Raw genomic sequence first — 57,088 nt, 5'->3', positions numbered from 1 at the left:
TGGATGTGCTCCACCGTGTAGACCCAGAGCGCGCCAGGAGCGAGGGTGGTGAGCACGATCGGCGACAGGTTGGCCGTCAGCAGCCAGATCACGAGCGCCAGGAACGCGAGCAGGATGCCGGCCAGCTGGTAGACCAGTCCCCGCCAGGATCGCCACACCGTGCGCGCACGGCTGACCGGTACGCCGGTCGCAGTCGGGTCGCCCGGCGTTTCAACGGCGGAATCGCCGCCGGCAAGGCCCGCCTCTGTATGCGGGGTGCGGGTACTCACTGAACGGACCGCGCGTCAGCGCCGCTGGGGTCGGTCTCGATCAGGTCTGCCTCGGCGGCAGACACCTGCGCCTGGAACAGGCCGGTGTTCAGCCCGACGGGGGCCTGGTCTGACTCAAGCACGGCAGCGGACTGTGACCGGGTGATGGCGTCCATCACGGTTTGAACGTCGATGACGCCCTTGAACATGTCGCGGCGGCCCGTGACGAGCGCGGCCCCGGCGCTCGAGACGAGCATCGTGTCGAGCGCGTCATTGAGCGTGGCCCGCTTGCCGACGAGCGGAAGTTTCGGGTCGGGAACGTCGCTGATGACCTCGAGGCGGCCGAGCTGGCGCGCGGAGAGCCACTGGATGGGTCGGCGACGCTCATCAACGATGACCGCGTGGCCGTGGCCGGTCTCGACGACGCGGGCCAGCACATCCGCTGCCCGTTCACCGGGTTTGCCCACGACGGCGTCGCTGAGGCTGACCTCCGCCACCCGGGTCAGGGTGAGCTGTTTGAGGCCGGCGCCGGACCCGATGAAGTTTTCGACGAACTCGTTGGCCGGGTCGCCGAGGATGCGTTCCGGAGTGTCGTACTGCACGAGCTGGGCACCCTCGTTGAAGATGGCGATCCAGTCGCCGAGCTTGACGGCCTCGTCGAAGTCGTGGGTCACGCAGACGATGGTCTTCTGCAATTCTTCCTGGATGTTGAGCAGTTCGTCTTGCAGGCGCAGTCGGGTGATCGGGTCGACGGCGCCGAAGGGCTCGTCCATCAGAAGCACGGGCGGGTCGGCCGCGAGGGCGCGCGCCACGCCGACGCGTTGCTGCTGGCCGCCGGAGAGCTCCTTGGGGTATCGGTCGCGGTAGAGCGCCGGGTCGAGGGAAACAAGCTCGAGAAGCTCGTCGACGCGGGCCGCGATGCGGGCCTTGTCCCAGCCGAGCATCTTCGGCACGATGCCGATATTGGTGGCGACTGTCATGTGCGGGAAAAGTCCTCCGGCCTGAATGACATAGCCGATGCCTCGGCGCAGAGTGTCGCCGTTCATGTCGGTGACGTCGTCGCCATCGACGACGATGCGCCCCTCAGTCGGTTCGATAAGCCGGTTGATCATCTTGAGTGTCGTGGTCTTGCCGCAGCCCGAGGGACCGACGAGCATCACGATCTTGCCGGCCGGGATCTCCATGGTGAGACCGTCGACGGCGGGGCGCGCCTGGCCGGGGAACCGCTTGGTGACGTGGTCCAACAGGATGCTTGCACCGGTGATGCCGGTGGGGGTGACGGATTCTTCGGTGCTGCTGGATTCAGCAGGGTTGGATGCAATGTACTCAGACACGGATACCTCGAGGTGTGGTCAGGCGGCCGAGGCCGACGAGAAGGAGATCAAGAATAAGGGCGAGCACGACAACGCCGATGACGCCCGTCAGCACTGACTCGAGGGAGTTGGCGCCGCCGAGTCGGGATAGGCCGGAGAAGATGAATCCACCCAGGCCCGGGCCGAGGGAGTATGCGGCGATCGCGGCGACACCCATGACCATCTGAGCGGATACCCGAACGCCCGTGAGGATGATCGGCCAGGCGATCGGCAGTTCCACCTGCAGGAGCGTGCGAAACCGGCTCATGCCGATGCCGCGGGCGGATTCCACGATCGATGGAGCGATACCCGACAGGCCCACGACCGCGTTCCGCAAAATGGGCAGCGTGGCGAAGAACGCCACCACGACGACGGCCGGAAGGACACCGAAGCCGAGCGGCGCGATGAGCAGTCCGATGAAGGCAAACGACGGGATGGTCAGGCCGATGGCCGACACCGAGTTGGCGATCCCGGTGAGCGCGGAGCTGCGGTAGACGAGTGAAGCCAGCACGACGGCAATGACGGTCGCCAGGATCAGGCACTGAACGACAAGGCTGAAATGCTGCCAACTGCTGAATAGGATCTGCTCATACTGATCCCCTAGAAAGTCCAACACATCAAAACCTCTTCGAGTTGAGAACACACTGATTCACCGCCACCGGCACGGGCGCAATGGGAGGCGCGGATGCCGAACTGGATGGGGACGCAGGCTGTGAGCCTTCGGTGAGGGTTGCTGAGCATTCTCGCACGGCCACCCCCCTATTGCCGCAGCGAGATATAACGAACCGGTGTGCGCCTGACTGGCCGACTGGATGCTCCTCTAGGGTGTGAACACCGTTTACGTCAGGAAGCAGCTGAATGAATTTCGATCTCGCAGGCAAGACCGCCCTCATCACCGGCGCCAGCTCGGGCATCGGCAGTCACTTCGCCCGAGCCTTCGCCGCGACGGGGACGAGCCTCATTCTGGTGGCCCGCCGAACCGAGAAATTGGAGGCTCTCGCATCCGAATTGCGCAAGCAGAACGGGATCGACGTCCACGTCATTTCGCAGGACCTGAGCGAGCCCGGTGCGGCCGCCGCGGTCGAGCACCAACTCCTCGACCAGCAGATCACCGTTGATGTTCTCGTGAACAACGCCGGCTTTGGAACCAATGCGCGCCTGGTCGACGAAGACCGAGCCCGCCTTCACGCGGAAATCGCTCTGAACGTCAGCACGCTGGTCGACCTGACGGCTGCCTTCCTGCCGGGCATGGTGGCCCGAGACTCGGGCATCATCGTGAACATCGCCAGCACCTCGGCGTACCAGCCCGTGCCCGGGATGGCGGTCTACGCAGCCACGAAGGCGTTCGTCCTGTCGTTCACCGAGGCCGTCTGGGGCGAGACCCACAACACCGGAGTGCGGGTTTTCGCGGTGAGTCCGGGGTCCACCGACACTGAGTTTTTCGACATCGCCGGTTCGCAGTCACCCGGCAAGCGAGTGCCGGCCTCGAATGTCGTCGACGTGACCCTGGCTGCCATCAGCGCCAGAAAATCGGTGCCGTCCGTGATTGTCGGTGCGCGCAACAGAATCACCGCATCGCTCGTCACGTTCATCCCGCGCAGAACGGTGATCACACTTGCCGGTTCGATCTTCCTTCCCCGGGGCTAGCCGATCGGTCTGTGGCTTTCCGAAGGTCAGGTCCAGTGCCAGGTCGAGAGCAAATTCGGCCAGGGCACCATCGGCCGGCTTTCGCCTCGCGGGGCACTTCTGACGCCGCCGCGGTGAAGTGAGCGACCGGGCGCGCGTCGTGACCTCGAGGCCGACGGCAACCCCGCATCCCGCTTTTCGTTCTGACCAGACATAGGCATTTCAGTAACCGAAATGGCGTTCCACGCAGTCGGGACTAGAGCAGCGGTCCGCGCCGCGCCGATAGCCCGGCGAAGAGGGCGTGCAACAGCGGGAGCGCGGACACGGCTACGAGCACCGTTCCGAGCACGACATCTTCGGCACGAAGCAGAATGCCGCCGATCAGCAGAGCGGCGAAGAGGATTGCCGAGACGATCTGACGTGCGGTTCGCTCGATGATGACCAAGCGACGCTCGATCCGGGGAGTCTGCACCGAGACGGTACCGTCGTCGAATCGCGTCGTGAGGCTGTCGAGCCGCTGGGGAAGCCGCGCGATGATGGCCGCAACCGACGCCACTTGCTTCGCGGTCGCCTGCACCACGTTCCCGCCCTCGGCGCGGATCAATTGGGCGGAATATGGCTCGACGGAATTCCAGATATTGAAGGCGGGGTCGAGCGAACTGCACATTCCCGAGGTCAGCGACATCGCGCGCACGATGAGCAGAAAGTTCTCCGGAAGCTGAAACGGCAGCGAGCGCACCACATCACCGAACTCGATGGCGAAGGCGCGGAACTCGCGCGGGTCGACATCCTGCAACTCGGCGAAACCCATCCCGCCGAAACGGGCGAACAGCTTCGTCATCGCGCGCTCGAGTTCGGCGGTATCAGCGGACGGCAGGAGCACACCCACTTCGCGGATGCCGTCCACCATCCCCTTTCCGTCCCGTGACGCGGCGGCGATGAGCAGATTCACCAGGCCCCGACGCAGGACATCGGGCACGTCGCCCATCATCCCGAAGTCGATGAAGGTGAACTTCCAGGCCCGGCCGTGGTCCGCTCCGGGTACACCGGCGGCGAGCGGCGTGACGAAGATGTTTCCGGGGTGCGGGTCGGCGTGGAAGTAGCCATTGACGAAGAGCTGGTCGAACATGACCGCCGCGAAGTCCTCGGCAACTTCTGACGGGTCGATTCCGGCTGCCCTCAGCCCGTCGACGTCGTTGATCTTGATCGCGGTCACGTCTTGGAGGGTCAGCACGCGCCGCGTGGTGCGCTCCCACACCAATTCGGGAACGCTGACCCGGGGGTCGTCTGCGAAGTTCCGCTCGAACCGTTCGGCGCTTGCCGCCTCGTGCAGGTAGTCGATCTCCTCAAGACTCGTGACCGCGAACTCCTCGACCAGGGCGGGCATGTCGACGCGATCCGAAACGAGACGCACGTGGCTGAGCCAGCGGGCAACACGTCGGAGAGCGCCGAGGTCGACCTCGACGATCTCGCTGATGCCCGGCCGCTGAATCTTGACGACGACGTCGAGCAGACCAGTCTCGGCGGCATCGAGTTCCGACAGCCGAGCGCGGTGCACCTGACCGAGGGATGCTGCGGCCAGCGGCGAGGGATCGATGTAAGAGAACGCACGCTCGAGCGTCACACCCAGCTCGGCTTCAGCGACGGCCTGGATCGCCGGAAAGGGCACCGGCGGAACCTCGTCTTGCAGACCTTCGAGCTCTTTCGTGATCTCCGGCGGCAGCACGTCGAGGCGCGACGACATGAACTGGCCGACCTTGATCATGAGGCCACCCAGGTCGACCGCGAGCACGTGGAAGCGCTGCGCGATGTGCTGCAGTCGCGCCGATCTGCTTCGTGCCGCGACCCGCGCGAGCCCGACCCGCGGGAGAAGGACCTCGTAACACCACGTCTGCGCCAAATACAGGGCGGCGAACCGCAAAATCCGGCGGTAGCGGGCACGCAAGTCCGCGACGTCGGTCATCTGATCTCCGTGATGCCGACGTGCTGAGGGCACTCGGTCAGTCCTGGGCGAGGATGGCGTACAGCTTGCGACGCGCCTCATCCAGGATGGCGACAGCCTGCTTCACCTGCTCCGGGTTGCCGGATCGCGCGACCTGCGCGGCGGCCTGAGCCAGGTCGATGCCGGCCTTGGGCAGCGCGGCCGCCCGCCCGGTGTCCCGAGCGCTCTGGGCCTCCCACGGGGCCGGCTGGTCGGCCATGGCATCCGCTACCCCGCGGCCTTCGTCCGTGAGCGAGTAGGTCTTGCGACCGTTGGACTCCTCGGCGTTGATGAGGCCCTCGTCCGCAAGCAGCTGAAGCGTGGGATACACCGAGCCGGGGCTCGGCTTCCAGGCGCCATTGCTGCGTTCCTCGATCTCATGAATGATCTGGTAGCCGTGCATCGGCTTCTCGGCGAGCAGCGCAAGCACCGCCGCACGCACGTTCCCGCGTGCCATTCTCGGACCGGCCTTGCGGTCGAACTGTCCGCGCAGCTGCTCCATGGCATCCCACATTCCGCTGGGCCAGCCCTCACCAGCACCGCCCCGGCGTGCCCTGAACCCGTCACCCATAAATGAACCACTCATGATGTCCTCCTCAGCGCCGAAGCCATCCGGCTCGACGATAGTTAACGATATATCGTTCGCGACGTGATGGCGAAACCAGGATCAATCTTCTTTCCACCGTCTGGGAGGCGCCTGTGCCCACCCTGCCGCGCGGTAATGTTGACCCCATTGCCGTCGCCTTGCACCAGGACGACGCCCCTGAATCCGAGGAGAACCAGATGTCCGTCGGCCTGCTCGCCGTTGTCGATGACATACTCACCGCCGCTCTCAAAGCTAGCGCGAAGACCGCAGGCGTCGTGATCGACGATGCGGCCGTCACGCCTCAGTACGTTCAGGGACTGTCACCGGCGCGCGAGCTTCCCATCGTGTGGCGGATCGCTCTCGGTAGCCTGTTCAACAAATTCGTCATCATCATCCCGCTCGCACTACTCCTCTCCGCCTTTGCGCCGTGGGTGTTGCCGTGGCTGCTGATCATCGGCGGTACCTATCTGTGTTTCGAGGGTGCGGAGAAAGTCACCGAGTGGTTCGGAGTTCATCACGGCACTGACAACACTGAGATGCGAGATGAGCGAAAGCTCGTCTTCGGTGCTATTCGCACCGACCTCATCCTCAGCACAGAGATCATGCTCATCGCACTGGCGGGTCTCGATCCCGATTTTGGCATCTGGATGACGCTCGGCGCCTTGGTCGTGATCGGCCTGGGGATGACGGCGCTCGTCTACGGTGCGGTCGCCCTGCTGGTCAAGATCGACGACATCGGGCTGACGCTGATGAAGCACCCGGTACGACGGGTCAGACGCACCGGCGCGCGCATTGTGCGATCGATGCCGGCCGTGTTCCGAGTGATCAGCGTCATCGGCACGGTCGCCATGTTGTGGGTAGGAGGCCACCTGGTGATCGTGAACCTGAACGACACGATCTGGAGCGTTCCCTACGACGTTCTGCACGCCGTGACGCAGGCGGTCGAACCTGCCGGACCCATCATTGCCTGGGTCACCGACACCGCGATGTCGCTCGTTTTCGGGCTCATTCTCGGCCTGATCATTGTCGCGGCCCTGTCCGGGATCTCGCGCCTTCGCAAGCAGAATCGGTCCCACCGCGTAACGGCCTGACCCCGTCGCCGGCTGGCAAGCCGCAATCAGCATGAAACGAGGATGTCCCGGTGCAGTTCTCCCTGTGGGTGGCCCTTGTCGGCGCGGGCACTCTGATCAGCTTCACGCCCGGTGCGGGGGCGATCAACACCATGAGCAACGCTCTCAACGCGGGCTTTCGCCGCTCCATCTGGGGAATCCTCGGCCAGCAGGCCGCGCTTCTCATCCACATCGTGATCGTGGCACTCGGTGTCGGTCTGCTCGTGGCCGGTTCTCCGATCGCCTTCAACGTCATTCGCTACGCGGGTGCCGCCTACCTCGTCTACCTGGGCATCCGTCAGTTTCTGGCCAAGCCGGAACTCGATGGCGAGCGCACCCGGGCCCTGAGCGATGAGCCCCGCTGGTCGATGTTCCGACGCGGGCTGTGGGTGAACATGCTCAACCCCAAAGCGATCGTGTTCTTCCTCGCGTTCCTGCCTCAGTTCATCCGGGTGGACAGGCCGATGCCGACCCAGTATCTGATCGTCGCGGCCACCGTCGTTGCGATCGACATTCTGGTGATGTGGTTCTTCTTCGCCGGAACAGCGCATTCATTCGCGCGATTCACCCGCGACGATCACGGCCAGCGCGTGTTGAACCGTGTCTTCGGTGTGCTCTTCGTGGCTGTCGGCGTGCTGCTCGCGGTCCTCCACTGAGGAGTCCAAACCACCGGTTGAAGGTGTTTTTCGCAGCCGGGTGAGCAGCCGAAAAATCACATACCAAGACCACTAGGCTGTTCGAAGATCGTCCCATTGGCACCTCGGACGTGATCGAGCGCAAGGAGCACAGATGACGCCTGCCGTGGACGCCGACCTCGTGATACTAGGTGGTGGACTCGCCGGTCTCACGCTGGCCGCCCGGCTGGCCCGAGTACGTTCCGGTTTGCGCGTCGTGGTGCTGGAACCCCGCACGGCCTATCAGGACGACCGCAGCTGGTGCTTCTGGCGACCGGAACAGCACGACCTGTCACACCTGGTCTCACGAAGCTGGAAGACCTGGACCTTTTCGGATGCGGCGGGCCTCACCGTTCGGCATCGGGTACCCGGGCTGGCCTACCAGTACATTCGGGGCAGCGATTTCTACGCGAGCGCGCAGGCCGACATCGCCGAGTCTGCGAACGTCGACCTGCGCCTCGGCGTGCACGCCGAGACGGTCGACGCAGTCCCCGGCGGCGTTCGGGTTGAGACGAGCGCGGGCCCCCTACTGGCCCGTCAGGTGGTTGACACCCGACCACGGGCCGCCGAGTCGATGCTCTACCAGAGCTTCGTGGGCTTCGAACTGGAGCGTGAGCATCCGTTGCCGTTCGAGCTCGGCGAGGTCACGCTGATGGGGTCGCTCGACGCCGACGCTGAGGGTTTGAGCTTTGTGTACGCCCTGCCGCTCGGCCGGAACCGCGCGATCGTGGAGTGGACCCGCTTCGGCACGGCGCCGATAGAGCGGGAGCGCCTGGTCGGCGAGCTCGACGAGGTACTCACCGGGCTCGGCCTGGCCGACGCCCGCCGGGTGCGCACCGAGGGTGGCGTGCTGGCCATGGGTCTGGGCCGGCAGACGGCGTCGCCGATCCCCGGGGTCGTGCACGCCGGCAATGCCGGCGGGGCGCTGCGGGCTGCCTCGGGCTACGGGTTCCTGCGCATTCAGCGCTGGGCTCAACTCTGCACGGAGAGCCTGCTCGCTGGCCAGGGGGCGGTGGGCCACCCAGACGAACCTCGGGCGAGGCGCGCCTTCGATCGCATCTTTCTGCAGGCCGTTCGGGCGCATCCGGAACGCACCGCGGAGTATTTTTTCGCCCTCGCCCGCGGCGTTGCCCCCGCCGCGCTGGTGCGCTTTCTCAGCGACGGCGCCCGACCCACGGACTACGCACGCATCATCGCGAGCCTGCCGTGGACCCCTTTTCTTGCCCAGGTGGCCGCGCCTGCGGCGTTCAGCCCGGCACAGACCCTGCCGGCCACCAGACCGACGCCGACCACAGAAACCAGCGTGCAGCGATGACCGATCAGACCACTCCTCCCCGTAGCGAGGCCGCCCGCGTCACGCCGCGGCGGCGGCGCGTGCCCGCCGAGACGGTGGTGTTCTCCAGCCTGGCCCTGGTCATTCTGGCCGTGGTCGGACTGGGCATTCCCATGCCCTCGCCCACGGTTCAAATCGTGCTGCTGGGCATCCTCGCCGGTGTGCTGGGCCTGCCCCACGGCGCTCTCGATCCACTGATCGCGCGCCGGGCTGGGCTGTGGCGCACTCCGCTGGGCTTCGCCGGGTTCAACGCGGTCTACATTCTGGTCGTGGTCGGCGTGGTGCTGCTCTGGCTGGTCGCGCCCGTGCTGAGCCTGGTCGCGTTTTTGCTCGTGTCGGCGCTGCACTTCGGCTCCGATTGGAATGCGGACCGGTCGGTCGGGCTGCGTTTTCTCGCCGGATTCGGGCTGCTCACCGTGCCGGCGCTGTCGCATCCTGACCAGGTCAGAGCAATCTACGTGGTGCTGTCCGGTGACGGAGGCGCAGTGGTGGCCAGCGTGCAGGAGTGGCTCGGGCCGATCGCCGTGGCAGGTCTGATGATCGCTGCCCTGGTCGCCCTGCGACACCGGCCGAGCGAGAGCGTTGAGATCGTGCTCGCCACAGTGCTCGGCCTGGCCACAGAACCGCTGGTCTTCTTCGTGCTGTATTTCTGCGCACTGCACAGTTTTCGGCACTTGAAGGGAGGATTCCAGGAGGAGCGGGGCGGCGGACGGCAGACGGCCCTCCTGGTCGTGGTCTACACCGTGGTCCCCCTCCTCGCGGTAGCGGTCTTCCTCGTCGCGTTCGGCCCCGGCGGCGTTCTCAGCGAGCAGATCCTGCAGCTGGTGTTCATCGGTCTGGCAGGGCTCACCGTGCCGCACATGATGGTAGTGACCTACGAAATTCGTCAGCGACGAGCAGCTGGTGCGGTTCTGCTGTGACATCTCCTGCCCGTGCCGAGCGGAACTGTGGTCAGCACTGCGTCGCCCACCAGGGTGATGCCCCCATTCGAGGAGGTCCAGATCTCGGTCGGCTTGCTCGCCTTAGTCGATGACGTACTTCCCGCCGCCCCCACGGCGAGTGCTAAGACCGCAGGAATCGTCATCGACGACGCGGCCGTCACCCCACAGTACGTTCGGGTTTTCACACCGGCACGCGAACTCCACGTTGTCAGGCAGATCGCACTCGGCAGCCTGTTCAACAACTTCATCATCATCCCGCTCGCACTGCTCCTTTCCGCATTCGCACCATGGGTGTTGCCGTGGCTGCTGATCATCGGCGGCACCTATTTCTGCTTCGAGGGTGCGGAGAAAGTCACCGAATGGTTCGGCGCCCACCATGAGGCTGACGACACTGAACCGCGGGATGAGCGAAAACTCGTCTTCGGCCCTACTCGCACCGACCTGATCCTCAGCACAGAGATCATGCTCATCGCACTGGCGGGTCTCGATCCCGATTTCGGGACCGGTTTGACGCTCGGCGCCCTGGCGGTGATCGGCCTCGGCGCGCGCATCGTGCGGTCAATGCCGGCCGTGTTCCGGCTCATTCTGGGCCTGAGCATTGTCGCGATCTTTTCCGGAGTGTCGCACTTTCTGGAACGGAATCGGACAGACCGCGTAGCGGCCTGACGAGAGCCTCGTGGGCGTCGGCGTGCTGCTCGCCGTCATCCACTAAGAATCTGAGGATGCTTCTGCGTCTACCCGGGCTGCGAATTCCTCCATGCCTGTGGCGATGTTCTCTTGTCGAGAGTCGTCATCTTCGGGGTTGTCAGGAGCGTCATACGGCCAAGACATGTACACGTTGGGGTCGATCACGAGGAACGCGGCCAGCGAGCTGCTCGGGATCGCTTCATAGTCGCGCACCTGCTCGTCTGACTGGTCCATGCCCATCCAGGCGATACCCGTGTTTTCTGGCAGGACAACCCAGCCTTGACCGCGGAACACCTCGGCGAGATCTGGTGGGACGCTGGCATGCACCTGAGCGAAACCGCGGGTGGTGAGGGCCGGTGCGAGAGTGTTGAGGAGTTCCCGGCACACCTGCGCGGATCCACCGGTGATCAGCAACTCGAAGACGGCGGTGCCGTGATCGCTGACGATTGCATCGTCGATGTCATCGTCGGTGGAGTCTTCGTCGAGCTGATTTTCGTCAACGTAGCTGTCCGGTTCGGTGACAAGAGCGCCGAGAAGCCGGCCGTCATCGGTTTCGGCGACGAGGGCCAAAGCCATGGACTCAATTTGGAGTTCGATGGTGTCGTCGAAATAGATCTCAGGCGCGTCATCGACTTCGGCCTGCGGGTGTTCAGCGAACAACGCGACGAAAGCGGTCCGATGCTTCTTATTGAGGCGTCGGACTCGGAAGCTCAGTTTCTCGCTCATGCTTGAGCCTCTCGACGATGTTCTGCGTGCTGTCATGCTCCGGTATCGGAACAATCGAATTTATCATGCGGGCCAGAGCAACATTGGCACTCCGCTCCACACCCCCGCTCGTCCTGACGCTCATCGTCAGGGGAGCATACTTCCGCTTCTATTTCTTGATCTCGTGCCGAGACGAAGAGTTTACGCATGGCGCCAAGGTAGCCCGCTGCCAATGAACGTGGCTACTGTGGCGAGACGTTCGTCTTGCGACCCGAGCGGGGCGAGAAAAACAGAATCGAGACCGATCATGGGAAAACTCGACGGCAGGATCGCGCTGGTGACAGGCGGTTCCGTGGGCATGGGTGCGGCGGATGCGACGCTGCTGGCAGCAGAGGGAGCCCGGGTCATCGTGGCCGACATAGCCGATGACGCCGGCCAGGCGCTGGCGGATTCGATTGGCGGCGTCTACCGACACCTCGACGTGGCAGACGAGGCGCAGTGGAAGCAGGTGGTGGCCGACGTCGACTCCACCGTCGGTCACATTGACATCCTCATCAACAACGCCGGAATCGTCGCGTTCACGCCTGTTGCCACTACAGAGTTGGAGGAGTGGAACCGCGTCATCGGCATCAATCTGACCGGAGTCTTTCTGGGCATCCGCTCGGTCGCTGAATCAATGAAAGCTGCCGGCGGAGGCGTCATCGTCAACGTGTCGTCCACCGCGGGAATCATGGGCTACTCCAACCTGAGCGCCTACGTTGCCAGCAAGTGGGGAGTGCGCGGACTTACAAAAGCCGCGGCCCTGGATCTCGGCGCTGACAACATCCGCGTAGTCTCGGTGCACCCGGGCGGCATCCGTACACCGATGACCGCGGGTATGGAAAGTTTGGAGATGTACGCGGGGCAGCCGATCCCGCGCATTGGCGAGCCTGAGGAGGTGGCGAAGCTGATTCTGTACCTGGTCGCCGACGCAACCTACTCCACGGGCACCGAATTCATCGCCGACGGCGGTGCGACGGTTGGGCAAGTCCTGAACGTGTGAGCGTCAGGTCGCCGGTTTCGACCCCTGCGGAGTGACGACCACCTTGCCGAACGCACGCCCTTGTCTGAGGGCCGGGACGCCCATCCGGCGCCCGGTCAGCAGGCCAAGCGCAACGCCGATAGTCGCGACCCCAGAAGCGTGGGCACTGCTCCGCCAACGCAGAAATAGCGGCCGTCCGGAGCAAGCGCCTACCGTGACTGAATAGTCCAACTCGACGATTTGCTGCTTCAGTCGCTTTGTCTCGGCCTGCGCGTCAGAAGCCGTTTCCGAAAGGATGGCACAACACGGTCGGGCAGATGATGGGATTTCGATGGGAAGTTTCTTTGGGATTTTCCATCTTCTCGGTATTGCGGTTTGCTCTCCGTGCCGCTTGGATGCTGGAGATGAACGGTTCTCATGTCCCGAGTCAATGACGCGCCGGTTGTGGCGGTTCCCGTCTCCCGCGCGACAGGGGTTATGGTCGCGGTGCTCCGCGTCGGTGTTGCACTGATGTGGATCCAGAATGTCGCCTGGAAGATCCCTCCGGACTTCGGCCGAGCACAGGAGAACGGACTTTACTTCTGGGCGAGCCAGGCGATCGCCCATCCTGTTCTACCGCCCTACTCCTCACTCGTCGAAGCCGTCATCCTGCCCAATATCGAGGTCTTCGGGTGGTTCACCCTCCTCGTCGAAGGCGGACTCGGGGCTTTTCTGCTCATCGGCCTCGCCACGCGTTTCTGGGCTGTCGTCGGCATCGGCCAGACCCTGGCAATCACGCTTTCAGTACTTTTCGCCCCGAACGAATGGCACTGGTCGTACTATCTCATGGCGCTCGCTCACCTCGCGATCTTCGCGACCGCAGCTGGGCGAAGCTATGGAATCGACGGTGTCCTTCGCCAGCAGTGGGTGCAATCCTCAGGGCGCGCGGCCCGACTGATGATGAGGCTGTCATGAGGCGATCACCAGCCGGCTCGAGCGCCTTCGACCGCGCTAGCGTCCTTCTCGGCCTGGCCTCACTTGTGTTTGCGGGCTTTGTGTTCGGCGCCCAGCTTCCGACCGAATTCGACTTCGTGCACATCGGGGCTACTGGTGCTGTCGTTCTATTTGTGAGTGGCACACTCGCCATCGCCGGCGGTGCCACTCGGCGCCCCGCGCTCTACGCTGCCGCCGGTGTTCTGCTGACCGTCGCCGCGCTCGCGCAACTCGCAGGGCTCGCGGCGTCTTTCAGGCCGCTGGGGGGCGACGCCTCTACCATGGCGGTCACCGGTGGTCTCGGCCTCGGGCTTCTCATGCTCGCCCGCGCTGTCCGTTCGCTCATTCGCACCCACGATTCCGACGAAAGGTAAGCCGTAATGGACCTGAATTCACGCGTTCAGCCCGTGCTCGACGTTGCACGAACTCACGCCCACGCAGTAGATGCGGATGGGCGTTTTCCACATGAGGCCGTCGCGGCCCTGCGCGAGTCCGGTTTGCTCGGACTCACTCTGCCCACTGAGGTTGGTGGTCTTGGTGCGGGGCCACGCGAGCTCGTCGAGGTCATCAGCCAGCTTGCGGGAGCGTGCGGGTCGACCTCCATGATCTATCTGATGCATGTGAGCGCTTCCATGCCCGTCGCAGCCGCACCGCCAGCGGGAATGCCCGCACTCCTCGAGGATCTCGCCAGTGGTCGCTCTCTTGCCTCCCTCGCGTTCTCTGAAGCGGGTTCCCGCTCACACTTCTGGACTCCGGTGTCGCGCGCGACCTCGACGTCAGACGGAATGCATATTTCGGCGAAAAAGAGTTGGGTGACCTCCGCAGGCCACGCGGATGTCTACATCATCTCTACCGGGACTGCGGATGCCGAGACCGTCGACCTGTTCGCGGTCCCGGCAGATAGCCCGGGGCTCAGCGTTGACCGGCCGTGGAGCGGTATGGGATTGCGTGGGAACTCCTCGAGCCCGATGACCATCGACATGGATTCTTCCGAGGGATTCCGTCTCGGGACGGCCGGTAGCGGATTCGGGCTCATGATGAGTTCTGTTTTGCCGTGGTTCAATCTCGGCAACTCGGCTGTGTCTATCGGGCTCAGCCGTGCGGCCGTCGACGCAGCGGTGAGGCATACGGTGGGAACCCGGCTGGAGCATCTCGACCAAAGCCTGTCAGCGCTACCGACAATTCGGGCGCAGTTGGCGAAGATGTCAATCGATCTCGCGAATGCGAGCGCGTACCTTGATCGGGCCGCTGGTCGCGTGGCTGACCCGCAGGAGGATACCCCCCTATTCGTGCTCGGCAGCAAGGCATCATCGAACGACGCCGCACTGCGAATTACGGATGCCGCGATGCGCGTCTGCGGCGGTGCGGCGTTCTCGGAGCACCTGCAAATAGATCGGTACTTTCGCGATGCCCGCGCGGGCCACGTGATGGCTCCGACATCCGATGTGCTCTATGAGTTCTACGGCAGGGCGATCACTGGCCGCCCACTTTTCGACGCCCCGGAAACCGTCGCGGCACCCGCCGCCCAAACTCGTGACACTGCCTCTACGGGTGCTGCAGCGTGAGTGCGCCCCTGATCATCGGCTCCGTTGCGTACTCTCCCAATGTCGTACCCATCTGGGAAGGGATGCGAGACTACTTCGCCGAGACCTCAACGCCGATCGACTTCATGCTGTTCTCAAATTATGCGAGTCTGGTGGACTCCCTCATCACGGGAACAATCGATCTCGCGTGGAATACCAACCTGGCCTGGGTGCGCACTGTCGCCCAGACGGATGGAGCATGCCGTGCACTCGCGTCCCGGGATACGGACCTTGTGTTCCAGACGGTGTTCGTCGCCCGAGCAGGCAGCGGTTTCACCGGGCTGGAGAGTCTTCGTGGACGTCGACTTGCCCTGGGGTCACGCGATTCAGCGCAAGCCGCCATCCTTCCCGTACATTTCCTGCGTGAGGCGGGGATCGGCGAAACGGATGTCGATCTCACTCGCATCAATAGCGATGTCGGGAAACACGGTGATACTGGCAGGAGCGAACTCGACGCCCTTCGCGCGGTGCTCGAGGATCGGGCGGATGCTGCGGCGATCGGCATCAACACGTGGCAAGCGATCGGTCGCGGTGAGCTCCTCCCCGGCGCGTTCGAGTCCTTCTGGATCTCCCCCGAGTACAGCCACTGCACCTTCACCGCCATGCCGTCGCTGACGATCGACCGGTCGGACGAGTGGGTGGCAAACCTATTCGCGATGGACTGGGAGAACCTCGAACATCAGCGAATCCTCGAGATGGAAGGCCTGCGGGCGTGGGTGTCGCCGAAACTTGACGGGTATGCCTCGCTCATCGCGGCCGTGCGGGAACAGAAAGTATCGGACCGATGGTGACCGCGAGCCCTCCGGTAGGCGCGGGCCTGCTCCTCGACCTGGTCGAGAACGTGAGCCGGGTGGCAACAGGCCGTACGGCTTCTGTCGACTTCGGGACATGCGATCGGGAGGCCGCCCTGGAACTCATCTCAGCGTGGTGCCTTTCGAGTGGGAATGAGATCGTCAGCATGGTGGGGTCGGCCATCACCGTGCTCCACGGCCGCTCGCCCGACCCGCTCGCCGGGCTCGATCCCGGTCAGCTCCCAGGATCCCGGGTCTGGGTATACACCAATTTCGATTGCAATCTGGCTTGCGACTATTGCTGCGTTCGGTCGTCTCCGAAGGCAGAGCGGAGAGCCATCGGAATGGATCGAGTCCGGCAGATCGCGCACGAGGCTGCAGATGCCGACGTCAAAGAGCTCATCCTCACCGGCGGAGAGCCGTTCTTGCTGAATGACCTCGACGAGTTGGTCAATGCCTGCACGAACAAACTGCCCACGACGTTGCTCACCAACGGCATGCTTTTTCACGGCAGGCGGCGCGAGCGCCTGCGTCGAATGGACCGCTCCCAGCTCGTGCTGCAGATCAGTCTCGACTCTGCCACATCCGAGATCCATGACAGCCACCGCGGCTCCGGGTCCTGGGCCAGGGCCGTCGCGGGCATCCGAATCGCACACGACGAGGGATTTCGAGTCAAGGTCGCAGCCACTTTGCCGGCCGACCAGATGCACGAACTCGCGCCGTTTCACGCCTTTCTCGATACTCTCGGTATCCTGCGGGACGACCAGGTAATCCGCGCACTCGCCCACCGCGGAGTCGCTGAATCCGGCATAGAACTGACCGTTGACTCGCTCATACCCGAGGTGACGATCACCGCCGACGGCGTTTACTGGCATCCCGTTGCCGCCGACCACGACGACCAATTCGTAACGGGAAACATCTTCCCGCTTGCAGATGCGATCGCTGAAGTGACCCGCCGATTCATCGCGCATCGCCGTTCCGCCAACGCAATCTCGGAATGGTTCCCCTGCGCGTGACCGTATCGGCTCGGCGAGCATCCGCGTGGTCTCGGTTCACCCGGGCGGCGAATTCAGGTGGTGTGTGCAACACCGGTTTGATTTGTTCGATTCGAGATTGGTGTGGCGAGGACTTCTGCGGGCGTTCGGTAGCCGTGGCGTGTGCGGGGCCGGCGGTTGAGCTCGGCGGCAACGTTCTCGAGGATCCCGGACCCTCCGGCCTCTGGTGAGACCCTCCGGCCTCTGCGGTCGCTGTGTTGCCCGCCCTTACCGCAACGCGGTGGCAACTTCCAAGCGCAACGATCCACGACCTTGAACGTAGAGTGCCTGGTAGATCGTCTCGTGTGACACCTGCATCTCCAGATTCTCCGGATGCTCGACTTTCAGTCGACCCGCAACCTGTTCCGGGCTGAACCGATCGGTGAGCATCACGGTGACCTGTTCCCGTAACGCTAATCCGTCCAGCTTCCGGGCTCTTGGCCGCCGAGCCCTTGCCCAGGTCTGCTCCTGCGCGAGCGAGGGCACGTAGCGGCCGGCGACCTGGTTGCTGGTCACCTCCCGACTGATCGTCGACGGCGCACGGCCCAGTGCCGCTGCGATGCGACGCACCCCGTGACCCCGGGCGAGCTGGAATCCGATCTCTTCTCGCTCTCGCAACGATCAAAGTCCGACACGGGCGACACTGAAATCCTGAACCGGTGATGGCAGCACCTTCTGATGCTCGCTTAACCACCGATACCCAGTAGGACGCGACACCCCCGCGGCCTGCGCCGCGACGGCGACCGACAGCCCCGCGTCCACCCCCTCCCAAAGCCCCGTCTTCCCGGTCCATCTTTCCAGTACAGAGGACGTCCATTCTCCCTGGAAAAGCTAGCCCCAGCGCCACGAGTGGCCTACCTTGGGGACGAGCGGAATACCCCGGAGGCCAATTCGCTACCGCCGTATGTCGGCGGGCACCGCTATCGAGTAAGGAAGCTCACCGTGGCATACAACGTCGCCCAGAAACTCATCGCGTCGCACCTGGTCTCCGGGGAGATGGTGCCGGGGACCGAAATCGGCCTGCACATCGACCAGACCCTCACCCAGGACGCGACCGGGACCCTGGTCATGCTGGAGTTGGAGGCGCTGGGACTGGATCGCGCGCGCACGGAGGTTTCCGTGCAGTACGTCGACCACAACCTGTTGCAGGCCGACAGCAAGAACGCAGAGGACCACGACTTTCTCCGCTCCGCCTGCCAGCGGTTCGGCCTGTGGTTCTCGAAGGCCGGGAACGGGGTGTCGCACCCCACGCATATGCAGCGGTTCGGCATCCCCGGCAAGACGATGGTTGGCTCCGACAGCCATACTCCGGCCGCCGGCTCGCTGGGGATGCTGGCCATCGGCGTCGGCGGCACCGAGGTGGCCCTGGCCATAGCCGGCGAGCCCTTGTACATCAGGATGCCCGAAATCTGGGGCGTGAAGCTCACCGGACAACTGCCGCCGTGGACCAGTGCCAAAGACGTCATCCTCGAAATGCTGCGCCGGCACGGCGTCAAGGGCGGCGTCAACCGGATCATCGAATACTACGGCCCCGGCCTCGCCACCCTGACCGCGATGGATCGGCACGTGATCGCCAATATGGGCGCCGAACTGGGCGCGACCACCACCGTTTTCCCGGCCGACGCTCAGGTGCAAACCTTCCTGCGCGCCGAACAGCGCGAGCAGGATTTCACCGAACTGCTCGCGGACGAGGATGCGACCTACGACGTGACCGGGGAGATCGATTTGGCTTCGATCGTGCCGTTGATCGCGCTTCCCAGCTCGCCCGGCAACGTCGTGCCGGTGCGCGAAGTGGCGGGGCGCCCGGTGGGACAGGTCGTGATCGGGTCGTCCGCGAATCCGGGCCTGCGCGATTTCGCGATCGTGGCCGCGATCACGAAGGGGCGGCAGTCATTCCCCGGCCTGTCCCTCGACGTGAATCCCAGCTCCCGGCAGATTCTGCAGGACATGACCATCATGGGGGCCACCCTGGATCTGATCGGGGCGGGGGCTCGACTGCATCAGTCCGGCTGTATGGGCTGCATCGGCATGGGCCAGGCCCCAGCGAATGGCAGCATCAGCCTGCGCACGATGCCGCGCAACTTTCCCGGCCGCTCGGGCACCCAGGAAGACTCGGTCTACCTATGTTCGCCGGAGACGGGGGCCGCCGCCGCGCTGACGGGACAGATCACCGATCCGCGGGACCTGCCCGGGCTCTTCGGCTTGGAATATCCCCAGATCACACTTCCGGCGGTGTCGAGCGTGAACCTGGCGATGCTCGAGAAGCCCTTACCGCCGGAGGAATCCATAGCGGTGCACCTGGTCAAGGGCGAAAACATCTCCTCGTTGCCGGTCTTCGGACCGCTCTCCGAGCACATCGAGGCACCTGTCGCCCTGATCGTGGGCGATGACATTTCGACGGATGAGATCCTGCCGGCGGGTGCGCGCGTGCTCCCTTTCCGCAGCAACGTCCCCAAGCTCGCCGAATTCACCTTCGACCAAGTCGACCCGACCTACCCGACTCGCGCTGCCCAAACCCGAGATACGACCGGCCACATGATCGTCGCCGGTGCCAACTATGGGCAGGGCTCCTCTAGGGAGCACGCCGCGATCACCCCGCGCTTCCTAGGATTAAGGGTGGTGCTGGCGGTCTCGTTCGCACGCATCCACTGGCAGAACCTGGCCAACTTCGGCGCGCTGGCGCTCCAGTTCGCGGATGCGGCCGATCACGATCGCATCGCGCAGGATGACGTGCTCGTGCTCGACGGGATTCGTGAGGCGCTCTCGAACGGAACGGAGATCCTCGTGCGCAACACAACCCGTGATGAGATCTACTCCGTGCGCCACGAACTCTCGACCCGGCAGATCGAGATGCTCCTCGTCGGTGGCCTCATCCCGTGGCTGCGCACCCGGAGCGCGCGCGGAGCCGCCGTTCCTGAGGAAACCAAATAGGCCCGCAAAGTGTCATTTTGCGGCAAATTTTCATTCTGTGACGGTAACCGCATCCAGTGCCCGACCGATCTCAATATCGCATCTGACGGTGAGTACCAGACCAGCCACGAGGGCGTGTCCGGCGCCGGTGATGCCTGCCGGGGACAGTCGCTCATCGTCTGGGCCTTCGCTGAAGGTCGCGCCGCAGCAGCCGTCGATCGTTTCTTGGAGGTGAGACGCAGCTGCCCTCCCCAAGCCAACGGACCACCCCTTCGCCATCTAATTGACTTTCAACCCAACGGCGGCACTATGCGCCTAGGCCGCGCGGAAAACGGAGATCAACAAGCATGAGATCCTCGAAAATCAGCAGACTCCACGCGCTGGCAGCGTGGCCGGCTCCGAACTGAGAACGGGCGGCACCGACCAGCCACGCGCGGCAATCACAGCACCGTTGACACGCGCACAGCGGTAGCGGAGCATGAGGGAAATGGAAGTTGAGAACGACATGCAAAAAAAGTCGCTCACCGCACTCGTGCGCCACCATCTCAATCACGCACGGGACGCATCCAGCGGTCGCAGCGCGGAGACCGTTTACGGCGGCCACGTGCACGTCCTCCGGCAAACGCTGATCGCGCTCCGTGCCGGGCGACGCCTTGGAGAACACGACAACCTGGCTGAAGCAACCGTGCAGGTCCTCGAGGGGCGGGTCGTTCTCACCTCGGGTGGCGCATCGTGGTCTGGATGGCGCGGGGACCTGATCACGATGCCGCCGGGCCGCAACTCGCTGGAGGCTGTCGAAGACGCGGTCATCCTGCTCACCGTGGCGAAGCTCATCGCTCCGGCGCGGCGTCCTCCGCCGATTGCACTCGGCAAGCCGACGGCAGATGGGGGCCGTGACGGGACGACCGAGGGGACGGACACCATCGTGCTCGACGCCCGCACCATCCCGCACGCCATCCGGCACGCGGCCGTCTTCGGCGCGCTCGACGCCGTTGTGCCGGGGTTCGCCCTGGACGTGATCGAACCGCACGACCCCCAACGGATGCTGGCGGAACTTCAGCAGAGCCAGCCAAACACTTTCGACGTGAGCTACATCGAACGAGGCCCGGAGCTCTGGCGGGTGCGTTTCAGCCGCGCTTAACCGACAGAGCCGACCGGTGAATTCGGGGAAGTTGTTGGTGGCCAGGAGGCGTTCGATCTCTTGGCGGCCGTCATCGCGCCAAGTAAGTCCGTTCCACTCCAAATATTTCCCCACCTTGACCGCCAGAATCGTCAACAGTACGCGGCACGCTGAGGAGCAACCAAACCACCCGCATTTCCAGTCAGGAGAACCGAATTCCCGTGGAGTAAACGCGATGGGGAGACCATCCCTGCGGATGATCTCCCCGGAAACCGTGTGAATGGCGACTAGCTGAAGGAATCTCCACAGGCGCAACTGCTGCCCGCGTTCAACAGTGGAGACCCAGGCAGATCAGTCACCAGCTGCGGATCGATTTTCCGGGACAGCCCGAGATGAACGTCGTGCACGAAAGTATCTATCGGGCTCTGTATTCGCCGCACGCAAACGGGCTGTCCCGGGGAATGGCCCGTCACCTCCGAACCGGGCGCCGCGGGCGTCCGACCCACCGTCACACGACGAAACGGCGTTCGAGGTTCTCCGGCCCGCTGCTGGGCGAGCGCCCCGTTGAGGTCGACACCCGACTGGTTCCCGGCCATTGCGAAGGCGACCTCGTCTGCGGAACCTTTAACCGTTCAGCCATTGCGACCCTCGTGGAACGCACCACTGGCATGCTCCTGCTCGTGCACCTGAACGGCAAACGCGACGCCGCCACCGTCCGTGAACGCGTCGGTCAGGCCATGTCAGGGCCGCCGGCGCACCTACGAAAATCATTGACCTGGGACCAGGGTTCGGAAATGGTTGAGTATCTGCAGTTTCAGACCGAGACGAACATCCCGGTCGCCATGCTGATTTCCTGGTGTCGGGATATCTCCGCTCCCTGATCCCAGGTCGTCGAGGGGCGCAGCCTGCGTCGCGACGGCCACCGACAGCCCCGCGTCCAACTCCTCCCAAAGCGACAAACGAACGCTCAAAGGCGACAACGGTCGAGCCAACAACAACACCCCACAGAACTCAGGGTGTTGCGCTCACCACCTGAACTCGCCGACGACCTCATTGGCGTGATGTCCACCTTGCCGACGGCACGCCCTTCTCGGGTCATCATTGTCGACGTAGCGTAGGCGGGTGATTCCCGGCGGCACGGCCGACAAGCTGCACGACCCCTCGTGCAATTCATCGCGTCGCTGGCCGCCGGGGTTACCTGCATCTGGGGTCAGGAAGACGATGTGGAGCGCTCCTGTTTATGGGAGGACATGCCCAGCGGTCGTGAAGAGGCGGTACCACTCCTCACGGCTGAGCGGAATTTCGGACCCTGCGGCAGACTCCACCACTCGCGCGGGCTTGGTCGTCCCCAGGACCACCTGAATGTTGGCCGGGTGCCTGGTGATCCAGGCGACCGCGATCCCCGTCGGCGTGACCCCGTGGGCGGCGGCGATGTCATCGAGGGCGTCATTGAGCGGGCCGTAATTCTCCCGGTCGCCCACGAACACGCCGTCGAAGATGCCGCTCTGGAATGGCGACCAGGCCTGCAGGGTGATGTCGTTCAGTCTGCTGTACTCGAGGAGCCCGTTGTCGCGGTCAATCGACTGGTCCAGCCCTGCCATGTTGGCAGCAACTCCCTGCGCGATCAACGGCGCGTGGGTGATGCTCAGCTGCACCTGGTTGAAGGCCAGCGGCTGGTTGACCGAACGCTTCAGCAGTTCGATCACCCCGGGCGTCTGGTTGGAGACACCGAAGTTGCGCACCTTTCCCGCGGCGTGCAGCGCGTCGAACGCCGCAGCAACATCCTCGGGCTCGACCAGAGTGTCCGGACGGTGCAGCAGCAAGATATCCAGGTAGTCGATGTTCAGCGCCGCGAGAGACTCGTCGACCGAGCGGAGGATGTGCTCCTTGGAGAAATCGAAAAAGCCCTGACGGATGCCGACCTTTGACTGAATGATGACCGCCTCACGCTCTGCGTCCGTGAACGTGACCGCGTCACCGAACCGCTTTTCGCAGCCGTGCGCGCCACCGTAGATATCGGCGTGATCAAAGAAATTGATGCCGGCATCCCGCGCGGTGCCGACGAGAGCGCGGATCTCCTCATCGTCCATGTCCGAGATCCTCATCATCCCGAGAATGACATTGGATGCCTGCAGATTTGTACGCGGAGGGTTGTATATCTTCATCAGACCATCCTGCCCTACTTCGAATTTCTGCCAGCTCGCGCTCAAAGAAAAACCAAGGGGGAAGAGGGAGCCGAGAACCGAGTGAACTTTGCACCGTCAACGGACGCATGGAATCGTCAAAAGTGGTCGAGAGCGTGTTGGATCTGTCTTCACAAACAGCACTCATCTTGGGCCATCGCCTAGGTGGTGGTGAATCAATCTACTCGAAGAAGGTTTTCTGAGAAAGACCGGCGGCGTTTGCGGACGAGAAGAAGTCCCGTCAGGAAGAGCAGAGTCGCGAGAATTATCGGTTGGCCAGGGTCGGCGCCCGTGGCTGCGAGAGATCGACCAGCATCGACTGGCGGGCCGCCTACCACGCCGACCTTCACTGTGACAGTGGCGGTGTCGCAATTGCCGTCAACGTCACAAACTTTGTAGGTGAAGGAGTCGGTGCCGGTGTAGCTGGAGTCGGGCGAATAAGTTACCTCTCCGACATCAGGGTCAACATCGACGGTGCCGTGGCTGGGGCCGGCAACGATCGAGACCGAAGTCGGGTCAAGATCACCATCACGGTCAGTGTCATTGTCGAGGACATCGATGACTACTGGTTTGCCGGTAGTCGTGGTCACGTCGTTGTCTGCAGCAACTGGTGGCGTACTGGTTGCCGGAGGAGCCGTAACCCTGACTGTGACGATTGCGGTGTCGCAACGGTCTGTGGTGTCGCAGATCTCATACGTAAACGTATCGGTCCCCGTGTACAACGAGTCCGCGGTGTATCTGATCTCACCAGAAACAGGGTCGACCGAGAAGGCACCGTGTGATGGCGCCACAGTCACCGACACGGTCGTGACATCGAGATTTGCGTCGACGTCCGAATCGTTGTCCGCGACATCAATCACTAATGTGTCACCGGAGACGGCCGGCGAGCTGTCATCAACAGCCACCGGCGAAGACTGAACCACCGGAACTGCAGTGACGTTGAGGGTCACCGTGGCGGTGTCACACACCGGTCGACCATCACAAATGCGGTACTCGAACGAGTCCGAGCCGACATACGAACCCGACGGCGTGTACGTGACAACACCCGTGGTCGCGTTGACCGACGTCGTCCCGTGGGCAGGCGGTGTCGTGACCACGACCGATGTCAGATCCAGGTCGCCATCAACATCAGTGTCATTCGCCGGAACATCAACCGTACGGGCCACCCCAGAAGTCGCCGCAAACGGCCCATCATCAACAGCCACCGGCGAAGACTGAACCACCGGGTTCGTGGCGGTGACGGACTTGGTATACGTGCCGAGATCGGAGTTGTAGTGGTACGAGGAGCCCGAATAGTCGTAGATGTTTGCATTGACAAGACCGGTACCTGGAGCTTTTACCAAGGCTGTGACCGTGACCACGATCGAGTTGCCGCCTGCCTTGCCCGTCCCTAGACAGGACCTGTAGGACCCACTTGTCGTAACCGGGTCCCATGTGCACGCGTTGGCGTAGAAACCGGCGGTCGGCGGACCGCCAGCCCCTGTTTCTGGCTGCGTATAGGTGCCAGTCACGGACAGAATTTCAAAAATGGTGCCGTCAAGTGAGGGCCCAGCGGACAGCTGCTCGTAACCCTGTGTGGCAGTCTTTCCCGTCAGTGAGTAGCTGACTGTCTGACCGACAACAACATTTGTCGGTCCTGTCACGGAGGTCACTGCGTTGCGGTTTTGAGAGACGAGCTTCTCAACGTAAATCTCGCGTGTCGTCGGGGTGCTCACGGTGGTGACTCCCGGGGCCGCAGCCGAAATCGTGAAGCCACGTTTGGCGTTGTAGGCCGCCGCATCGCGTGTGATCTCGACCGTCCACCATAGCTTCGTGCACGAATTGGCAGCGATAGCGGGAACACTTTTTGTCGCAGTGCTGTCGAGATTGATGTAGGTATTGGCAGTCGTCCAATTCCATGCCACGTCAACACCGCTAACCGCCGTGCCGGTTACGTTGCATACCTTGGCACCAACCGAAAACTGGTTGGGCCCTGACGTAACACTGTTGCTGTCCAACCCGACGACGTTCCACTCGGTGGGGGTGATCGTTAGCGAATTAGTAGCGGCAGAAGCGGGTGAAACGCACACAGCGAGAATAATGGCGCTCAGGGCCGTGATCGCACCAACGCGAAATTTGACAGGAATCAAGACAGGGGCCTTTTGCTAGTCGGGTTTCTCGAGGGTGCAAGTTCCTCCGAGCAAGACCATGCCGCCGCTAGGTGTCGGTGGCGAGATCTTGAAGATCCTGTCAATAAGGGTCCGGACTGTACATACCCCAGTTAGGGACTGTGCGGAAGCCGGATTGAGCCAAACACATCGCATCCGACGAGACCGGTGGAACACCGCTACGGGCCCGACGGTCTCGGTATGGGCCACATACTGCCCGAGGGGGGCGATTCGCTTAGCATTTAAGATAATCCGACGCGCGTGAACAGGGGCAAACTTGAACCAACCTCCGAGCGATCTCAAGACTTTTTTCGACCGGGCCGATTGGATGCGCAACTTCAGCAAGCCGTCCGAGCCCGAGTACCCGAATCCGTTCGACCCGGCACAATTGAACCATGACCCCGCTCCCCCGCAGCACCCCCGAGGCCGAGGGAATCTCCTCCGCCGCCATTCTCGATTTCATCGCCGCGGCGGAGGCGCAGCTCGAGAGCCTGCACAGCCTCATGGTCGTTCGACACGGTTGCGTCATTGCGGAGGGCTGGTGGTATCCCTTCGCGGCGCAGCATCCGCACCTCATGTTCTCGGTGAGCAAGAGCTTCACCTCGACCGCCGTCGGGCTCGCCATCGGCGAGGGCCGGCTCACATTCGACGACCTCGTCGTCGACCTGCTACCAGACGACCTGCCCAAGCAGATCCACCCGCACCTGGCCGCGCTGACTGTGCGCCATCTGCTCACCATGACCACGGGGCATCCGACCGATACGGTGTCCCTCGCCGACGACTCGCACGGTGACAACTGGGCGCGCACCATCCTGGCCCAGCCCCTCGAGTTCGCGCCGGGCACCCACTACGTCTACAACAGCGGCGCGAGCTACCTGCTCTCGGCGATCCTGCAGCGGCTCACCGGAGAGCGTCTGTTCGACTACCTCACCCCGCGGCTGTTCGACCCGCTCGGCATCATCGGCGCCACGTGGGAGTCCTGCCCGCGCGGCATCGACGCCGGCGGCTGGGGGCTCTCCCTCACGACCGAGCAGCTCGCGACCTTCGGCCAGCTGCTGCTGCAACGCGGCGAATGGAACGGCACGCGACTCGTGCCGGCGGAGTGGATCGACGAGGCCACCCGGGTGCAGGTGGACACGTCGGGCACCGAGCACGACGTCGACGGCCGTCAGGGCTACGGCTACCAGTTCTGGCGGAACCGGCCGACCGGTTACCGCGCTGACGGAGCGTTCGGTCAGGTCTGCCTCGTGCTTCCAGAAACGGATGCCGTGGTCGTGCTGACTGCGGCGCTCCCGACCGCGCAGCGCGCGCTCGATCTCGTCTGGGAACACCTGCTGCCCGCTTTCACCGACCAGCCGCTCGCAGAGATACCGAGTGGTCTTGCCGGAAAGCTGGCGGGCCTCACCCTGCCGACCGTCGTGGGCGAACCCACGTCACAGACGGCGGCGCGGGTGGCGGGCGTCCGCTTCGACTTCGACGATGCGGACGTGACCGCGGTAACTTTCGAGCCGGGACTGCTCACGATCATCCGTGGCGGCGTGGGCCGGCGGCTAGCCTTCGGCCACGGCGAATGGGTGGCATCCGCCGATGCCCGGGTACTGGCGAGCGGCGCGTGGGTCTCCCCCAGCACTCTGGTCGTGCGGGCGCACAACGTGGGCACGCCGTTCTCGCGCACGTACACGCTCGAGTTTCGGGATGACGCGTTGACCCTCGACATCGAGCAGAGCGTGGCGTTCGGGGAGCTTCCGCGGACTCACCTAGTCAGCCGGTAGCTGCTCAGATCCCCGTGGTCCCGTGCCAGAACGTGCCTCGCATGATGGCGATCGCGAGGAGACACGGCCAACTACACGGCGTTCGGTATTAATCCGCGCAGATAGGCGCGAAGGACTGGATCACAGACATAGACGATTTCGTCGCGGACTGAAATTTCGTCCATGCCGCAAACCTAGCAGTGTCGAGTTCCATCGGACTTTGGCGGCAGATGCGAGGCCTTCCAGCGAAGCCTTGCTGCTGGCGAACTTCAGCCTGCCCACAATCGCCACTAATGGGTTCCGGGGCCCGGAAGCCCCGGCGCGCTGGCCCGGAACGACCCGGCCGCTACCCCTCGATCCCGAGCTTCGCGGATCCGCCAACCACATCCCGGTCCCCCAGTGGCTGCGCCGGCCGTGCGTTGTGACTGTGTGTGCCTTCAAGTGTGCCGATCTGCTCCGCCGACATCGAGATCGGCGTGCTCGTCACGACCCACTGCACATCCTCGGTGCACGGCGGTGTGGTCAGACTGCCCGAGTACTCGTAGTTGTCCAGCGACCGCGGCAGCACGGCCGCGATATCCATTGTCACGTCCTCGTCGTCAGCCATATGCGTGGCCCTGTCGATGAACGGCGCCAGGACGCCGGATGTTTGCCCCTCGGCCACGAGGATGCCCAGCACCAGTGGATTGCCAGCCGCATCCGCGTGCACCAGGTGCAGCTCGGCCGCCGCCGGCTGGCCGTTCACGGCGTGCTCCGACGGCACGTGGGCGTGCATCTGCTGCAGACTGTACTCGTCGCCGGCGAAAGTCAGGGTCTCGCCCTCGCCGTCGGCCTCGAACTCCACCGCGTGCCCGGTGTCGAACACATCGGCCTCCGCGTCCTCCGCGCTCAGCTGGATGACCGAGCTCGGTGCGGGCATGGTCGCGGGCAGGTCGATCGGGGACTGGGCGGTGCCCGCGCCTCAGGCCGCGAAGCCGGGGTCCACCTCCGCCCACGATGCCGGTCCGCTCGCGCCGTCGCAAGACCATCGCGCCGGCTCCGCCACCGGTGGCTTGCTCGACTCCGGCGCGGGCTGGGCGCAGCCGACAAGGGTGATCGCGGCCACCATGAGAGCTGAGGTGATGAGCCAGGGTCGTGCGGACATGGGAACTCCTGGAAAACGGCATAGAAAAACGCCACACCGAACATGTGGCGTGACCACTCTTGTGACAGAGCTGCTTTCCCGAATTATCCTCTCGCTGCACCCGGTCTACGGTCACCGCCGATCTCCTGCAGTGCGAAAGCACCTCGCCTGAAATCCCCACGCCCCTGCCGGACATCCCTCAGTATGAGAGTTGTGACCGACACCGATCGCGAGAAGCGGATGCATAACCTCGCCGTGCTCGTCGTCGACCCTGTGCGCCGCTATCTGCACCGCCGCACCGACGCCGCGACGGCCGACGACGTGATCGGCGACACTCTGCTGGTGTGCTGGCGCCGCCTCGACGAGGTGCCCGACGACGCACTTCCCTGGGCGATCGTCGTCGCTCGACAGTGCCTCAGCAACGCTCAACGCGCCGAGCGCCGGCGCATCCGTCTCATCGGCCGCATCATTGCCATCGACCCGCCGCCGGCCGCTGCGGACGAGAACCCCGCAGCATCCACCGTCGATGGCGCCGCCAAGACGGCCCGCGTGACCACCGCCCTCGCCGGCCTGCGTCGAAACGACGCGGAGATCCTGCGGCTGTGGGCATGGGACGAGCTGAAAAGCCCGCAGATTGCCGTCGTGCTCGGCATCAGCGCGAACGCAGCGGCGATCCGCCTACACCGTGCGAAGGCTCGCCTCAAGCAGGAGCTACTGAAATCCGGCGACCCGACCGGACATGTACCGTACGACGAAGGGAGCGAAGATGCACGACGATGACCGTGCGCTGCGCGATCAGCTGCGTGCCGCCGATCCGGCCCGCACGCTGCCCCCTGCCTCGCCGACATGGCTCGACCACAGAATGGAGCAGATCATGACCGACCAATCCCCTATCACCACGACCGCCACCCCCACGGCGCCGCGACGCGCCTTGCGGCGGTGGATGCCGGTGGTCGGCATCGCCTCCGGCCTCGCCATCGCCGCCGCAATCGTCGTGCCCCTCGTCGTCGTCGGCCCGGAGCCCACCGTCGAGGCGTTGCAGCCTCCCATGGACGGAGGCCTCGCGAGCGGCAGCTGCCTCAGGCTCGAGCCGGCGACCGTCGCGGCGCAGGAGCAGGCGTTCGCCGCGACGGTGCTGCAGATCCAGGGCGACACCGTTCTGCTGGAGGTCAGGGAGCGCTTCGCTGGCGACGTCGCCGACCGCGTGGAGGTAACGCAGGTCGACGCGATGACCTCCGACTTCTCGGGCGTGCCCTTCGTGGTCGGCCAGAGCTACCTCGTCGGCGCAGTCGATGGAACGATCACCGGCTGCGGCGTCACCGGGGCCGACAGCGCTGAGCTTCGCGCGGTCTACGACGCAGCGTTCCCTGGCTGATCCACGCCCGCGAGCGGATGACGGGACCGGTGCCGGAATCGTCACATCTGGTTTCGGACCCCGCGGCGGTCAGTGAGACCGTTGTGTCGTGCCCCGGAAGAAAACGAGTTTGCCGGATGCGACAGTAACTCACTGCTGCGCCGGGATAATCTCCTGGCCGATCAACAACGATGTCCGACCGACCGGTCGGTTCGCATCTAGGATGGTCCCATGGATCGTCGGTCACTTATTCTCAGCGCAGCCCGAAACCTCACTCTCGAGCGCGGTGTTGTGCCGTCCTTGAACAGCACCGCGAGTGCTGCGGGGGTGTCGAAGGGCGGACTGATCCATCATTTTCCTTCGCGCGCGGCTCTTGTTCAGGGCTTGGCCATCGGGGCGTTGGAGGAGCTCGACGTAGCGATGCTTGCGGCGTCGATGGAGGGCCGGGCGGCGGAAGCCTGGCTCAGGCTTTCCGTGCCGACGGGTGATGACGTGGCTCTGTTCCGAGCTTTAGCGGTCGCGCACCGGGCGGTCGAGTCGCCGGGTGATGACGTCGCTACCGCCGCGCAGGAAGCCGGCTCTCGATGGGAGGCCATGATTCAGAAGGAAACGGGCGACGTCACACGCGCGCGGGTGATCCGCCTCGTCGGTGACGGACTCGCAGCCAACGTGATCGCCGGCATCGAGCCTGCCCCCACCCCCGCACAACTCGACGCACTCCTCGACGCCCTGATCCCTCGACCCGGTGGTGCGTCAAAACAATGAGTGGAGCGCTACTGGGCGCGATTGCCGGCCTAGCGGCCCTCGACGCCTTCAATCCGGCGACCATCGTCGCCGTCACACTCATCCTGCTTGTTGCACCCAGTCGGCCCGGACTAACGGCACTGGTGACCATTCTCGGCGCGGCCACAACCGTGTTCGTGGCGGGTGCAGCACTGTTTCTCGGCGCTAGCGCAGCCGCAGGCGCCGTCGGCGGCATTGTGCTCGCGCTGCGCTATGTCGCCTTCGGGGCAGCGGGAGCCGCGGTGGTTATCGCTGGCGTTCGACGCTTCCGAACCCGACCCCGCAAACCCATCGAACTGCCCACGTGGTTCACCCCGTGGACTGCATTCCCTTTTGGCGCACTACTCACGGCCGCCGATCTGCCCAACGCGTTCCCCTACTTCATCGCTATCGAAAGGCTCCTCGACGCGCAAGCCAGCACAGGTGAAGCGCTCCTGGTGCTGGCCGGGTATACGGTCATCTACTGCTTACCCTGCCTAGTGCTCCTAGTCATCGGCCTGCTCTCTCGCCAACGAACCCATGCGCTCCTGGCCCGCATCACCAACAGACTCGGAACCGGAGACGTCCCAGCGTCACATCCGGCGGCGATCGCGCTCATGACCCTTGGTCTCTTCGTCGGGACTCTGCCTCTCTGGGCTCTCAGCTAACATCGTCCGCCCCTTCTCTCTGGGTCTTCATCCTGTCTGGCCATTCGCGACGCATGGGTCTACTACCTCCTCGGTAGCTTCATCGAAGTGGTACTTCTCATCGCCATTGCCGTAACCGCATGGAAGTGGCCGCCGACTCAAGTCGCATACTCACCGACGTAGGCAACCAAGGCGAAGAGCCCGCGTCACGATCCCACGGACACCCACTCGCGGGAGCAACGACGCCGGGTGCACTGTGCTTGCTGCGCCAATTCCATGAGCGCGGTTGATGTTGCCGGAGATGGGCACTAGGTTGTGGATTCCCTGAATTTAACCGTCGTCTTCACGCTTTTCTCCAGTCCAGCCAGTCCATATTCGACCTCACTCCCAATAAAGGAGATGTCCCTTGGATTCATTGAGAAGGCTCACAACCGTCGCACTCGCGGGGTTATCCGTGTTCGCTTTGGCCGCCTGCGGAACCGGAACAGCCGTAACCCCCAACGCGTCCGACGCCAGGGCGAGGTTAGCTCCAGCGGTCGCAATCGTGCCGACAACGGTCGCGTCTGGCGCATTCAGTGAGACGGCGCAGGTCTCCCTTGGGAAGGACGGGGCGCGCTCTACGGCCGGCGCGGCCGGAAGCGGTGACGCGTACTTCCCCAACGCCGGCAACGGCGGGTACGACGTCCAGCACTACGACCTTGCCCTTCGCTACATGCCGCCGACGGAACCCACGGTCCTCACAGGCCGCCTCAGCGGCGTCGCGACCATCACACTCCGCGCGAAGCAGGATCTGCAGTCGCTTAACTTCGACTTACGCGGCCCCGACGTCTCGTCGGTCCGGGTGGACGGCAAGGCGGCGGCACACGGGAAAGCGCAAGGCAAAGACAGCGCCGAGTGGTCACAGAAGCAGGACAATGCAAACCGATACTGGGAACTCACCGTTGAGCTGCGGCCGAAGCTCGAAGCAGGACAGACGACGACCATTGTCATTGAATATGGCGGGATCACCGGGCGGCCACTAGACACCACCGGGGCCCTCTACGGGTGGGTCACCACTGCTGATGGCGCGATGGTGGTCAACGAGCCCGATGGAGCGGCGACCTGGTACCCCGTGAACGACGACCCGGAAGACAAGGCAACTTACAGGTTCCGCATCACGGTGCCGGCCGGTAAGACAGCTGTGGCAAACGGGCTGCCCGCCGGGGCGCCCAAGACAAAGGCCGGCTGGACAACATGGACGTGGCGGGCATCCGACCCGATGTCCAGCTACCTGTCGACGGCGAGCGTAGGCGACTACGCCTTGTCCCGCGACGTGAGTCCGGACGGTCTGCCGATCATCAATGCGATCGACGATGGAGTGACGGGCGCGCCTCTTGCAGAAACAGCGGCGGCACTCGCGCTGCAGCCCCAGATGATCACCTTTCTGGAGGCCCAATTCGGGCGATACCCGTTCGAGTCGTTCGGCGCCATTGTCGACGACGACTCGGTCGACTACGCCCTGGAGACTCAGACCCGCCCGGTGTACTCCGAGGTCGCGGACGAAAACACAGTGGTGCACGAACTGGGGCACCAGTGGTTCGGCAACTCTGTGACCCCGGCTGATTGGAAGGACATCTGGCTGAACGAAGGCTGGGCGACCTATATCGAGTGGCTCTGGGCAGAACATCAGGGCACCGCATCAATTTCCAATCAGTTCGCCGACACGGTGGCATACCTGAACGCAAACGACGGCTGGGCACTCAACATCGCAGACCCGGGTCGCGACAGCCTCTTTGCGAATCCGGTCTATCTGCGAGGCGCGGCTACCCTGTACGCATTGCGCGCGAAGATCGGTGACGACGCGTTTTTCGCCGGCGCCCGCTTGTGGCTGACTGAGTACGACGACTCGAATGCGACCACTGCGGACTTCGAAGCCGTAATGGAAGAGAGCTCAGGCCAGCAACTCCAGACTTTCTTCGACGACTGGTTGCGCGAAGGCGACCGCCCGGCAATGCCCTAGCCACCAGCGCAGTCCCTGGCAAGGAGAACCCGAAGGTTCACGGCTCGATGTGCCCCGAGCAATCGAGCCCGACTGACTTCATGCGCCCGGACAAAGTGAAACACACAGCGTTCGAGACCATCCGACACAGGTGAACACAGAAAAACAGCCGGAGCTACGGCGCTGAAGAAGAATTCGCAGCCACACGAAACCGCAAGATCCACTCAAACCAGAAATCGTTCCTGAGAAGCCTCAGGTGCGATTTCTTTATATTTGCCTTCACTGATCCGGTTGACCGACGACTCTATCCAGTAGCGCTTGCCGAGGTTGGTCTTCCGGCAGCGTCAGGCCTTCACATCTCCGCGCCATCCGCCGTCGGAGGTTCCCTTCGCCTCGATGAACTCCTTAAAGTTCCTGAGGTCTTTTTTAATGGCGTGATCGTCGATACCGAGAGCGGCCCCAGCCTTCTCAAGCAGCCCTGTCGCCTCCCAATCAAGCTGTACCGTCACCCGTGTCTCGTTCGCGGCCAACTTATGGAACGTGACAACTCCCGCGTGGTCAACCTGGCCGCCGGTGCTGTTCCAGGCAACACGCTCGTCAGGGTGCTGCTCAGTTATCCGAGCCTCAAACTCGCGCTCCACGCCACCGACTTTAACCTTCCACTCGGTGAGAGTGTCGGTCACCTGCGTGACGGATTCAACAAAACTGAGAAACTTTGGAAACTCCTCGAATTTTGTCCACTGGTTATACGCGACGGTAACGGGAACGTTGACGTCGACAGTCTCGATGGCGTTGGGCATGGTGACCTCCTAATGCGAATTCGACGGATGAAATAGTTTCTGCAATCCCATTCACAGTACCGAAGGCTAATCCAAGGTCAACCCGGGTAAGGAAAAACTCGCGGGAACGAGAAGGTTCCTGTGCGTGGAACCTCAGCAGCGTGAACAGGCGATGGGACGGGCTGAACGACGGGCGAGGGAGACTCTTCAGAATCTCTCTCGGTCCCAGGGCGACGGGCGACCAAAATGCACTTCAGATCGATGACGATCGCGGCCGTGGGGATAAGCGACGTCGCCCCGGCACCCAACTCTTGCATGCCGTGCAGAATCGCCTCGACTGCCGCTACGGCGGCATCAAGGGGTGCGCTATCACGCGGGCCATCGTCCGGGGCACGCAAGGTTTCTGCGACTGCGTGCAGGGCATCGCTGAGAACCGGAGGCAGTTCGGGCGGCAGCTCAAGGGGAATCGGTTTACCCCAGATCATGCCCGCAAAAACCTCGGACAGGTTGCGCACGTGAAAGGTGACGTTCTCCAGGGCCGCGAGGCCCTCCTAGTCAACAACAAGATTTCTGCGGTTGAAACGAGCGCGAGGGTTACCCTTACGACTCTCATCGGCGCGTTGCACAGCCGACCTGACGTCTCGTGCCGCGTCCGTGAGTGCGCTGCCCCTGGTCGCCCAGAGTTCACGCTCGGGAGGCCAACTCCCAACCAAGGCCACGCCGATATCGCTGAGGTGCGTGGCGAGGGTGCCTCAAAAACTGCTCAACCGCTCGACCTCCGCCCACAGTAAGCCATCGCATGCCTCCGATAAGGGGGCCGAGGCCGATGACCAGCCAGATCGTCTAAACGCTGGGCTCGCTCAGGATGAGCACGGCCCCGGCGAGGGCGATTCCGAAGGCCAGCCCAGCGAGGGTTTGTAAAGCGCTGCGGAGCGAACGCATGAGGGTTGGGTGCATGCTCAGAAGTGCGCCCAGCGGCGCGTAGTACCGCAATTCCTGAGCGTTTCCAGGGAGGAAAGGGAACGGTGTCCAGGCAATCGCCACAGCAACAGAGATCTCGGTGATCTGGAGGAATCGCGGAGGTTGGAGACGACGACGAACCGACGTCACCGTCTCATGCCGCTGCATCTCTTGCGCTGCTCATTCAAAAAATTATTTCGCGTGACGTTGAGACCAGATCAACTTCTGAGATGCTCTGAACGCTCGTTCGCGCGTTGCTCGCCAGGAATGCATACGATAACCAAGTGACTTTGCCGAACGGATTTCATCTAGCGAACCGAGAGTTCTTTGCCCGCGAGGTGCTCAATGTCGCACCCGAAATTCTCGGCTGCATCCTTCAACGCACCGATGACGACGGCATTGTGACCATTCGAATTACCGAGGTCGAGGCGTACGCGGGTGAACGCGACCCCGGCGCACACGCCTATCGGGGCCAGACGAATCGGAACAAGACAATGTTCGGTCCCGCCGGGCACCTCTACTGCTACTTCACCTATGGAATGCACCACTCGCTGAACCTCGTCGCCGGACAACCAGGACAGCCATACGGTTGTCTCATCAGGGCGGGAGACGTGATGGGAGGTGCCGCCATTGCCCGCAGCCGTCGAGAAAGTAAACCACGAAAAGTTCCTCTTCCCAGTAGCAGTTTGGCGCGGGGCCCTGGCTGCGTTGCCCAAACCTTCGGGGCAACCCTGGCAAACGACGGTGACGATCTTTTTGGCGGACAGTGGAAGTTTTTCGTTCCGGATGATGGCCTGGTGTTACCCCACCGAACCGGACCACGCGTTGGCGTCAGCGGACCCGGCGGCAATGCGATGAATTTCCCCTGGCGATACTGGTTAGCTGATGCGGCATCCGTCTCAACCTACAAACCAGGCCGCCCGTAACCGTGGCTCGCCGTTTGTCTGCATTGGTGGCCGCGGGTGGTTATATTTTCGTCAGGGCCTCGCCCTTGTGCATCGCCACGTGGTCGGTCGTGTCACTCGTGATCTCGTACTGCGGATCATCGGGACTGCAGCGGTGAGTGTGCCCTTTGTATTCCACGTCTATCGTATGAATTTTCGCGATGGTGCCGTGTACATGGCCGGCCTCGGAGTTCCAGCGCACGTGATCGCCGACTGAGTATTTTTTTGTCATTGGTATGCCTTCCACTGCCATAATGATGCTCTCGAACGTATTCGCTGTACCAGCTTGCTTCGAATTGGCACCCTCGGGTTTCACTCTTCCGGTGGATACCAGAGGCGGTTACCATCGACTTTCGCGAAGCTGGTGAGGGTGTGGGGCTTGGTCGAGGTCAGGCTCATGATGTCGGCAACCTGCAGACCGCGAGCCAGCAACGCGTCTCCGATCAGTGATCGGTGACAACGCCAGGGCACGGCCTCGGCACACATGATCGCCACCGTCTGCTTCTTCGTCAGCGCCACCAACTCGTCAACGCCGGCAACGAACTCGGGCGTTTGCATGTAGTCGGCATAGTTGCGAAAGCTTCTGTTACGCCACGCTCCGTTGATAGATGCTTCTGCCGCCGGAGTATGCCGTAACCCGCCTAGCTCGGGAAGTCGCTGATAGTCAATACCTGCCTCCGGCATGCTTGTGTCGAGTTCGTGTTCCCCAAATTGTGGGTTGTGACTAGACCCGGGAACGGTGCGAACGTCGATGAGTCGTTCGACACCATTTGCTTTCAACATTCCAACGAACTCATCAACGGGATGAGTGGAATGCCCGATCGTGTACACACAGATTCCAGCCATACTCCCATTGAACCGCACGTGCTGAAGCCCGCATCAGACATGTCAGATTTATGCGCCCGACACTCGGCTCCGCGAGAAAGGGCGCAGCCTCGTAAGGTGGCATCGCCCTGTTGCCGTCCTGAAGCCGTCGGTAACCTGATCGGGGGCGAAGCTTCTTCGTTTCAGCCCGCCGGTTCACGCGGGCTAGGTGAGGATATCTCCGGTGAGGCCGCTGTCACTGGAAGTCCTGAACGAACGGAAGAAAGCATGCAATCCATCCCGGCCCGTTCCGACCATTCGCATGCGAATGAAACTGCAGGGGCTGGTGGTGTCCCACTGACAGTGTCGATGCCGGTGGGTGTAGCCCGGGCTGGGGTCATTGTGCTCCACGAGGTCTGGGGCCTCTCCGCACCGGTCACTGCTCTCGTCGTCCGCCTAGCCGGCTGCGGCTATATCACCGCCGCGCCGCACCTCTACCACCGCATCGCAGACCCCGTCGTCACCAATGGGAAATTCACACAAGCCCGCCGTCACCACGACACCCTCACGAGGGAAGGGCTCACATTTGACATCGAGAGCGCCTTGTCCTGGGTCCGTGCCCAAGGAGCACAGAAAGTAGCGGTAATAGGATTCTCCATGGGAGGCACCCTCGCATTGTGGGCGGCAGCAACACTGCACATCGATGCCGCAGTCACCTTCTACGGTGCCGGCCTGGCTTCGCCACGCTGGCCTGGCATCCTCAGCGGAATCGATGCCGTACGCGTGCTCAAGGCTCCCTGGTTGGGAATATATGCCGGCACAGACGCCAGCACCCCGGCCCGTGACCTCCAACAGGTGCGCGAAATCCTCACCCACAACACCACGCAATCCGCGGTGGTTGTTTACCCTAAAGTCCGTCACGGCTTCGCCCTGGACCCGGACCTTCCACGCCACGCCGCAGACGAGGCGACAGACGCATTCGAGCGAACATCCCTCTTCCTAAAAACCCATTTACGCTAAACCACCCAGCCAGTTCCGTAAACGGTGTCGCTCGTCGGTCACCCGGCGCATCACACCTAGCGCCATACGCGATGCACGTGGCCCAATGAGGACGGAATGGCCCATCATCGATACAGCAACAAACCGGGAGCGCATCAAGAGCCGCACCGCGTTATAACTCCACGTCAAGGAGAAGCCCGATGCAACTGGCCGCGTCGTGCTGCGCTGCCCCGCACTGGCCGCCAGCCCGACCGTGACCTGCCCCTTACGAGAACTGCTCAAGACCGTGACGGACAAGATCCGCCCCGCGGTCGACGTAGAAGATCTGCCCGACTTCGCGGACAAGATCTGCAGCCAGCATTCCGTGTCCTTTGACATTGCCAACAACCGGCGCAACGCGGAGGCGTTCGAATACGGCACGAAGGAATGGGATGAATTCCACGACCATGCTCGCAACTCCATCGAGTCCCTGAACGACCAGATCAAAAGCAACGGGCCTAAGGACATCGAGTCCGCCAGGCGCCGCCAGGTGCGCGGATTCGGCGCCGCGTGAAATATCGTCGCCATCCTGCTGACGAACTTCAACCTCCGCAAAATCGCTGCTTTCATCAGCGACAAAATTAGGGACAACGCAAAAAACACGTTCACGGAGAACCCGTCGTCCGCCCGATTCGCCGCCGCGACCGCGAATGGCACAACCCCTACACCGACACCTACCCGGCCGGCGTCATGCGGCCCGACAAGGTCAAACACCTCGCATCGGACGAAACCGGCGGACCACCGCTACGGACCTAACAGTCCCGCTCAGGACCAGATACCGCTCAGATGGCAAAAGCACTTAGCATTCGAGACAATCCGGCGCGCGCGCAAACGCTTAAAAAGCTGCAGGACAGCCGATGGCACGACGACAACTCAAGCATCGCGACCGAAATCGGACGCGAGAACCCCTTCAACCAGAAATCGCTCCCAGGAGGCCTCAGGAGCGATTTCTTTTTGTTTCGACCGGACCATTTCGTGAAGAGTTTCGCGAACGGCCCTTTGGTCGGGCTGACAGGATTTGAACCTGCGACCCCTTTAAGGTTCAGGCCTTAACTTCGATTTCGCCAAATGTCTTGGAAAACTCGCGGATTCCCGTGTTTTCACAGGGAACCGGGCGGTTCACTATAACTAACTGCACCCGGTCGATTACGGTCGGCCAAGAATGATTTTGATGGGTAAGCGATGGGCAACTGCATCCACTCGAACCAAGGACGACTGATAGTCGTCTCGACGGTATCGCCCACCCGGAACTGCTGCAGAGTACCCGCGGATTTCCACGGTTTGCGTGTTCAGCCGGTTGTGCAGGAAGCCATAAGCCGATCCGGTCGGCCCAGACCACGTTTTCAGGCGGCTTCGACACTAATGAACCACGGACTATGGCGAATCGAATGATGCCCAGATTAGAAGCAACAACCTGGCCAGCCTCGGAAAAGCTGCCGTCCGTACCGGCTGGCATGCCCGGCAGCGGTCACCGTTGCCGGGTGTCTCGATACTCAGCGACGCTGTAATCCTCTTTCTGGATCTGCAAGTGGACCCACGTTGAAAGCCCTACGACCCGTGGCTCGCGTCGAAGCGTCTCCACGAAGTCGTTCGCCTCCCGCAGAGTATTGAAAACTGCTGTGGCGATGATGCCGAAATCACCCGTCGTCGTGGCAATGAACTCTGCACCCAGTCTGCTCAGGACTTCTACACAAGTGCCGCTCGCTCCCTGGTGTCGCACGCCCAGACCGAGTGCGATCGTGTGTGCGCGGCCAAAATCCCGCTTCGGCACTGCGACCACACGGATTATTTCGCCATCGATGAGCCTCGTCATCCGGTGACGTGCGGAGCTTTCAGGCAGACCGAGCGCCTCGGCAAGCACCCGCACGGGAGCGCGACCATCTCGTTCGAGCGTTTCTATCAGGCGCATATCAAGCTCGTCGAGATAGGACTCATCCTCTGCCTGCAACGTGGGTGCGTAAATATTATGGACGATGCTTTCATAACGGTGCACCTGGATCGAAAGCACCTCGACGTGTTCTCTGATCGCAGCAAGTAACTCGACCAGTTCTGTCTCGAAGCGACATCGCACCTGAACGCACAGCCCCGCATCGCCGGTCGTTGTAGAGACGTAAGTCGTCAGTGATGACCCGACCATTTCTTCGTAAAGAGCACTTGCGTCACCACGGAGAACAATGTGAAGGTGACCCTCGACTTGAAAGCCAAACATGCGCGGATTGACGCTCGCCGTGAATCGCAGCTGACCGCTGTCGACCACTGATTTCACGATTTCAGAAACACGATTCCTGGTGAGCTCGAGCGCCTCTGCAATGGATGAGTAAGACGCACGCCCATCACGACGAAGGTAGTCAATGACGCGATCCTCTTCAATTGAGAACCCTAAGCTGCCCGGCACTTTTCGCCTCGTCTCAAGATCAGGTCCAGGGACTCCTGCACCACGAAAATACAAATCCGTGCGCATTCACCCTGATTGTTGGGAAACTGTATGAATATTCTCCGATTCTGGATAGTCTTTGTCCATAATATCTGGAATTAAGGCCTGAATAGCATCAACAATGGGGCTGGTCGTCGCTCAGGTCAACAACCGCGCCCCGTGCGGACTCTGAGGGGGAACCGTGAAGGTCATTATTGTTGGCGCAGGCCTCGCGGGCCTGACGGCCGCATGGAAGCTGAGACAACTCGGTCATGACCCTGTTGTTCTTGAGGCTCGCAACAGGGTCGGTGGGCGCACGTGGTCAGAGACACTCGGCAACGGTCAGGTCACTGAGCGCGGTGGGGAGTACATCTTTCCCACAGAATCTGCTATTCGTCGTTTGTCAGCGGAGGTTGAGGTTCCGATTCTCACTCACAATGTGCGGTACGCACGGCGAACCGTCAACGGTTCACACTTGAGCCTCAGCGAGCTGAATGCAGTAAGTGGTCGTCTCATCCGCACGCTAGAGCGGATGCTCGCAGATGGCGTGACCAAGATCTCGGTAGACACCGTATTCAAGGAGACGATTGGCTCAGGTTTTCACGGCCACCCGGCGTATCGGCGAATAGCAACATCGCTTGCCGGTGATCCTGAGCTAATCAGCGCAGAAGCTGCCCTGATGCATGAGTCCTCGGCCGATGGAGGTTACATAGAGGACGGCGGCCGATTCCTCAGGGGCAACCAGTCGCTCGCCAGTGAACTCGCCCGCTCGCTTGGCCCGGCCATAAGGCTGGAGTCCCCCATAACCGCGATAGACCAGTCGAGTTCGGGTATTCAGGTGAACCTCCGCGACGGCAGCACAGTCGATGGGGACGCTGCAGTGCTCGCAGTGCCGCTCCCAATCCTGCGCACGCTCAACCTCGGGTTCACGCTCCCTGCTACCCAGCGAGCTGCGCTTGACCACCGTTCGATGGGCACGGCAGCAAAGCTCGGCGTTCCTCTGTCTGCTGTCGATGACGACACAGCACTCCAGAGCGCTGATCATGCGTGGTGGTCGTGGCGCTCCATGTCGGTCGATGGGGAAAATCGTGTGCCGGCGCTCTCGTGCTTCGCTGGCGGATCCCGCACACTGAAGTCACTCGATACGGCGAACGGGCCCCAACGCTGGGTTGCCGAACTGAAAAAAATGCGCCCTGAACTGGACATCGACGGGGATGTGCTGCTGACCGACTGGACAAACGACGAGTGGACACTAGGGTCCTACTCAGCGCCGTCCCTCGAATGGAGGCCAGAGGACACGACCGCATTTGACAGCGCGGCAGGGCTCGTTGCAATTGCTGGCGAGCACACCGGCCTCCAACAGTCCCTGAACGGGGCGGTCGTGTCCGGTTTTCGAGCAGCCAGAGCGATCTTGGCCGTCGCAAATGAAACTCAAGATCTGTGAAGGCCGGCCTGGTGGATGCAGCAGACGTGATCGTCATCGGCGCCGGATTCGCCGGACTCGTGGCCGCACGAGAACTCGGGAACAGTGGTCACAGAGTGATCGTGCTCGAGGCTCGCGACCGAGTTGGCGGTCGCACGTGGACCGAGCATGCTTTAGGGCACGACCTGGAACTGGGCGGCACCTGGGTGCACTGGGTACAACCCCACGTGTGGGCGGAAATGACTCGGTATGGTCGGAAAATCGATCGCAGCCCGATCGCCGAAGACGCCTACTGGCTCGGTGCAGGAGGCGCACCAAGAAAAGGCACACTCGAAGACTTCATGGCTCTCATCCATGAAGGGCAACGTCAGGTAGTTGAGGATGCGCTCACTGCCATTCCGCGAGCGGTAGATCCAACAGTCGGCGGAATCACCGAACGGGATGACCAGTCACTACAGCAGCGCCTAGACGAAATACTCCTGGACGATGAGGCCCGCTACGCGAACGAATCTGTGTGGGTCGGACACGTGAACGCACCACTGCACGAGGTCGGTCTCGCCAGCGCTCTACGCTGGGCGAGCGCGGCCGGCGGCCACTGGCCTCTCATGCACGAGGCCTCGTCGACCTATCGAGTAGCGGGAGGCATGTCGTCCTTCACGGCAGCAATCGCCGCGGACATCGGCGGCGACATCCAACTCAGCTCGACAGTCACGGCCATCAAGCACAATGCGCACGGGGCCACCGTCACTCTCTCCGACGGTCGACAGCTGCGGGCGCAGCGAGTGATTATGACCCTGCCCATCAATGCCGTCGATACGATCACCATCACGCCCCCGCTCCCCGAAGTTTGGAGGCGCGCCAACCGCGAGCGCGTGGCATCACAGGGAATCAAGGTGTGGATAAAGGTGCGCGGTCGTCTGCCACGGTTCTTCGCTTACGCGTCTCAGCACCACCCGATCTCGGTGCTCAAGAGCGAGTTCATCGAGGAAGACCATTCGATTCTGGTTGGCTTCGGGCCGGATCACACAGCCATTGACGTGAACAGCATCGAACAGGTCCAGGCGGCCGTGGGAGTGTGGCGTGATGACCTTGAAGTGATCGACGTTGCTGCGCATGACTGGATGAAGGATCCCTTGTCGAAGAATACGTGGATGACCCACCGGCCAGGACAGCTCACTCGTGACCTTTCAAAATTGCAGCTGGCGGATGGCGTGCTCCACTTCGCTGGATGCGACACCGCCGATCTCTGGGGCGGGTTCATCGACGGCGCCATAGAGAGCGGGCTTAGAGAGGCCCGCCTCGTTTCGACGTTGCTCGCGAAATGAAGCCATCGGGCCTGATCTGGTGCGGCCCGACAGCTCCACAATCACTCACTCTCTGACCAGAGACTAGGTCAGTGACACTCCTGCATCACCGGTGTCTTCAAGTAGCACCCCGGAATCGACGTTCCAGCTCATTGACGCACGAGTACCCGGCTCCCGCACAACAGCGGAGTGCGCCTCACGAACAGTGCCGGTGCTGCCATCCGGAAGTTGCACCTCGCAACGCCAGGCTGCACCCAAATAGTTTGCGTCCAGCACGATCACTGGCAGCGAGTTCACCTGCGAAGACTCCGGAACGGTGCCTTCATCCTGAAGCGTTATGTTCTCGGGACGAATGAGAATCGCTAGCGAAGCTGAACTCCTGTGGCCGGGAACACGGACTTCATGTCCGGAAATATCCAGGGTGGTCATTCCGCCGAGGGAATCGACCGCCCGGCCGGACAACACCGTAGATTCACCGAGAAAGCGCCCAACAAAAAGGGTCTCAGGCCTTTGATAAAGTTCTGTCGGACTGCCGACCTGTTCTATCTTCCCGTTGTTGAATACTGCGATTCGGTCAGAAAGAGACAAAGCCTCTTCTTGGTCATGCGTCACGTAGACAAATGTTGATCCAACCTCGCGGTGGATTCGTTTGATCTCCTTCTGCAGCCATTCGCGCAATTTCTTGTCGAGGGCACCGAGCGGCTCATCCATGAGCAGCACGCGTGGCTTGTAAACGAGCGAGCGAGCGAGAGCCACTCGCTGTTGTTGACCACCCGAGAGTTCCGCCGGATATCGATCGCCGAATTCCCCCATGCGCACCATATCGAGAGCACCCGCGACCATCGCCTTTTGCGCTGATTTCGCAATCTTGCGCCGGTCCAGGGGGTAGGCAATATTCTCGAAGACGGTCTTGTGCGGGAAAAGGGCGTAATTCTGAAACACCATGCCGATGTCTCGTTTGTGGGGAGGCATCTTGGCAACAGGCTTGCCGTAAATGTGAAGCAGCCCCTCCGTTGCAGTGACGAAGCCAGCGATCATGTTGAGAGTCGTCGTCTTCCCGGACCCCGATGGGCCGAGAAACGTCATGAACTCCCCCGGCTCTACGACGAGGTTGATCGCATCAACGACAGCTTTACTCCCGTAGCGCTTTGTCACATCGCGAAGGCTGATGCCCGCGTCGTTGATCACGCCAATGACCTCAGTATTGAGGTGCAATTGCCGGAGTTCACGTTCGTTTTGGTCTCGTGCGGCAGTGGTACTTTCCGGACTCATGCCGAAACTCGCTTTCTCTTGCGGGTAGCAAATTGTGCGGTGAGCATCACAAGCACTGACGTGAACATCGCCACGACGGCGACGGCAGCGACAGTTGGATCACTCGCCTGAGTCACGCTGTTGTAGATTTTCACCGGCAGCGTCTGCAACTGCGGACTCTGGATGAAGAGCGACAGAATGATCTCATCGAAGGACGTGACGAAGGCGAACAATGCTCCCGCCGTCACCCCGGGCATGATGAGCGGGAGGGTGATGCTGAAAAAGGTGCGTAGACGGCCAGCCCCCAACGTGGCTGACGCCTGCTCCAAGCGAGGATCTACGCCTTGGAGCGAAGCCGTCACATTGAGAATGACCAGTGGCAGCGCAACCACGGTGTGCGCCAGCACAAACCCGGGAAGGGTGCCAAGGAGGTTGAAGCGCAGGAAAAGCGAGTAAAGCCCAATGGCGATCACAATGCCGGGGACGATGAGCGGAGTGAGGAAGTAACTTTCTAGCAACGCCTTTCCGCGGAATTTGACCTTGGACAGCCCGATTGCCGCCATGATCCCAAGCGACGTCGCGACAACCGTGGTGATGAGGGCCACCTGCAGCGATGAGCCCAAGGCGCGCAACCATGATGGGTCGGTTAAGAAGTTCTCGTACCACTGCAAGGAGAAACCCTGGGGTGGAAAATTGAACGACGCCGCCGCGTTGAACGACATAGGAATGATCACCAGGGTGGGAAGGAGTAACCAGAGAACGATGAGAACCGCCAGGGCACCCAGTGCGCGTTTCATTGTCATTTGGCCCGCCCCACAAACAGATTCGCACCCTTAGACACGCGGCTCAGGAGCGCAAGCACCACGATGGTCGTTGTGAGCATGAAGATTCCAAGGGCGGTGCCGTGGCCCCACATGAGGAAGCCACTGATCTGCTGGTACATGAGTGCAGACATCATGATTTCCTTCGACGAACCCAATAGCGCGGGGATGATGTAAAACCCGAGTCCCAGAATGAAAACCGTTACCGAACCCGCAAATATCCCTGGTCGAGAAAGCGGCAAGTAAACCGTGAAGAATGCCGTGACGGGTCTCGCCCCAAGGTTCGCCGCAGCGGGTAGCAACCGCTTGTCGATCTTGGCAAGCGCGGAATAAAGGGGCAGCACCATGAACGGCAGTAGCACTTGGGACATGCCGAGAGCGACGCCAAAAGTGCTTCGAATCAGCGGCAGTGGACCGATCCCGAACAACGTCTCAAGAAGCCCGTTGATGGGGCCGGTGTCTTGCAGGAGAACCATCCACGCGAGTGTGCGCACCAAGATGCTGGTCCATAGGGGCAGCATGATGAAGAGCTGCAACATATTGCGAGTGCGATCACTCACAATCGTCATCAGATACGCGTAAGGGTAAGCGATGAGCAAGCAGACGAGCGTAACGACGAGCGAGGTTCCGAATGTGCGAAACGCGACCACCATGTTGGTCGGAGTGGTGAACAGCCACACGTAATTCTGGATTCCCAGCGTTGGATCGCTGATGCTCCGGATGAAGACATCAATGAGTGGCGCGAGAAAGAAGAACGAGACGACTGCAAAGGCTGGTAGCAGCAGCAGAAACGGGCGCCAATTCTTTGGCTCTCGAATCGTCCTGCTCGTGTCACCGCCGTCAACGGAGCGATTGCCCCGGCCGCGGATGGATAGAACAGCCATGCCGGTCAGCTGCCGGTAACCCAGCTGGCCCATGCGGCCGACAGGGCATCGTAGTTCTCCACCCAGAAGTCAATGTTCGGAGCGTGCCCGGTCTTGAGATGCTCTGTGGTGAGCCACGTCTTCAACGTCGCGTCAACCTTTGGCTCCGCGTCGACATTCACCGGCCCATAGGAGGTCAGCTCCGTCATGCGTGCCTGCTGTTCTGCGCCGAGGTAGAAGTTCACGGCGGCGAAGGCCGCCTGCGGATCCTTGACACCCTTGGGAATGGCAGTCGAATCGACCATGATCATCCACTCGTCCCACATAGGAGCAACCGGCGCGCCGGCCGCCGCTGCACCGTATCCGCGGCCTGACCACACCAGCCCCATGACAGCTTCGCCCGATTCAAGCTGCTGCTGTGCCTGAGCGCCGGAGGTCCAGCCGATGACGTTGTCACCGAGGGCACGGTACTTGTCAAAGGCGGTCGCGATGTCGGCGACCTGCACGTTGTTGATATCTTCGCCGTCCGCCGCCAGGGCGAACTCCACCGTCTGGGGGTCGACATACGGGGATTGGCTGACCGTACGCTTGCCCGGGAACTTGTCGGTATCGAAGAAATCGGCAGCACTGGTTGGAGGGTTGTCGCCGAACGCATCAGTGTTGTAAGCGACGACCAGACCATAGAGAATATTCGGCACCATGCATTTGTCTGTGATCGTCCCCTCGGGAACCTTCGAGATGTCCACCTGCGAGTAGTCATACTCTTCGTACAGCGTTCCACAGCCACGGGCGGTGTCGAACTGCGTCGCGTTTGTGATGTCCCAGGTCACGTTTCCGCTGTCAACCATGGCCTTGAGTTTGCCGGCGTCGAATGCGTCCTGCAAAAATTTCGAACCTGAGATTTTTGCGAAAGGATCCCACGCTGCGTCGCGTTGACCATCCTGGAAAATACCGCCAGAAGCCGCGTAGGTGAGCGTGACACCATCAAAAACGCCCTCGGGGACGACTCCTGCCACCGGAGTGCCAAGGTCTCGATCTGCCACGGGTTCAGCTGCGTTACCTCCCGCGCAGCCAGCCATGATCAAAGTCGCCACTCCCCCCAACGCGATTGTGCTCAGTTGCCGCTTCAGTTTCTGGTTTCGCATGGTGATCCTTCTTCTTTCACTCCGTTGTGAAATCCCGTGAGACCCGTAGACACGCACCCGGTGCATGGCCAGCCCGTGGAATCGGTTGGCCCCAACGTAGCAATACCGGTCCGGAAGTGCGAACAATTTACCAATATCAGCCAACTTTGTCGGCGAAAAAAACGAAAATACGCACTTAGTAACCCTCAATTTTACAATTCCTCCCGTGCATCAGGACGAAATGTGCGCACTTCCGAACTCGCCGAGAAACGCGGTCACCTCCCGCTGGCACCCGGAAAACGCTCGCCTGGACCGAAGTATGGGCGCGAGTATGGGCCGAGCACCCAAACTGACTCGGAACAAGCCACCGTCCGCCGCAATTCGGGTCTGCTGGTGCTCAAGCTGTGGGGTCCCCGATTCGTTCCATCCACGACTCGGGGATATCCAAAGCCGTGAACCCTAACCTGGAATACAAGCCGTGCGCATCGTTTGTCGAGAGAGCTATTCGTCGCAGACCAAGTGGTTCACACTCTTCCAAGACTCCATCGATGAGAGCACCGCCTATGCCGCGGCCTCGAACCTCGGGGTCGACGAATACGTCGCAAAGCCATGCAAAAGTCACTCCATCCGTGATGACCCGGGCGTAGGCGACTTGCTTGTTTGATTCGGTGTGGTAGATACCGAAGTTTCGTGAGCCGTCTATGGCTGCGTCCTGCCTGGCACGTGACCGCCCTGGCGCCCAATAGGACAGCTCGCTGATCCAGCGATGCACCTGGTCACGGTCTATCTCAGCGACGTCGGCTGAGAACCGATAGTACGAATCCATTCCCCATCCAATCGGTCTTGGGCGGACTGCGCCCCGGCAATCGCCCGATAGCACGTGATTATGCACATCCATGGTTGGATGCCGGCTAGAGGAGCTTCTCTATCTCGACGAACTCGATCGTGTTGGCCCCACGATTGATTACTGTGTGCTCAGCGCCGGCCGGGCGTGTGTAGCTCTCCCCGAGCCGAATCTCCGCCACGATCTCCGAGCTGTCGGAGTTCAGCACTCGCATGCTGTCGTTGACGAGCGGCACCACCACGTACTCGAACTCGTGCACGTGCATAGGAATGGCGTCATTTGGCTCGATGGTCCACTTCGTGACCCTGAAGATCCCATTGTCGATCTGCGTTTCAGCGGTTGCCATGATCGCTCACCTGTTCTTCGTCGTGTGGTGGGACGTTCCCGGCCGCGCTGATCACTGGCCACGAGATGACCCCGGTGCAAGCTCGGGACGGTGGACCGGGGTCAGCGGAAGGCGGCGACTCCGGTGATGTGGTTGCCGACGATCAGCGTGTGGACCTCATCGGTGCCCTCGTAGGTGCGCACGCTCTCGAGGTTGTTCGCGTGGCGCAGCGGCGAGTAATCCAGAGTGATGCCGTTGCCGCCGAGCACTGTGCGGGCCTCACGGCAGATGGCGATCGCCTCGCGGGTGTTGTTGAGCTTGCCGATGGAGATCTGGTGCGGCTTGAGCGTTCCGGCGTCCTTGAGACGGCCCAGGTGCAGGGCGAGCAGCGTGCCCTTGTTGATCTCCAGCGCCATGTCGACGAGCTTCTGCTGGGTCAGCTGGTAGCCGGACAGAGGCTTGTCGAACTGCATCCGCTCACCGGCGTAAGCCAGGGCGGTGAGGTAGCTGTCGCGCGCCGCGCCCATGACACCCCAGATGATGCCGTACCGTGCCTCATTCAGGCAGGAGAACGGGCCGCTCAGCCCCTTGGCCTTCGGCAGCATCGCCGAGACAGGCAGGCGCACGTTGTCCAGGTCGATCTCGCACTGGATGGACGCCCGCATGGAGAGTTTCGGTCCGATCACCGTGGCCGTGAAGCCGGCGGTCTCGGTGGGCACGACGAAGCCGCGCACCCCGTCGTCGGTCATCGCCCAGATCACGGCGACCTGGGCGACGGCGGCGAGCCCGATCCACCGCTTCGTGCCGGTGATCACCCAGTCGTCTCCATCGCGGCGGGCGAACGTGGTCATGCTGCTGGGGTCGGAGCCCGAGTTCGGCTCGGTCAGCCCGAAGCATCCGATCGCCTCGCCGGCCGCCATCTTCGGCAGCCACTCGTTCTTCTGCTCTTCCGAGCCGTGCTTGTGGATGGCGCTCATGGCGAGGGACCCCTGCACACTCACGAAGGTTCGGAGGCCCGAGTCCCCGGCCTCGAGCTCCAGGGCAGCCAGACCGTACTCGACACTGCTGCGGCCCGGGCAGCCGTAACCCTTCAGGTGCATTCCTAGCAGGCCGAGCTTCGCCATCTGGGGCACGATTTCGAGAGGGAAGACCCCGTTCTCGTACCAGCCGGCGATGTTGGGCCTGATGGTGGAATCAACGAAAGCCCGAACCGAATCGCGCAGCTTGACCTCCTCGGCGGTGAGCAGGGACTCGATGTCGATGAGATCCGAGGTGTCGATCAGAGGCGAGGCAACGATACCGGCGGGAGCTGTTGTCAAGGTCAGGTCGATGCGGGATGCGAGGTCAGTCATGGTTTCGCTTTCGTTAGGTTGAACCGGAAGTCAGAGGGTGGGGAGCGTCAGTCGCCCGTCGATGCGCCGAGGAACTCGCCAGGGGTTGTCAGGGTGGAGGGCATCCGAAAGGTGCGCGGGTTCGGCATTCTGCACCGCGACCGGTCGCACGAATCGGCCCAGCGCGCCCGCTCCAACGCTCGTCGCGTCGGACCGGGACGTGGCCGGCCACGGCCCGCCGTGCTGCATGGACCAGCTGGTGGCCACTCCGGTCGGCCACGCATTCAGCGCGACCCGGCCCACCTGCCCAAGCAGCCGCCGCACGACCTCCGCCGACTCCGGGTCGCCCGGGCCGCTGGTGAAGACAGATGCGACCAGGCTTGGCTGCAGGCGCGTCAGAGCATCCAGTGCAGCCCCGGCATCCTCGTATTCGCAGACCAGAGCGACCGGGCCGAAGCACTCTCCCAGCAGGCGTGAGCCGGGGTGAAGGTCCTCCAGCCGCACCAGGACGGCCTGCGGGGCGGCCACGTAGCCGTCAGCGGGGTCGGTCGGCGTTTCCCCGGTGACGACCGTCGGCGTGACGTTTCCCGCGACATCGGCGGCCTCGATGAGTTGCGCCACACCGGCCCGATAGCCGCACGCGATGCCGGCGGTCAGCAGCGGGGCCCGCGGGGCCTGCGACAGCTGGGCCAGCACTTCCTCGAAGATTCCGGCTCCCGCGGGGGCGAAGAGCAGCCCGGGTTTGGTGCAGAACTGGCCGGCACCGAGGGTGAAGGAGCCGACAAAGCCAGCTGCGATCCCCGCGGTGTCGGCCGCGGCATCCGTCGTGACGAAGACCGGGTTCACGGTTCCCATTTCGGCAAAGACCGGCACGCCGCGCGCGGCGGCGCGCTGCACGAGAGCCATCCCGCCGCCCTGACTGCCGGTGAACGCTACCGCCGTGACCTCGGAGGCGTCGACGAGCTGGAGGCCCGCGTCGAAGCCGACGACGAGCGCGTAGCTGCCTGCCGGGGCACCGGCCCGGTTGAGCGCGTTGGAGACCAGCTCCGCCAGTCGCACGCTGAGTCGCGGGTGGGCCGGGTGAGCCTTGACGATGACGGGGCAGCCGGCGCCGAGCGCAGACGCCACGTCGTGGCCGATCACGCCGAACCCGAACGGGAAGTTACTCGCCCCGAACACCGCGACCGGGCCGAGGGGGATGTTCCAGCGGGACAGCGTGGAGTCGCCGCCGATGACTTCGGTGCTGGCACCCAGGTAGCTGCCCTCGGCCGCGACCGCGCCGTAGAAATCGGTGCTGGTGGCGCACTTGGCGAGTTCACCGCGCAGCCGGTCCGCGCCGAGGCCGGTCTCCTCTCCGGCGAGCTGAACGAGTTCGTCTTCGTGGGTTCGGAGGGATTCCGCAATCGTGGTCAGCCAGCCCTGCCGGGTCGCGGGGCTGGTGTCGGCGAGCTGGGATGCCGCGCCCTGCGCCCGCCGCAGGATCTCGGCGACCTGCTCCGGGGCAGTGTGAGAGACGCTTCCGTGCTGCGCGCCCGTGCGGGGGTCGTAGCTCGGGTCAACGGCCGAGTCGACGGCCGGTGCGAATGTTTCGGTCACGCGTGCACCACCGCAGCGCCGACGGTCGATTCGGCATAGATGGTCTCGACGGCTGTCCGGAGCACGGCGAGCCCGTCTTCGAGTAGATCCTGTTCAATAACGAGCGGGGGCAGCAGACGGATGACGTTGCCGTATGTGCCGCAGACGAGCACGAGCACCCCCTGTTGGTGACAGCGGGCGGCAACGGCGGCGGCGAGCTCGGGGCGTGGTTCGAGGGTCCCGGAGTCGGCGAATTCGATTGCGAGCATGGCGCCGCGGCCACGGAAGTCGACGATGGGGGAATCCTCCGCCACGAGCGGCTCCAGGAAGCGGCGGGCCGTGCTCTCGATTCGCAGTGCCCCGGCGAGCAGGTCGCCGTTCTCGAACGCCTCGAAGACGCCGAGCGCGGCCGCGCAGGCCAGCGGATTGCCGGCGTAGGTGCCGCCGAGTCCCCCGGTGTGCACGGCGTTCATCAGTTCGACGCGGCCGGTCACGGCTGTCAGAGGCAGTCCTCCGCCGAGCGCCTTGCCCGTGACAAGGAGGTCCGCGGCAACGCCCTCGTGCTCGCTGGCGAACATCGTGCCGGTGCGGCCCATGCCGGCCTGCACCTCGTCGAGCACGAACACGATCCCGTGCCGGGCCGCGATGTCGCGGAGCCCGGCCAGGAAACCGGGAGCCGGCACGATGAAGCCGCCCTCGCCCTGGATGGGCTCGATCACCATGGCGGCGAAGGTCTCGGGACCGTGCTCGGCCAGAACAGCCTCGACCCCGGCGACCGCCTCGGCGGTGGCGTTCTCCGCGCCGCTCGGCCATCGCAGCGGAGCCGCCATCGGCGCACGCACGATCTCGGTGGGGAACGGCCCAAAAGTGATCTTGTAGGGCTTCTCCTTGGCGGTCATGGCCATAGTCAGCAGGGACCGGCCGTGATAGGCGTCGTCGAAGACCAAGACCCTGGCCCGGCCGGTTGCGGCCCGGGCGATCTTGATGGCGTTCTCCACAGCCTCGGAACCAGTGGAGAACAGCGCCGTGCGCTTCTCGAAGTCGCCGGGCGTGTGGGCGTTCAGCCAGGCGCATACCGCCGTGAACGACTCGTACTCGGTGACCATGAAACAGGTATGCGTGAAGCGGGCAAGCTGCGCGCTGACGCGCGCCTGCACGAGCGGATTGGCGGCTCCGACGCTGGTGACCGCGATACCCGAGGCGAAGTCGATGATGCGGTTGCCGTCGACGTCCTGCAGGATGCCGCCCTCGGCCCGTTCGATGAACACCGGCAGCGCGGTCCCGAACCCGCTGGAGACCTGTCGCATCCGCTCGGCCTGCAGCGCATTGGACCGAGGGCCCGGGATAGCCGTCCGGAGGAGTCGGGTCTGGGGAACGGTCGCTGTGTCCATCGACTAAAGGTAGGGCAGGCCACGCCGCTTGACATCGTATAAAACGTCTAAGAAGGCCGGGCGGCGTGGCTAGAATATCCAAGATATTGGCCTTTCAGAGTCGAAAAGGAACCCCATGGTGACGATCAGCCTCACCCAACTGCAGGATCAGCTCGGCAGCGACCTCCAGTCAGACGGTGGCGGGCGACCGACCCGCCGCAACCTCACGGGAGTCCACATCTCCGAGCTGACCGACCCGACTCCGTACCTGGGCGGCGGCGAACTACTGCTGACCACGGGAATCCCGTTGGCCGGAACCGACGAGCATGTACGCCGATACGTGCGGCGGCTCGTCGACCACGGGGTGTCAGCCCTCGGGCTGGGCCTCGGCGCGGGCACCGACCACGTTCCGCCGCACCTCGCCGCCGCGTGCCGCGAGGCGGGGCTGGCGCTGCTGATCGTTCCGGACGGAACCCCCTTCCTGCAGGTTTCCCGGGCGTACTGGGACATCGTGGGCCGCACCGAACAGGCCGATTTTGCAGCGAACCTGGGGCTGCAGACCTCGCTCGCGCGCGCCGCCACGCGGCCGGGAGCGGCAGCATCCGTGGTGAAGGTCCTGGCCGAAGCGCTGGGCGGCTGGGCCGCGTACCTGCCGGCCGACGGCACGCCGGAGTCCCTCTGGCCAACGACCGAGAGCCGGGTGCTGCCGAAGCTCCGAGAGGAGACGGCCCGGCTGAACCTGGCCGGCACGCACGCCGCAGCGACCTTCCCGCTGCTGGGAACGGATGTCGTCGAGTACTCCATCGTGTCTGGCCGGCGAACCGCCGGGTTCCTGGCGGTCGGAGCCGGGCGGGCGCTCCGCCCCGCGGACCGGCAGCTCATGCTGACCGGCTGCATGCTGCTGTCGATCACGGCGCAGCAGGACTGGGAAATGCGCCGGGCCAACGCGATCCTGGGCGGAACCGCCACTACCCTGCTCCTGCACGGCTACGTCGACGCCGCGCGCCTTGCTGCGGCGGAGTTGGGACTGCCCCCGGTGACGGACCGGGTGCGGGTCCTGGCCGTCACCGGCGAGCAGGTGGACCTACTCTCTACCGAGGAGCTCGCCGATGCGGTAGCCGCGATGGCGACGCGGGAGGATGCCGCGGAGCTGCGGCAAAGCATCCGGCGCTCGAGCCTGCGGTGTATCTTCGACGGACTCAGTTACGTGGTCCTGGACGTGCCGCACGTCGCTCCAGACGTCGCTGGCGGCGCAGCTGCATCGGCCAAGACGGTGAAACTGGAGCATCCGGCGCCTGTGCCGAGGCGACTGCCGGGTGTCGCTCCCGACCGACTAGGGGCCGCGATGAGCGGTCCGGTGCTGCCGTCCCAGGTCTCTGGCATCGTGGTTGAGGTGGGCCGGGCCTGCCGGCGGGCAGCGCCGGGACAACTGGTACAGATGGAGAACGTTCTCGACCCGCTGGCCGATTCCTGGGTCGAAGCGCTCAAGGGCTACACCAGGGCGGATCTCGTGGATACCGTGCGCTGCTACCTGCGCCATCGCGGCCAGTGGGAGACGACCGCTCGGGATCTGCAGCTGCACCGCAATTCGCTGCGGCACCGGATCGAGATCGCCTCCCGACTGATCGACGCGGACCTCGACGATCCCGATGTGGCGGCGAACCTGTGGCTGGCGCTGCGCGGCGTCACCACGCAGCCGGTTCAGCCTGCTTAGCCCCGGGGTGCGACGAGAACCGCAGCGCCGGTGAGCCAGGTGCGAATGGAGTCGTTGTGCTCGCCGAGGGCCGGCGGCGCGCTCGTGCGCGGGGCCAGCGGCGGCGTCCAGCTGACGGGGTGCCGAATCTGGCGGCCCATGGTGGCACCCGAGGCGTCCTGCACCTCGATCGTCGGCTCCAGGCCCAGTGATTCGGCGAGCTCGATGCCCTCGGCGATGGTGGCAACCTGCCCGGCCGGTACGCCGGCATCCGTGAGCCGGTTCTGCCAAGACAGCGCCGGAGCCTCCGCGAGGCGCGCTTCCAGGAGGAGCACGAGTTCCTCACGGTGGTGCACACGGGCCGAGTTGGTCGAGAACCGCGGGTCGGTTGCGAGTCGCTCGTCGCCGAGCACCCGGGCGAGCTTGGCGAACTGGCCGTCGTTACCGCAGGCCACGGCCAGTGGTCCGTCCGCGCAGGCAAGCAGCTGGTACGGCACGATCGACGGATGCCGGTTGCCCATTCTTCCGGGAACCACGCCCGCGCCGAGGTACGCCTGCGCCTGGTTGGCGAGCGCCCCCTGCAGGCTCGACAGCAGGTTCATTTCCAGCCGGGCACCGAGGCCGGTGCTCGCTCGGGCCGTCAGGGCGGCGAGCACGCCGATGGTCGTGTCTTTCGCGGTGAGCACATCTACGAGAGCGACGCCCGCTTTCATCGGGCCACTCTCGTCCCCCGTGACGCTCATCAGCCCGCCCAGCGCCTGGACCATGAAGTCGTAACCGAGCAGGTCGGCCCCACCGCCGCTGCCGAAACCGGTGATCGAGGCGTAGATGAGGCCGGGGTTCTCTTCCTTGAGGCTCTCATAGCCCAGGCCGAGCCGGTCCATCCCGCCTGGCTTGAAGTTCTCGACCACCACGTCGGCCCTGAGGGCGAGAGCGCGCGCGACGGCGAGGTCGGCGTCGTCGGTGAGGTCGAGGCAGAGGGATTCCTTGTTGCGGTTCACGCTCTCGAAATAGGTGGCCCCCGTGGCGGAGAACGGCGGACCCCAGCTGCGGGTGTCGTCACCGCTGCCCGGCCTCTCCACCTTGACCACCCGTGCTCCCAGGTCGGCCAGCGTCACGGTGGCCAGCGGACCGGCCAGTACCCGGGAGAAGTCCGCGACCAGGATCCCGGCGAGCGGCTTCGAGGTTGGACTCCGGCTGTCTTCGAACTGATTCTGCACTCGTGCTCCGTTGACTCGGTTCAGATGATGTTCGGGTTTCCTCGAATCTAGTGGCGAGTCAGAGCGGTTTCATTGGACGGATCATCCAGAGTCTGGACATGTCTGCACCCAGGCCTGCGGACATCCGATGCACGGATGCCCGGTTCAAACACCGCCACGCGGTGGAACCCGATTTGGGTGATGGATGCCGCGACGCCGGCCAGTACAAGGGCGATATTTGTTGCCCGGCCGATGCCCGGTTCGAGCACCCCGCCGCACCAGACCGGAACACCGGGCACGTCCGTGACACCGTGGATAACGCTTTGCCAACGCGTCGAATAGCGGACGTCCTCCTGGAGGTGTGGAGGGTCAACGGGTGGGACGGCGACACCGTCAATGCGGCGCCCGATGAACACGACGCTTTCGGCTGGTTCAGTTTGGACGAGGCGACGTCTTTGGACCTAGCTGATGATGAGTACCCAGCGCTCTTCAAACAGGTGCTGACCTAATCCCTGAGGGACCGGTTCCCACCTGCCGGCCGGCCCAGAGAGCCGAGGCCAAGCTAGCAGAGCCTTGGACGGCCATACGGGCACTGGATCGGAACCGTAACGACTGCCGTACGCCCTCAGGGTTCCCAATTCGGAAACTCGTTTGAGTCCGCAGAGCGAGTCGGGGGCCGGTGTCGATGCGAGACTGGGCCCGTGCTGGAAAACAACGAACGTCGTCTCGTGACTGCCGCCGAAGCGATAGTGCGATCACTGCCAGACGATGACACGCACACGGTCGCCTCGGCGGCCATGGATACCCAGGGCAATGTCCACACGGGCGTGAACGTTTTTCACTTCACGGGTGGGCCATGCGCCGAACTCGTCGTCATTGCAGCCGCCGCGCAGGCCCTCGCCGGCCCCCTCGTCACCATCGTCGCGGTCGGTGACCGTGACCGTGGTGTGCTCGCTCCGTGCGGACGGTGCCGACAGGTCTTGCTCGATCTTCACCCCGATGTGGCAGTCATCCTGCCCCTCCCCGGTGGCGACGTGACCGCGGAACCCCTACGCGATCTACTACCCCGCAGCTACTCGGCACCGGAGCCCGCATTCGGCCCCAGAATCGTCTACTTCAACCCTCGCTACTACGACAGCATTGCTTCGGGTCAGAAGACAATCACGATCCGCCACCACGATCCCATCCAGACTGGATCGGCAGTGCTTGTATTCGACGACGGAGACACCATTCGGCGGCTCAACGCCAAGATCGAGAGCATCGAATCACGCCGCTTCGATCACCTGAGCAACGACGACGCTCGCCAGGAAGACCTCCCCGACGCTGACGCTCTTCGCGGAGCACTGCGCACGCACTACCCGGACCTCGAAGGCCACGATGTCGTGGACGTAGCGACGTTTCACTTGGTGACTGCTTGACGCGGTCACGGTTCCGCTGCTGAGGGACTTCCGTCTGGCCTGGACGGCCGAGCTTGTCGTGCCAGACTCGCTGGATGGACCAGGCAAGAGACACGGAATTCGACACCATCCTGATCGGTGGTCGTGAGCAACGTGCGATCGTCATCGTCGATCACGACGACACATGGCCCTCAAAAGCAGCTTCCATGGCTCAAAAGGTCCAGGACTCCCTGGGCCCAGCTGCGCTGTCTGTCGAACACATCGGTTCGACCTCAGTCCCTGGACTGGCTGCGAAACCGGTGATCGACATGCTGCTTGTCGTGGCCAACATTGACGACGAGGAGTCCTACCTTGTGCCAATGGAATCCATCGGGTTGCAGCTCCGTGTCCGAGAATACGGCCACCGGATGCTCCGCACGGCGGAGTTGGACTTCCACGTGCACGTTCTTCCGCCAGAGTCCGCTGAGCAAATCGACTACCTCGACCTCCGCGACTGGCTCCGGGTCAGCGCTGCAGACCGTGCACTCTACGAATCCACGAAGCGGACGCTCGCGGAGAACACATGGAGCGATATGAACCACTACGCCGACGCCAAGAGTGCGATCATCCAGCAGATACTGGCCCATGCACGCAACTGGCGAGCAGGACAGCCCACCAGCTGAACCGTCCCCACGGAACCACGTCCCGGCGACGGTTCCACCGATGCAACGGTCGCGGATCTGGTGCGGGGTGTTTTCGTGGCGGGCGGCGAGTAGCTTGTTGCTATGACTGAGCTGTTGGCGGCTCGCGTGACTGTGCCGGATGCTGTCGCGCTCCCGTTCCATGTCGGCCGTGACTTAGCCGCCGAGTTTGGCGTCACTCTCGCTAACCCCGATCCTGAGGGGCCGCCGATCGGTGGCCTCGCGTGGCCAGGGTCGTTCTACATCATGTCGCAGAACCCCCCTGCGGGCACTGAGCTTTACCCTTGACTCCGTCACAGTCGAGATCGTTGGCTATGGCGAGGCGGACCGCG

The 57,088-nt window shown here is 63.1% G+C and carries 55 protein-coding genes and 3 pseudogenes (1 of these 58 running past the window's edge); 31 read left to right on the top strand and 27 right to left on the bottom strand.

From position 1 onward, the window contains the following. The 3 genes from E3T34_RS01705 to E3T34_RS01695 all read right to left on the bottom strand — a co-directional run. Positions 1–158 carry the start of an ABC transporter permease gene (locus tag E3T34_RS01705; protein ID WP_104101721.1) on the bottom strand. 568 nt of this gene lie to the left of the window's left edge, so only the first 158 of its 726 coding nucleotides appear in the window; the start codon lies at positions 156–158; its stop codon lies beyond the left edge, outside the window. Between the two features lie 107 nt (positions 159–265). After that, positions 266–1,513 carry an ATP-binding cassette domain-containing protein gene (locus E3T34_RS01700; RefSeq protein WP_104171244.1) on the bottom strand — a complete coding sequence of 416 codons (1,248 nt, stop codon included), beginning with the start codon at positions 1,511–1,513 and terminating at the stop codon, positions 266–268. Between the two features lie 61 nt (positions 1,514–1,574). After that, positions 1,575–2,216: an ABC transporter permease gene (locus E3T34_RS01695; RefSeq protein WP_104101578.1), complete on the bottom strand. Its 642-nt coding sequence runs from the start codon at positions 2,214–2,216 to the stop codon at positions 1,575–1,577. Between the two features lie 242 nt (positions 2,217–2,458). On the opposite strand from E3T34_RS01695, the gene E3T34_RS01690 reads away from it, so the two are divergent. Beyond that, positions 2,459–3,247 (top strand): SDR family oxidoreductase, encoded by a 789-nt coding sequence (locus E3T34_RS01690; RefSeq protein ID WP_134341959.1) that lies wholly within the window; start codon positions 2,459–2,461, stop codon positions 3,245–3,247. A gap of 235 nt (positions 3,248–3,482) precedes the next feature. On the opposite strand, the gene E3T34_RS01685 is transcribed toward E3T34_RS01690, so the two are convergent. Together E3T34_RS01685 and E3T34_RS01680 are read right to left on the bottom strand one after the other, a co-directional pair. Continuing rightward, positions 3,483–5,189 (bottom strand): AarF/ABC1/UbiB kinase family protein, encoded by a 1,707-nt coding sequence (locus E3T34_RS01685; RefSeq protein WP_104101583.1) that lies wholly within the window; start codon positions 5,187–5,189, stop codon positions 3,483–3,485. Between the two features lie 37 nt (positions 5,190–5,226). Beyond that, a complete protein-coding gene (locus tag E3T34_RS01680) occupies positions 5,227–5,793 on the bottom strand; it encodes a PadR family transcriptional regulator (RefSeq protein ID WP_104101585.1) in 567 nt (188 codons plus the stop codon). 197 nt (positions 5,794–5,990) lie between these two features. Between E3T34_RS01680 and E3T34_RS01675 the strand changes: the two genes are divergently transcribed. The 5 genes from E3T34_RS01675 to E3T34_RS01655 all read left to right on the top strand — a co-directional run bounded on the left by E3T34_RS01675 (position 5,991) and on the right by E3T34_RS01655 (position 10,516). Then, on the top strand, positions 5,991–6,884 hold the full coding sequence (locus tag E3T34_RS01675) for a DUF808 domain-containing protein (protein WP_104101726.1): 894 nt from the start codon (positions 5,991–5,993) through the stop codon (positions 6,882–6,884). 50 nt (positions 6,885–6,934) lie between these two features. Next, positions 6,935–7,558 (top strand): LysE family transporter, encoded by a 624-nt coding sequence (locus E3T34_RS01670; RefSeq protein ID WP_104101588.1) that lies wholly within the window; start codon positions 6,935–6,937, stop codon positions 7,556–7,558. Between the two features lie 133 nt (positions 7,559–7,691). Continuing rightward, the gene (locus E3T34_RS01665) at positions 7,692–8,891 is read left to right on the top strand and encodes a lycopene cyclase family protein (RefSeq protein WP_104101590.1); all 1,200 of its coding nucleotides are present in this window, start codon (positions 7,692–7,694) and stop codon (positions 8,889–8,891) included. Further along, positions 8,888–9,829 carry a Brp/Blh family beta-carotene 15,15'-dioxygenase gene (locus E3T34_RS01660; RefSeq protein ID WP_104101593.1) on the top strand — a complete coding sequence of 314 codons (942 nt, stop codon included), beginning with the start codon at positions 8,888–8,890 and terminating at the stop codon, positions 9,827–9,829. Before E3T34_RS01665 ends, E3T34_RS01660 begins: the two co-directional genes overlap by 4 nt. 57 nt (positions 9,830–9,886) lie before the next feature. Beyond that, positions 9,887–10,516, top strand: coding sequence for a DUF808 family protein (locus tag E3T34_RS01655; RefSeq protein ID WP_370247392.1), 630 nt, complete (start codon positions 9,887–9,889; stop codon positions 10,514–10,516). A 42-nt stretch (positions 10,517–10,558) separates the two neighbouring features. Here the strand turns inward: E3T34_RS01655 and E3T34_RS01650 are convergent, their stop codons facing one another. Continuing rightward, the gene (locus E3T34_RS01650) at positions 10,559–11,263 is read right to left on the bottom strand and encodes a hypothetical protein (protein WP_134341958.1); all 705 of its coding nucleotides are present in this window, start codon (positions 11,261–11,263) and stop codon (positions 10,559–10,561) included. Positions 11,264–11,549: 286 nt separating this feature from the next. On the opposite strand from E3T34_RS01650, the gene E3T34_RS01645 reads away from it, so the two are divergent. The 6 genes from E3T34_RS01645 to E3T34_RS01620 all read left to right on the top strand — a co-directional run bounded on the left by E3T34_RS01645 (position 11,550) and on the right by E3T34_RS01620 (position 16,625). After that, positions 11,550–12,284: an SDR family oxidoreductase gene (locus tag E3T34_RS01645; RefSeq protein ID WP_104101598.1), complete on the top strand. Its 735-nt coding sequence runs from the start codon at positions 11,550–11,552 to the stop codon at positions 12,282–12,284. A 396-nt stretch (positions 12,285–12,680) separates the two neighbouring features. Continuing rightward, positions 12,681–13,217: a DoxX family protein gene (locus E3T34_RS01640; RefSeq protein WP_134341957.1), complete on the top strand. Its 537-nt coding sequence runs from the start codon at positions 12,681–12,683 to the stop codon at positions 13,215–13,217. After that, positions 13,214–13,609: a hypothetical protein gene (locus tag E3T34_RS01635; RefSeq protein ID WP_134341956.1), complete on the top strand. Its 396-nt coding sequence runs from the start codon at positions 13,214–13,216 to the stop codon at positions 13,607–13,609. Before E3T34_RS01640 ends, E3T34_RS01635 begins: the two co-directional genes overlap by 4 nt. Before the next feature lie 6 nt (positions 13,610–13,615). Continuing rightward, positions 13,616–14,800, top strand: coding sequence for an acyl-CoA dehydrogenase family protein (locus E3T34_RS01630; RefSeq protein WP_104101609.1), 1,185 nt, complete (start codon positions 13,616–13,618; stop codon positions 14,798–14,800). Further along, entirely contained in the window at positions 14,797–15,609 is an 813-nt protein-coding gene (locus E3T34_RS01625) for a phosphate/phosphite/phosphonate ABC transporter substrate-binding protein (RefSeq protein WP_104101612.1), read from the top strand. The genes E3T34_RS01630 and E3T34_RS01625 overlap by 4 nt, the downstream gene beginning before the upstream one ends. A 50-nt stretch (positions 15,610–15,659) precedes the next feature. Next, complete coding sequence (locus tag E3T34_RS01620; RefSeq protein ID WP_198412247.1) at positions 15,660–16,625, top strand: radical SAM protein; 966 nt, start codon at positions 15,660–15,662, stop codon at positions 16,623–16,625. Between the two features lie 246 nt (positions 16,626–16,871). Here E3T34_RS01620 and E3T34_RS01615 read toward each other — a convergent pair whose 3' ends face one another. The 3 genes and pseudogenes from E3T34_RS01615 to E3T34_RS16845 form a co-directional block, all read right to left on the bottom strand. Then, positions 16,872–17,159 (bottom strand): hypothetical protein, encoded by a 288-nt coding sequence (locus E3T34_RS01615; RefSeq protein ID WP_241977310.1) that lies wholly within the window; start codon positions 17,157–17,159, stop codon positions 16,872–16,874. Positions 17,160–17,165: 6 nt separating this feature from the next. After that, positions 17,166–17,261 (bottom strand): annotated as a pseudogene (locus E3T34_RS16850) (helix-turn-helix domain-containing protein); the annotation flags it as partial. 3 nt (positions 17,262–17,264) lie between these two features. Next, positions 17,265–17,405 carry a helix-turn-helix domain-containing protein gene (locus tag E3T34_RS16845; protein WP_370247382.1) on the bottom strand — a complete coding sequence of 47 codons (141 nt, stop codon included), beginning with the start codon at positions 17,403–17,405 and terminating at the stop codon, positions 17,265–17,267. Positions 17,406–17,585: 180 nt separating this feature from the next. Between E3T34_RS16845 and E3T34_RS01610 the strand changes: the two genes are divergently transcribed. From E3T34_RS01610 to E3T34_RS01595, 4 genes and pseudogenes are all read left to right on the top strand, one after another. Continuing rightward, positions 17,586–19,574, top strand: a complete 1,989-nt coding sequence (locus E3T34_RS01610) for an aconitate hydratase (RefSeq protein WP_134341953.1) — start codon at positions 17,586–17,588, stop codon at positions 19,572–19,574. Between the two features lie 72 nt (positions 19,575–19,646). Then, positions 19,647–19,840, top strand: a pseudogene (gene gltD / locus E3T34_RS16285) (glutamate synthase); the annotation flags it as partial. Between the two features lie 200 nt (positions 19,841–20,040). Next, on the top strand, positions 20,041–20,694 hold the full coding sequence (locus tag E3T34_RS16840; protein ID WP_134341952.1) for a DUF2249 domain-containing protein: 654 nt from the start codon (positions 20,041–20,043) through the stop codon (positions 20,692–20,694). A 278-nt stretch (positions 20,695–20,972) separates the two neighbouring features. After that, a complete protein-coding gene (locus tag E3T34_RS01595) occupies positions 20,973–21,554 on the top strand; it encodes an IS30 family transposase (protein ID WP_134341951.1) in 582 nt (193 codons plus the stop codon). A 357-nt stretch (positions 21,555–21,911) separates the two neighbouring features. Here E3T34_RS01595 and E3T34_RS01590 read toward each other — a convergent pair whose 3' ends face one another. Beyond that, entirely contained in the window at positions 21,912–22,838 is a 927-nt protein-coding gene (locus E3T34_RS01590) for an aldo/keto reductase family oxidoreductase (RefSeq protein ID WP_104171202.1), read from the bottom strand. Positions 22,839–23,032: 194 nt separating this feature from the next. After that, complete coding sequence (locus tag E3T34_RS01585; protein WP_134341950.1) at positions 23,033–24,985, bottom strand: Ig-like domain-containing protein; 1,953 nt, start codon at positions 24,983–24,985, stop codon at positions 23,033–23,035. A 413-nt stretch (positions 24,986–25,398) separates the two neighbouring features. On the opposite strand from E3T34_RS01585, the gene E3T34_RS01580 reads away from it, so the two are divergent. Next, positions 25,399–26,775, top strand: coding sequence for a serine hydrolase (locus E3T34_RS01580; RefSeq protein ID WP_134341949.1), 1,377 nt, complete (start codon positions 25,399–25,401; stop codon positions 26,773–26,775). Positions 26,776–27,100: 325 nt separating this feature from the next. Here the strand turns inward: E3T34_RS01580 and E3T34_RS01575 are convergent. Both E3T34_RS01575 and E3T34_RS01570 read right to left on the bottom strand, forming a co-directional pair. Next, a pseudogene (locus E3T34_RS01575) lies at positions 27,101–27,697 on the bottom strand (carbonic anhydrase family protein); the annotation flags it as partial. An 18-nt stretch (positions 27,698–27,715) separates the two neighbouring features. Continuing rightward, positions 27,716–27,898: a hypothetical protein gene (locus E3T34_RS01570; protein ID WP_134341947.1), complete on the bottom strand. Its 183-nt coding sequence runs from the start codon at positions 27,896–27,898 to the stop codon at positions 27,716–27,718. Between the two features lie 192 nt (positions 27,899–28,090). Here E3T34_RS01570 and E3T34_RS01565 point away from each other — a divergent pair, with 192 nt between their 5' ends. From E3T34_RS01565 to E3T34_RS01545, 5 genes are all read left to right on the top strand, one after another. After that, positions 28,091–28,657, top strand: a complete 567-nt coding sequence (locus tag E3T34_RS01565; protein WP_104101734.1) for an RNA polymerase sigma factor — start codon at positions 28,091–28,093, stop codon at positions 28,655–28,657. Beyond that, positions 28,644–29,252: a hypothetical protein gene (locus E3T34_RS01560; protein ID WP_134341946.1), complete on the top strand. Its 609-nt coding sequence runs from the start codon at positions 28,644–28,646 to the stop codon at positions 29,250–29,252. Before E3T34_RS01565 ends, E3T34_RS01560 begins: the two co-directional genes overlap by 14 nt. Positions 29,253–29,462: 210 nt before the next feature. Further along, a complete protein-coding gene (locus E3T34_RS01555) occupies positions 29,463–29,996 on the top strand; it encodes a TetR/AcrR family transcriptional regulator (protein WP_134341945.1) in 534 nt (177 codons plus the stop codon). After that, positions 29,993–30,661: a GAP family protein gene (locus E3T34_RS01550; protein ID WP_134341944.1), complete on the top strand. Its 669-nt coding sequence runs from the start codon at positions 29,993–29,995 to the stop codon at positions 30,659–30,661. Before E3T34_RS01555 ends, E3T34_RS01550 begins: the two co-directional genes overlap by 4 nt. A 523-nt stretch (positions 30,662–31,184) precedes the next feature. Next, on the top strand, positions 31,185–32,639 hold the full coding sequence (locus E3T34_RS01545; protein WP_241977309.1) for a M1 family metallopeptidase: 1,455 nt from the start codon (positions 31,185–31,187) through the stop codon (positions 32,637–32,639). A 323-nt stretch (positions 32,640–32,962) separates the two neighbouring features. On the opposite strand, the gene E3T34_RS01540 is transcribed toward E3T34_RS01545, so the two are convergent. Beyond that, complete coding sequence (locus E3T34_RS01540) at positions 32,963–33,418, bottom strand: SRPBCC family protein (RefSeq protein WP_104101671.1); 456 nt, start codon at positions 33,416–33,418, stop codon at positions 32,963–32,965. 1,223 nt (positions 33,419–34,641) lie between these two features. On the opposite strand from E3T34_RS01540, the gene E3T34_RS01535 reads away from it, so the two are divergent. Beyond that, entirely contained in the window at positions 34,642–35,283 is a 642-nt protein-coding gene (locus E3T34_RS01535) for a DNA-3-methyladenine glycosylase (protein ID WP_134341943.1), read from the top strand. Between the two features lie 40 nt (positions 35,284–35,323). On the opposite strand, the gene E3T34_RS01530 is transcribed toward E3T34_RS01535, so the two are convergent. Both E3T34_RS01530 and E3T34_RS01525 read right to left on the bottom strand, forming a co-directional pair. Next, complete coding sequence (locus tag E3T34_RS01530; protein WP_104171222.1) at positions 35,324–35,533, bottom strand: DUF2945 domain-containing protein; 210 nt, start codon at positions 35,531–35,533, stop codon at positions 35,324–35,326. Positions 35,534–35,613: 80 nt separating this feature from the next. Continuing rightward, complete coding sequence (locus tag E3T34_RS01525; RefSeq protein WP_134341942.1) at positions 35,614–36,147, bottom strand: DUF488 family protein; 534 nt, start codon at positions 36,145–36,147, stop codon at positions 35,614–35,616. A 246-nt stretch (positions 36,148–36,393) separates the two neighbouring features. Here E3T34_RS01525 and E3T34_RS01520 point away from each other — a divergent pair, with 246 nt between their 5' ends. Continuing rightward, a complete protein-coding gene (locus tag E3T34_RS01520; RefSeq protein ID WP_134373415.1) occupies positions 36,394–37,125 on the top strand; it encodes a dienelactone hydrolase family protein in 732 nt (243 codons plus the stop codon). A gap of 196 nt (positions 37,126–37,321) precedes the next feature. Continuing rightward, positions 37,322–37,657, top strand: coding sequence for a hypothetical protein (locus E3T34_RS01515; RefSeq protein ID WP_134341940.1), 336 nt, complete (start codon positions 37,322–37,324; stop codon positions 37,655–37,657). Positions 37,658–38,611: 954 nt separating this feature from the next. On the opposite strand, the gene E3T34_RS01510 is transcribed toward E3T34_RS01515, so the two are convergent. After that, the gene (locus E3T34_RS01510; RefSeq protein ID WP_134341939.1) at positions 38,612–39,604 is read right to left on the bottom strand and encodes an Lrp/AsnC family transcriptional regulator; all 993 of its coding nucleotides are present in this window, start codon (positions 39,602–39,604) and stop codon (positions 38,612–38,614) included. Positions 39,605–39,758: 154 nt separating this feature from the next. Here E3T34_RS01510 and E3T34_RS01505 point away from each other — a divergent pair, with 154 nt between their 5' ends. Both E3T34_RS01505 and E3T34_RS01500 read left to right on the top strand, forming a co-directional pair. After that, a complete protein-coding gene (locus E3T34_RS01505; protein WP_134341938.1) occupies positions 39,759–41,000 on the top strand; it encodes an NAD(P)/FAD-dependent oxidoreductase in 1,242 nt (413 codons plus the stop codon). Continuing rightward, a complete protein-coding gene (locus E3T34_RS01500) occupies positions 40,997–42,304 on the top strand; it encodes an NAD(P)/FAD-dependent oxidoreductase (protein ID WP_241973157.1) in 1,308 nt (435 codons plus the stop codon). Before E3T34_RS01505 ends, E3T34_RS01500 begins: the two co-directional genes overlap by 4 nt. Before the next feature lie 63 nt (positions 42,305–42,367). Here the strand turns inward: E3T34_RS01500 and E3T34_RS01495 are convergent, their stop codons facing one another. The 9 genes from E3T34_RS01495 to E3T34_RS01455 form a co-directional block, all read right to left on the bottom strand. Then, complete coding sequence (locus E3T34_RS01495; protein ID WP_134341937.1) at positions 42,368–43,555, bottom strand: ABC transporter ATP-binding protein; 1,188 nt, start codon at positions 43,553–43,555, stop codon at positions 42,368–42,370. Further along, entirely contained in the window at positions 43,552–44,337 is a 786-nt protein-coding gene (locus tag E3T34_RS01490; RefSeq protein ID WP_134341936.1) for an ABC transporter permease, read from the bottom strand. The genes E3T34_RS01495 and E3T34_RS01490 overlap by 4 nt, the downstream gene beginning before the upstream one ends. Beyond that, the gene (locus E3T34_RS01485; RefSeq protein ID WP_241973158.1) at positions 44,334–45,272 is read right to left on the bottom strand and encodes an ABC transporter permease; all 939 of its coding nucleotides are present in this window, start codon (positions 45,270–45,272) and stop codon (positions 44,334–44,336) included. Before E3T34_RS01485 ends, E3T34_RS01490 begins: the two co-directional genes overlap by 4 nt. Next, complete coding sequence (locus E3T34_RS01480; protein WP_134341935.1) at positions 45,245–46,363, bottom strand: extracellular solute-binding protein; 1,119 nt, start codon at positions 46,361–46,363, stop codon at positions 45,245–45,247. Before E3T34_RS01480 ends, E3T34_RS01485 begins: the two co-directional genes overlap by 28 nt. 376 nt (positions 46,364–46,739) lie before the next feature. After that, positions 46,740–47,168 carry a GNAT family N-acetyltransferase gene (locus tag E3T34_RS01475; RefSeq protein ID WP_134341934.1) on the bottom strand — a complete coding sequence of 143 codons (429 nt, stop codon included), beginning with the start codon at positions 47,166–47,168 and terminating at the stop codon, positions 46,740–46,742. A gap of 85 nt (positions 47,169–47,253) precedes the next feature. Then, positions 47,254–47,532 (bottom strand): cupin, encoded by a 279-nt coding sequence (locus E3T34_RS01470; RefSeq protein ID WP_134341933.1) that lies wholly within the window; start codon positions 47,530–47,532, stop codon positions 47,254–47,256. Between the two features lie 101 nt (positions 47,533–47,633). Further along, on the bottom strand, positions 47,634–48,863 hold the full coding sequence (locus E3T34_RS01465; RefSeq protein ID WP_134341932.1) for an acyl-CoA dehydrogenase family protein: 1,230 nt from the start codon (positions 48,861–48,863) through the stop codon (positions 47,634–47,636). A gap of 30 nt (positions 48,864–48,893) precedes the next feature. Continuing rightward, positions 48,894–50,438, bottom strand: a complete 1,545-nt coding sequence (locus tag E3T34_RS01460) for an aldehyde dehydrogenase family protein (RefSeq protein ID WP_134341931.1) — start codon at positions 50,436–50,438, stop codon at positions 48,894–48,896. Next, the gene (locus E3T34_RS01455; RefSeq protein WP_134341930.1) at positions 50,435–51,808 is read right to left on the bottom strand and encodes an aminotransferase class III-fold pyridoxal phosphate-dependent enzyme; all 1,374 of its coding nucleotides are present in this window, start codon (positions 51,806–51,808) and stop codon (positions 50,435–50,437) included. Before E3T34_RS01455 ends, E3T34_RS01460 begins: the two co-directional genes overlap by 4 nt. A gap of 115 nt (positions 51,809–51,923) precedes the next feature. Between E3T34_RS01455 and E3T34_RS01450 the strand changes: the two genes are divergently transcribed. Continuing rightward, on the top strand, positions 51,924–53,501 hold the full coding sequence (locus E3T34_RS01450; RefSeq protein WP_134341929.1) for a PucR family transcriptional regulator: 1,578 nt from the start codon (positions 51,924–51,926) through the stop codon (positions 53,499–53,501). On the opposite strand, the gene E3T34_RS01445 is transcribed toward E3T34_RS01450, so the two are convergent. After that, positions 53,498–54,700, bottom strand: coding sequence for a CaiB/BaiF CoA-transferase family protein (locus E3T34_RS01445; protein ID WP_241977308.1), 1,203 nt, complete (start codon positions 54,698–54,700; stop codon positions 53,498–53,500). The genes E3T34_RS01450 and E3T34_RS01445 overlap by 4 nt on opposite strands. A gap of 98 nt (positions 54,701–54,798) precedes the next feature. Between E3T34_RS01445 and E3T34_RS01440 the strand changes: the two genes are divergently transcribed. From E3T34_RS01440 to E3T34_RS01430, 3 genes are all read left to right on the top strand, one after another. Then, complete coding sequence (locus E3T34_RS01440) at positions 54,799–55,188, top strand: NUDIX hydrolase (protein ID WP_134341928.1); 390 nt, start codon at positions 54,799–54,801, stop codon at positions 55,186–55,188. A 192-nt stretch (positions 55,189–55,380) separates the two neighbouring features. Further along, the gene (locus tag E3T34_RS01435; RefSeq protein ID WP_134341927.1) at positions 55,381–56,097 is read left to right on the top strand and encodes an ASCH domain-containing protein; all 717 of its coding nucleotides are present in this window, start codon (positions 55,381–55,383) and stop codon (positions 56,095–56,097) included. A gap of 74 nt (positions 56,098–56,171) precedes the next feature. Next, positions 56,172–56,738, top strand: a complete 567-nt coding sequence (locus E3T34_RS01430; RefSeq protein ID WP_134341926.1) for a GrpB family protein — start codon at positions 56,172–56,174, stop codon at positions 56,736–56,738. Positions 56,739–57,088: the final 350 nt, after the last annotated feature.

This window comes from Cryobacterium sp. TMT1-62 (assembly GCF_004403145.1).
Classification (GTDB): Bacteria; Actinomycetota; Actinomycetes; order Actinomycetales; family Microbacteriaceae; genus Cryobacterium; species Cryobacterium sandaracinum.
The sequence above is the reverse complement of the archived record's forward strand: the minus strand, read 5'-3'. Positions and strand labels throughout refer to the sequence as shown.

Excerpts from the sequence above, each read along its gene's own strand:
- E3T34_RS01655 (WP_370247392.1), top strand. The coding sequence starts at position 9,887 with ATGCCCCCATTCGAGGAGGTCCAGATCTCGGTCGGCTTGCTCGCCTTA.
- E3T34_RS01630 (WP_104101609.1), top strand. The coding sequence starts at position 13,616 with ATGGACCTGAATTCACGCGTTCAGCCCGTGCTCGACGTTGCACGAACT.
- E3T34_RS01675 (WP_104101726.1), top strand. The coding sequence starts at position 5,991 with ATGTCCGTCGGCCTGCTCGCCGTTGTCGATGACATACTCACCGCCGCT.
- E3T34_RS01455 (WP_134341930.1), bottom strand. The coding sequence starts at position 51,808 with ATGGACACAGCGACCGTTCCCCAGACCCGACTCCTCCGGACGGCTATC.
- E3T34_RS01645 (WP_104101598.1), top strand. The coding sequence starts at position 11,550 with ATGGGAAAACTCGACGGCAGGATCGCGCTGGTGACAGGCGGTTCCGTG.
- E3T34_RS01560 (WP_134341946.1), top strand. The coding sequence starts at position 28,644 with ATGCACGACGATGACCGTGCGCTGCGCGATCAGCTGCGTGCCGCCGAT.
- E3T34_RS01450 (WP_134341929.1), top strand. The coding sequence starts at position 51,924 with ATGGTGACGATCAGCCTCACCCAACTGCAGGATCAGCTCGGCAGCGAC.
- E3T34_RS01665 (WP_104101590.1), top strand. The coding sequence starts at position 7,692 with ATGACGCCTGCCGTGGACGCCGACCTCGTGATACTAGGTGGTGGACTC.
- E3T34_RS01480 (WP_134341935.1), bottom strand. The coding sequence starts at position 46,363 with ATGCGAAACCAGAAACTGAAGCGGCAACTGAGCACAATCGCGTTGGGG.
- E3T34_RS01495 (WP_134341937.1), bottom strand. The coding sequence starts at position 43,555 with ATGAGTCCGGAAAGTACCACTGCCGCACGAGACCAAAACGAACGTGAA.
- E3T34_RS01660 (WP_104101593.1), top strand. The coding sequence starts at position 8,888 with ATGACCGATCAGACCACTCCTCCCCGTAGCGAGGCCGCCCGCGTCACG.
- E3T34_RS01440 (WP_134341928.1), top strand. The coding sequence starts at position 54,799 with ATGTCTGCACCCAGGCCTGCGGACATCCGATGCACGGATGCCCGGTTC.
- E3T34_RS01520 (WP_134373415.1), top strand. The coding sequence starts at position 36,394 with ATGCAATCCATCCCGGCCCGTTCCGACCATTCGCATGCGAATGAAACT.
- E3T34_RS01550 (WP_134341944.1), top strand. The coding sequence starts at position 29,993 with ATGAGTGGAGCGCTACTGGGCGCGATTGCCGGCCTAGCGGCCCTCGAC.
- E3T34_RS01485 (WP_241973158.1), bottom strand. The coding sequence starts at position 45,272 with ATGGGCCAGCTGGGTTACCGGCAGCTGACCGGCATGGCTGTTCTATCC.
- E3T34_RS01510 (WP_134341939.1), bottom strand. The coding sequence starts at position 39,604 with ATGCGCACGGATTTGTATTTTCGTGGTGCAGGAGTCCCTGGACCTGAT.
- E3T34_RS01540 (WP_104101671.1), bottom strand. The coding sequence starts at position 33,418 with ATGCCCAACGCCATCGAGACTGTCGACGTCAACGTTCCCGTTACCGTC.
- E3T34_RS01465 (WP_134341932.1), bottom strand. The coding sequence starts at position 48,863 with ATGACTGACCTCGCATCCCGCATCGACCTGACCTTGACAACAGCTCCC.
- E3T34_RS01680 (WP_104101585.1), bottom strand. The coding sequence starts at position 5,793 with ATGAGTGGTTCATTTATGGGTGACGGGTTCAGGGCACGCCGGGGCGGT.
- E3T34_RS16840 (WP_134341952.1), top strand. The coding sequence starts at position 20,041 with ATGGAAGTTGAGAACGACATGCAAAAAAAGTCGCTCACCGCACTCGTG.
- E3T34_RS01640 (WP_134341957.1), top strand. The coding sequence starts at position 12,681 with ATGTCCCGAGTCAATGACGCGCCGGTTGTGGCGGTTCCCGTCTCCCGC.
- E3T34_RS01470 (WP_134341933.1), bottom strand. The coding sequence starts at position 47,532 with ATGGCAACCGCTGAAACGCAGATCGACAATGGGATCTTCAGGGTCACG.
- E3T34_RS01590 (WP_104171202.1), bottom strand. The coding sequence starts at position 22,838 with ATGAAGATATACAACCCTCCGCGTACAAATCTGCAGGCATCCAATGTC.
- E3T34_RS01430 (WP_134341926.1), top strand. The coding sequence starts at position 56,172 with ATGGACCAGGCAAGAGACACGGAATTCGACACCATCCTGATCGGTGGT.
- E3T34_RS01580 (WP_134341949.1), top strand. The coding sequence starts at position 25,399 with ATGACCCCGCTCCCCCGCAGCACCCCCGAGGCCGAGGGAATCTCCTCC.
- E3T34_RS01635 (WP_134341956.1), top strand. The coding sequence starts at position 13,214 with ATGAGGCGATCACCAGCCGGCTCGAGCGCCTTCGACCGCGCTAGCGTC.
- E3T34_RS01570 (WP_134341947.1), bottom strand. The coding sequence starts at position 27,898 with ATGTCCGCACGACCCTGGCTCATCACCTCAGCTCTCATGGTGGCCGCG.
- E3T34_RS01690 (WP_134341959.1), top strand. The coding sequence starts at position 2,459 with ATGAATTTCGATCTCGCAGGCAAGACCGCCCTCATCACCGGCGCCAGC.
- E3T34_RS01475 (WP_134341934.1), bottom strand. The coding sequence starts at position 47,168 with ATGGATTCGTACTATCGGTTCTCAGCCGACGTCGCTGAGATAGACCGT.
- E3T34_RS01555 (WP_134341945.1), top strand. The coding sequence starts at position 29,463 with ATGGATCGTCGGTCACTTATTCTCAGCGCAGCCCGAAACCTCACTCTC.
- E3T34_RS01530 (WP_104171222.1), bottom strand. The coding sequence starts at position 35,533 with ATGACAAAAAAATACTCAGTCGGCGATCACGTGCGCTGGAACTCCGAG.
- E3T34_RS01685 (WP_104101583.1), bottom strand. The coding sequence starts at position 5,189 with ATGACCGACGTCGCGGACTTGCGTGCCCGCTACCGCCGGATTTTGCGG.
- E3T34_RS01490 (WP_134341936.1), bottom strand. The coding sequence starts at position 44,337 with ATGACAATGAAACGCGCACTGGGTGCCCTGGCGGTTCTCATCGTTCTC.
- E3T34_RS01650 (WP_134341958.1), bottom strand. The coding sequence starts at position 11,263 with ATGAGCGAGAAACTGAGCTTCCGAGTCCGACGCCTCAATAAGAAGCAT.
- E3T34_RS01525 (WP_134341942.1), bottom strand. The coding sequence starts at position 36,147 with ATGGCTGGAATCTGTGTGTACACGATCGGGCATTCCACTCATCCCGTT.